This window comes from Giesbergeria sp. (assembly GCF_028686475.1).
Lineage (GTDB): Bacteria > Pseudomonadota > Gammaproteobacteria > Burkholderiales > Burkholderiaceae_C > Simplicispira.
Window position 1 is genome coordinate 1 of sequence record NZ_JAQUCA010000013.1, and the last position, 57390, is coordinate 57390.

General features: G+C 55.3%; 53 protein-coding genes and 2 pseudogenes (1 of these 55 only partly in view). 23 read left to right on the forward strand and 32 right to left on the reverse strand.

From position 1 onward, the window contains the following. Positions 1-150 precede the first annotated feature (150 nt). From PHX60_RS09940 to PHX60_RS09955, 4 genes are all read left to right on the forward strand, one after another. Positions 151-1323 (forward strand): VWA domain-containing protein, encoded by a 1173-nt coding sequence (locus PHX60_RS09940; protein ID WP_300077122.1) that lies wholly within the window; start codon positions 151-153, stop codon positions 1321-1323. 8 nt (positions 1324-1331) lie between these two features. Continuing rightward, positions 1332-2051 carry a hypothetical protein gene (locus PHX60_RS09945; RefSeq protein ID WP_300077123.1) on the forward strand — a complete coding sequence of 240 codons (720 nt, stop codon included), beginning with the start codon at positions 1332-1334 and terminating at the stop codon, positions 2049-2051. Positions 2052-2067: 16 nt separating this feature from the next. After that, a complete protein-coding gene (locus PHX60_RS09950; RefSeq protein ID WP_300077124.1) occupies positions 2068-3765 on the forward strand; it encodes a serine/threonine protein kinase in 1698 nt (565 codons plus the stop codon). Positions 3766-3921: 156 nt separating this feature from the next. Then, positions 3922-5865 carry a type II/IV secretion system protein gene (locus PHX60_RS09955; protein ID WP_300077125.1) on the forward strand — a complete coding sequence of 648 codons (1944 nt, stop codon included), beginning with the start codon at positions 3922-3924 and terminating at the stop codon, positions 5863-5865. A 31-nt stretch (positions 5866-5896) separates the two neighbouring features. Here PHX60_RS09955 and PHX60_RS09960 read toward each other — a convergent pair whose 3' ends face one another. From PHX60_RS09960 to PHX60_RS10005, 10 genes are all read right to left on the reverse strand, one after another. After that, complete coding sequence (locus tag PHX60_RS09960; RefSeq protein WP_300077126.1) at positions 5897-6088, reverse strand: 2-hydroxymuconate tautomerase; 192 nt, start codon at positions 6086-6088, stop codon at positions 5897-5899. Positions 6089-6192: 104 nt separating this feature from the next. Then, the gene (dmpH, locus tag PHX60_RS09965; protein ID WP_300077127.1) at positions 6193-6981 is read right to left on the reverse strand and encodes a 2-oxo-3-hexenedioate decarboxylase; all 789 of its coding nucleotides are present in this window, start codon (positions 6979-6981) and stop codon (positions 6193-6195) included. 9 nt (positions 6982-6990) lie between these two features. After that, entirely contained in the window at positions 6991-8031 is a 1041-nt protein-coding gene (gene dmpG / locus PHX60_RS09970; RefSeq protein WP_300077128.1) for a 4-hydroxy-2-oxovalerate aldolase, read from the reverse strand. Positions 8032-8043: 12 nt separating this feature from the next. Next, positions 8044-8955 (reverse strand): acetaldehyde dehydrogenase (acetylating), encoded by a 912-nt coding sequence (locus tag PHX60_RS09975; RefSeq protein ID WP_300077129.1) that lies wholly within the window; start codon positions 8953-8955, stop codon positions 8044-8046. A gap of 19 nt (positions 8956-8974) precedes the next feature. Continuing rightward, a complete protein-coding gene (gene dmpE / locus PHX60_RS09980; protein ID WP_300077130.1) occupies positions 8975-9757 on the reverse strand; it encodes a 2-oxopent-4-enoate hydratase in 783 nt (260 codons plus the stop codon). Positions 9758-9766: 9 nt separating this feature from the next. Next, positions 9767-10618 carry an alpha/beta hydrolase gene (locus PHX60_RS09985; protein WP_300077131.1) on the reverse strand — a complete coding sequence of 284 codons (852 nt, stop codon included), beginning with the start codon at positions 10616-10618 and terminating at the stop codon, positions 9767-9769. Between the two features lie 11 nt (positions 10619-10629). Beyond that, complete coding sequence (locus PHX60_RS09990) at positions 10630-12084, reverse strand: 2-hydroxymuconic semialdehyde dehydrogenase (protein WP_300077132.1); 1455 nt, start codon at positions 12082-12084, stop codon at positions 10630-10632. 27 nt (positions 12085-12111) lie between these two features. Beyond that, the gene (locus PHX60_RS09995; protein WP_300077133.1) at positions 12112-12555 is read right to left on the reverse strand and encodes a heme-binding protein; all 444 of its coding nucleotides are present in this window, start codon (positions 12553-12555) and stop codon (positions 12112-12114) included. Then, positions 12555-13481: a catechol 2,3-dioxygenase gene (locus PHX60_RS10000; RefSeq protein ID WP_300077134.1), complete on the reverse strand. Its 927-nt coding sequence runs from the start codon at positions 13479-13481 to the stop codon at positions 12555-12557. The genes PHX60_RS09995 and PHX60_RS10000 overlap by 1 nt, the downstream gene beginning before the upstream one ends. Before the next feature lie 18 nt (positions 13482-13499). Then, positions 13500-13844, reverse strand: coding sequence for a 2Fe-2S iron-sulfur cluster binding domain-containing protein (locus PHX60_RS10005; RefSeq protein WP_300077135.1), 345 nt, complete (start codon positions 13842-13844; stop codon positions 13500-13502). Positions 13845-14129: 285 nt separating this feature from the next. Here PHX60_RS10005 and PHX60_RS10010 point away from each other — a divergent pair, with 285 nt between their 5' ends. Then, positions 14130-14891, forward strand: a complete 762-nt coding sequence (locus tag PHX60_RS10010) for a GntR family transcriptional regulator (protein ID WP_300077136.1) — start codon at positions 14130-14132, stop codon at positions 14889-14891. A 33-nt stretch (positions 14892-14924) separates the two neighbouring features. Here the strand turns inward: PHX60_RS10010 and PHX60_RS10015 are convergent, their stop codons facing one another. From PHX60_RS10015 to PHX60_RS10060, 10 genes are all read right to left on the reverse strand, one after another. After that, entirely contained in the window at positions 14925-15776 is an 852-nt protein-coding gene (locus PHX60_RS10015; protein WP_300077137.1) for an HpcH/HpaI aldolase/citrate lyase family protein, read from the reverse strand. A gap of 106 nt (positions 15777-15882) precedes the next feature. Then, a complete protein-coding gene (locus tag PHX60_RS10020) occupies positions 15883-16788 on the reverse strand; it encodes a transporter (RefSeq protein WP_300077138.1) in 906 nt (301 codons plus the stop codon). Between the two features lie 561 nt (positions 16789-17349). Beyond that, positions 17350-18294: a catechol 2,3-dioxygenase gene (locus PHX60_RS10025; protein ID WP_300077139.1), complete on the reverse strand. Its 945-nt coding sequence runs from the start codon at positions 18292-18294 to the stop codon at positions 17350-17352. 64 nt (positions 18295-18358) lie between these two features. Further along, the gene (locus PHX60_RS10030; RefSeq protein ID WP_300077140.1) at positions 18359-18706 is read right to left on the reverse strand and encodes a 2Fe-2S iron-sulfur cluster binding domain-containing protein; all 348 of its coding nucleotides are present in this window, start codon (positions 18704-18706) and stop codon (positions 18359-18361) included. Positions 18707-18735: 29 nt separating this feature from the next. Continuing rightward, the gene (locus PHX60_RS10035) at positions 18736-19800 is read right to left on the reverse strand and encodes a phenol 2-monooxygenase domain-containing protein (protein ID WP_300077141.1); all 1065 of its coding nucleotides are present in this window, start codon (positions 19798-19800) and stop codon (positions 18736-18738) included. A 59-nt stretch (positions 19801-19859) separates the two neighbouring features. Beyond that, positions 19860-20216 (reverse strand): phenol hydroxylase subunit P4, encoded by a 357-nt coding sequence (locus tag PHX60_RS10040; protein WP_300077142.1) that lies wholly within the window; start codon positions 20214-20216, stop codon positions 19860-19862. Continuing rightward, positions 20216-21787, reverse strand: a complete 1572-nt coding sequence (locus PHX60_RS10045; protein ID WP_300077143.1) for an aromatic/alkene/methane monooxygenase hydroxylase/oxygenase subunit alpha — start codon at positions 21785-21787, stop codon at positions 20216-20218. The genes PHX60_RS10040 and PHX60_RS10045 overlap by 1 nt, the downstream gene beginning before the upstream one ends. 47 nt (positions 21788-21834) lie before the next feature. Then, the gene (locus PHX60_RS10050; protein ID WP_300077144.1) at positions 21835-22116 is read right to left on the reverse strand and encodes an MmoB/DmpM family protein; all 282 of its coding nucleotides are present in this window, start codon (positions 22114-22116) and stop codon (positions 21835-21837) included. A 15-nt stretch (positions 22117-22131) separates the two neighbouring features. Next, positions 22132-23124, reverse strand: a complete 993-nt coding sequence (locus PHX60_RS10055) for a phenol hydroxylase (protein WP_300077145.1) — start codon at positions 23122-23124, stop codon at positions 22132-22134. Between the two features lie 20 nt (positions 23125-23144). Continuing rightward, on the reverse strand, positions 23145-23381 hold the full coding sequence (locus PHX60_RS10060; RefSeq protein ID WP_300077146.1) for a phenol hydroxylase subunit: 237 nt from the start codon (positions 23379-23381) through the stop codon (positions 23145-23147). Positions 23382-23414: 33 nt separating this feature from the next. Between PHX60_RS10060 and PHX60_RS10065 the strand changes: the two genes are divergently transcribed. The 5 genes from PHX60_RS10065 to PHX60_RS10085 all read left to right on the forward strand — a co-directional run bounded on the left by PHX60_RS10065 (position 23415) and on the right by PHX60_RS10085 (position 27323). Continuing rightward, positions 23415-23612: a hypothetical protein gene (locus PHX60_RS10065; protein WP_300077147.1), complete on the forward strand. Its 198-nt coding sequence runs from the start codon at positions 23415-23417 to the stop codon at positions 23610-23612. Between the two features lie 62 nt (positions 23613-23674). Then, positions 23675-25372, forward strand: coding sequence for a sigma-54-dependent Fis family transcriptional regulator (locus tag PHX60_RS10070; RefSeq protein WP_300077148.1), 1698 nt, complete (start codon positions 23675-23677; stop codon positions 25370-25372). An 18-nt stretch (positions 25373-25390) separates the two neighbouring features. Beyond that, positions 25391-26143, forward strand: a complete 753-nt coding sequence (locus PHX60_RS10075; RefSeq protein ID WP_300077149.1) for a GntR family transcriptional regulator — start codon at positions 25391-25393, stop codon at positions 26141-26143. Positions 26144-26191: 48 nt separating this feature from the next. Then, complete coding sequence (locus tag PHX60_RS10080; RefSeq protein ID WP_300077150.1) at positions 26192-26380, forward strand: hypothetical protein; 189 nt, start codon at positions 26192-26194, stop codon at positions 26378-26380. Positions 26381-26591: 211 nt separating this feature from the next. Next, positions 26592-27323 carry an HNH endonuclease gene (locus PHX60_RS10085; protein WP_300077151.1) on the forward strand — a complete coding sequence of 244 codons (732 nt, stop codon included), beginning with the start codon at positions 26592-26594 and terminating at the stop codon, positions 27321-27323. A gap of 214 nt (positions 27324-27537) precedes the next feature. Here PHX60_RS10085 and PHX60_RS10090 read toward each other — a convergent pair. Then, positions 27538-28182, reverse strand: a pseudogene (locus PHX60_RS10090) (isocitrate lyase); the annotation flags it as partial. Between the two features lie 86 nt (positions 28183-28268). Here PHX60_RS10090 and PHX60_RS10095 point away from each other — a divergent pair. Both PHX60_RS10095 and PHX60_RS10100 read left to right on the forward strand, forming a co-directional pair. After that, entirely contained in the window at positions 28269-28541 is a 273-nt protein-coding gene (locus tag PHX60_RS10095; protein WP_300077152.1) for a hypothetical protein, read from the forward strand. A gap of 8 nt (positions 28542-28549) precedes the next feature. Next, a complete protein-coding gene (locus PHX60_RS10100) occupies positions 28550-28870 on the forward strand; it encodes a hypothetical protein (protein ID WP_300077153.1) in 321 nt (106 codons plus the stop codon). A gap of 64 nt (positions 28871-28934) precedes the next feature. Here the strand turns inward: PHX60_RS10100 and PHX60_RS10105 are convergent, their stop codons facing one another. After that, positions 28935-31583, reverse strand: coding sequence for a dynamin family protein (locus tag PHX60_RS10105; protein ID WP_300077154.1), 2649 nt, complete (start codon positions 31581-31583; stop codon positions 28935-28937). 234 nt (positions 31584-31817) lie between these two features. Next, positions 31818-32522 (reverse strand): annotated as a pseudogene (locus PHX60_RS10110) (isocitrate lyase); the annotation flags it as partial. Positions 32523-32626: 104 nt separating this feature from the next. On the opposite strand from PHX60_RS10110, the gene PHX60_RS10115 reads away from it, so the two are divergent. Together PHX60_RS10115 and PHX60_RS10120 are read left to right on the forward strand one after the other, a co-directional pair. Beyond that, complete coding sequence (locus PHX60_RS10115) at positions 32627-33166, forward strand: hypothetical protein (RefSeq protein WP_300077155.1); 540 nt, start codon at positions 32627-32629, stop codon at positions 33164-33166. A 123-nt stretch (positions 33167-33289) separates the two neighbouring features. Then, a complete protein-coding gene (locus PHX60_RS10120; protein WP_300077156.1) occupies positions 33290-34537 on the forward strand; it encodes a polysaccharide lyase in 1248 nt (415 codons plus the stop codon). Between the two features lie 94 nt (positions 34538-34631). On the opposite strand, the gene aceA is transcribed toward PHX60_RS10120, so the two are convergent. The 4 genes from aceA to PHX60_RS10140 form a co-directional block, all read right to left on the reverse strand. Then, complete coding sequence (aceA, locus tag PHX60_RS10125) at positions 34632-35951, reverse strand: isocitrate lyase (protein WP_300077157.1); 1320 nt, start codon at positions 35949-35951, stop codon at positions 34632-34634. A gap of 265 nt (positions 35952-36216) precedes the next feature. Further along, on the reverse strand, positions 36217-37566 hold the full coding sequence (locus tag PHX60_RS10130) for a branched-chain amino acid ABC transporter substrate-binding protein (RefSeq protein ID WP_300077158.1): 1350 nt from the start codon (positions 37564-37566) through the stop codon (positions 36217-36219). A gap of 107 nt (positions 37567-37673) precedes the next feature. Further along, entirely contained in the window at positions 37674-38798 is a 1125-nt protein-coding gene (gene mnmA / locus PHX60_RS10135) for a tRNA 2-thiouridine(34) synthase MnmA (protein WP_300077159.1), read from the reverse strand. 10 nt (positions 38799-38808) lie between these two features. After that, positions 38809-39309 (reverse strand): NUDIX hydrolase, encoded by a 501-nt coding sequence (locus PHX60_RS10140; protein ID WP_300077160.1) that lies wholly within the window; start codon positions 39307-39309, stop codon positions 38809-38811. A 56-nt stretch (positions 39310-39365) separates the two neighbouring features. Here PHX60_RS10140 and PHX60_RS10145 point away from each other — a divergent pair, with 56 nt between their 5' ends. The 5 genes from PHX60_RS10145 to PHX60_RS10165 all read left to right on the forward strand — a co-directional run bounded on the left by PHX60_RS10145 (position 39366) and on the right by PHX60_RS10165 (position 46994). Beyond that, a complete protein-coding gene (locus tag PHX60_RS10145) occupies positions 39366-40559 on the forward strand; it encodes a DUF533 domain-containing protein (RefSeq protein ID WP_300077161.1) in 1194 nt (397 codons plus the stop codon). 147 nt (positions 40560-40706) lie between these two features. Beyond that, positions 40707-42269, forward strand: coding sequence for a methyl-accepting chemotaxis protein (locus PHX60_RS10150; RefSeq protein ID WP_300077162.1), 1563 nt, complete (start codon positions 40707-40709; stop codon positions 42267-42269). Positions 42270-42325: 56 nt separating this feature from the next. Further along, positions 42326-43078, forward strand: coding sequence for an ABC transporter substrate-binding protein (locus PHX60_RS10155; protein WP_300077163.1), 753 nt, complete (start codon positions 42326-42328; stop codon positions 43076-43078). A 48-nt stretch (positions 43079-43126) separates the two neighbouring features. Next, on the forward strand, positions 43127-46522 hold the full coding sequence (locus tag PHX60_RS10160) for an EAL domain-containing protein (RefSeq protein ID WP_300077164.1): 3396 nt from the start codon (positions 43127-43129) through the stop codon (positions 46520-46522). A gap of 37 nt (positions 46523-46559) precedes the next feature. Then, positions 46560-46994 carry a bacteriohemerythrin gene (locus PHX60_RS10165; RefSeq protein ID WP_300077165.1) on the forward strand — a complete coding sequence of 145 codons (435 nt, stop codon included), beginning with the start codon at positions 46560-46562 and terminating at the stop codon, positions 46992-46994. On the opposite strand, the gene PHX60_RS10170 is transcribed toward PHX60_RS10165, so the two are convergent. Then, positions 46987-47394, reverse strand: coding sequence for a bacteriohemerythrin (locus tag PHX60_RS10170; RefSeq protein ID WP_300077166.1), 408 nt, complete (start codon positions 47392-47394; stop codon positions 46987-46989). The two genes, PHX60_RS10165 and PHX60_RS10170, sit on opposite strands and share 8 nt — an antisense overlap. 193 nt (positions 47395-47587) lie before the next feature. Further along, the gene (locus tag PHX60_RS10175; RefSeq protein ID WP_300077167.1) at positions 47588-48481 is read right to left on the reverse strand and encodes a recombination-associated protein RdgC; all 894 of its coding nucleotides are present in this window, start codon (positions 48479-48481) and stop codon (positions 47588-47590) included. Between the two features lie 203 nt (positions 48482-48684). Here PHX60_RS10175 and PHX60_RS10180 point away from each other — a divergent pair, with 203 nt between their 5' ends. Further along, the gene (locus PHX60_RS10180) at positions 48685-49416 is read left to right on the forward strand and encodes a Spy/CpxP family protein refolding chaperone (protein WP_300077168.1); all 732 of its coding nucleotides are present in this window, start codon (positions 48685-48687) and stop codon (positions 49414-49416) included. Between the two features lie 33 nt (positions 49417-49449). On the opposite strand, the gene PHX60_RS10185 is transcribed toward PHX60_RS10180, so the two are convergent. The 3 genes from PHX60_RS10185 to PHX60_RS10195 all read right to left on the reverse strand — a co-directional run bounded on the left by PHX60_RS10185 (position 49450) and on the right by PHX60_RS10195 (position 55241). Then, positions 49450-53952, reverse strand: a complete 4503-nt coding sequence (locus tag PHX60_RS10185; protein WP_300077169.1) for an EAL domain-containing protein — start codon at positions 53950-53952, stop codon at positions 49450-49452. Positions 53953-54290: 338 nt separating this feature from the next. Then, positions 54291-54812, reverse strand: a complete 522-nt coding sequence (locus PHX60_RS10190; protein WP_300077170.1) for a C40 family peptidase — start codon at positions 54810-54812, stop codon at positions 54291-54293. Between the two features lie 3 nt (positions 54813-54815). Continuing rightward, positions 54816-55241, reverse strand: coding sequence for a universal stress protein (locus tag PHX60_RS10195; protein ID WP_300077171.1), 426 nt, complete (start codon positions 55239-55241; stop codon positions 54816-54818). A 107-nt stretch (positions 55242-55348) separates the two neighbouring features. On the opposite strand from PHX60_RS10195, the gene PHX60_RS10200 reads away from it, so the two are divergent. From PHX60_RS10200 to PHX60_RS10210, 3 genes are all read left to right on the forward strand, one after another. Continuing rightward, positions 55349-55807: a PACE efflux transporter gene (locus PHX60_RS10200; RefSeq protein ID WP_300077172.1), complete on the forward strand. Its 459-nt coding sequence runs from the start codon at positions 55349-55351 to the stop codon at positions 55805-55807. 148 nt (positions 55808-55955) lie between these two features. Then, positions 55956-56447, forward strand: coding sequence for a cyclic nucleotide-binding domain-containing protein (locus PHX60_RS10205; RefSeq protein WP_300077173.1), 492 nt, complete (start codon positions 55956-55958; stop codon positions 56445-56447). Positions 56448-56574: 127 nt separating this feature from the next. Then, a protein-coding gene (locus tag PHX60_RS10210; protein WP_300077174.1) for a hypothetical protein crosses the window boundary here: on the forward strand, positions 56575-57390 show its 5' portion. It continues 78 nt past the right edge of the window; 816 of the gene's 894 nt are visible here — the first part of the coding sequence; its start codon is at positions 56575-56577; its stop codon lies beyond the right edge, outside the window.

Sequence of the window (57390 nt, forward strand, 5' to 3'; positions counted from 1 at the left end):
ATCCGATGAATTTCACAACCTTGTCACTCATCTTTTTATACGAAAGTATAATTTAAATCTTTTATTTAGAAGTTAATAATTTTAAAAACAAAAAAAATTGAAAACATTTGAAATTTTACCACCACCACCCAAGATTGCCCTTTATCCGCCATGCCCGATACTTCTGATGCTGTAGCCGCCTCCTATTTCACGCCACACCATGCGGACGAACTTTGGGCCTTGGCCACCAACCCCCATCCTACGTTAGGGCAGGCGCGGCATTTGGGCGAGGCCCTGATTCAAGCCCAGGTGTTGGATGCCAGCACCTTGGCCGAGAGCCTCAAGTTACAGCAAACCGAACGCGAACAGGGGCATGAGCGCCCTATCGGCCAAATTTTGGTCGAATACGGGCATGTAAGTACGGCGCAATTTCTAGCTACCGCAGGAAGTGACTTTAATTTCGCGTATTATTCGCTACGACATTCAGTGGAAAACAACATAGGGAATCCGATGGCTTACGAAACTCAAATTAGTCGAAACAGTCCAACTGCGTTCTTGTTCATCGTCGATCAATCAGGCTCCATGTCTGACAAGATGTCATCGGGCAAGACTAAAGCGGAGTTCGTCGCCGATGCTCTGAACCGGACATTGTTAAACCTTGTGACCCGTTGTAGCAAATCGGAAGGTGTGAGAGACTACTTTGAAGTTGGTGTCATTGGGTATGGAGGGTCAAGTGTCTCAAACGGCTTCTCCGGTGTGCTAGGCACCAATCCAATCAATCCAATTTCGATGATCGAAAAAAACCCGGTGCGCGTTGAAGATCGTAAGCGCAAGATGGATGATGGCGCTGGCGGAATTATAGAAACCAACATCAAATTTCCTGTCTGGTTCGAACCCAAGGCTAGCGGTGGCACACCCATGAGGGAGGCTTTGTCCAAAGCGGCAGAAGAGTTGGTCGCATGGTGTGATACACATCCCAACAGCTACCCACCCACCGTTTTACATGTCACTGACGGCGAATCGACAGATGGTGATCCAGAGGAAATCGCCAAACACCTTGGAGCGATTCGAACAAACGATGGCGAGGTTCTCATTCTGAACATTCATGTCAGCACGCTTGGAACCGATCCCATCAGATTTCCATCTTCCGAGAATAGATTGCCTGATAGCTACGCCAATATGCTCTTCCGGATGTCCAGTCAATTTCCCCAGCACGTTTTAGGCTTCGCAAAAGAAAAAGGTTATGCCGTAGATGCTGAATCTCGTGGTTTTATGTTTAATGCCGACGCGGTGGAAATCGTTGACTTTTTCGATATAGGGACTCGTGCCTCTCAGCTCCGTTGAGCTCTCATATGAAAAAGGAATTTTCTGGCACCTGTCCAAAGGATCTCCAAGAGCCTGGTTTGAACGAAGACCAGTTTTGCTTTTCGGACGACGGTTTTCGGCTCGGTCTATGCGATGGTGCCAGCGAGTCCTACAACTCCCAGCTTTGGGCGAAGATCATTTCAGAAAAATTCGCGGCTGACCCTAATTTTGGTTCTAAGTGGATTATCGATGCTTTAAGCATATATATAGCCGCCCATGATTTCCCTAATATGTCTTGGTCGCAACAATCTTCCTATGAGCGTGGAAGCTTTTCGACGCTACTCGGAATTGACTTCGATCCGGTACATCGAGTGGTGGACATATTAGCTATTGGAGATTGTTCGGCTTTACTCGTTGACGAAGGTCGATTTATCAAAGCCTGGCCAATTACAGACCCCGAGCGCTTCAAAGATCACCCCACACTACTCTCCACACTGGCGCAACACAACGCCTTCATCGTAGAAACTGAATTTTGTGAAAAAACCTTTAAGAATATTCATTTGAAAGATTACGTCGATCCTCGGCTTTACTGTATGACCGATGCTTTGGGCGAGTGGGCTCTGCGGCATGCGTTAGCTTCCACTGATGGTTTGGAGAGACTTTCCTCATTGACGACAGAGCAAGAGCTTTGCGAGTTAGTGACCGAAGAGCGTTCCGCTAAACGCATGCGTGTGGACGACTCGACATTGATTATTCTTTCCTTCTGAGGCTGGCCGATTAGCGATGGCTTATCCGTCCCTTGAGCAATACAACCAAGCATTTCAGCTTCATGAAAGACTGCTCGCAGATCCCGAACTAAAAACTGGAACAATAGCTACGACAGGCTTGGGTCTGCCATTAGTCATCAGCGGTGGCTTCGCGTTGACCTACACGATAAATTCTGGGACTAAGAAATTCGCTGTTCGCTGCTTTCACAGAGAATCCAAGGCGCTGCAACAACGCTATTTTTCTATTTCCAAGCGAATTTCATCTCTGAATTCTCCATATTTTCTCGATTTCGAGTTTCAACCGCAAGGCATTAAGGTTGACGGTGTTGGCTACCCAATTGTGAAGATGACTTGGGCCAAAGGAGAAACCCTTGGCGAGTTTCTTGAAGTCAACCGCTCAAACGCCTCTGCCTTATCAAAGCTGTCCAACTCCATTTACTCTTTAGCAGCCTTTTTGGAAAAGGAAAAAATTGCACACGGAGATTTACAAACAGGGAACTTAATGGTATCAGCTGGTGGCTCGGTAGTCCAGTTGATTGATTACGATGGCATGTATGTTGAAGAACTAAAAAATATTGGAAGTACAGAACTTGGCCATGCCAACTTCCAACATCCGCAACGTCAATCGACTAATCCATACGATCAAAAAATCGACAGATTCTCGCTAATTTTGTTGGCAGTAACTCTTAAAGCATTGCGCCTCGATCCTAATCTGTGGAATAAAACAAAATCGGAAGTAGATGCAATTCTTTTCCGAGCCAATGACTTTATTGATCCTGAGTCATCCCAAACTTTCGCCCTTCTTTCTTCGAATCCGGCGATAGAAGTTGACATCAAAAATTTTGCTTCTATCTGCAAATCTCCAATAGAGAAGGTGCCAAGCCTTGCAGATTTTTTAAGTGGGAAGCAAACTCCAAACCAGGCAGTCACATTGACTGGATTGGACAAGCCCAACAATCGAAAGACAGGCTACATAAGCGCCTATGATGTGCTTTCTGCAATGGATTACCAAGCCTGCTTGCAACACGTCGGTGATAGGGTGGAGGTGATAGGTAGAATTCTCGAAGTTAAAACAAATCACACCCGAAATGGAGACCCCTATGTTTTTATCAACTTCGGGGATTGGCGTGGCAGAATTTTCAAGGTATCTATTTGGTCTGAGGGGTTGGCTGCAATAAAGACACCACCAGACGAAACTTGGATAGGAAAATGGTTGAGTGTTGTCGGATTAATGGAGCCACCATACTCTAATCCAAAGTTCAAATACTCCCACTTGTCGATCAGTATAACGAGTTCCGGTCAAATGACATTCGTTGCTGAATCTGATGCCAAATGGCGTTTAGCTGGCTCCACCGCCAACATACCAAAATTTACAACATCCTCCAATCAAGAAGCCCTTGATCGTATCAAAGGAAGACCGGCGACATCTACTGTGCCTATTCGGCTCTCCCCTGCCCCTACACCACAACCAACACCACTGAAACCAACAGGTTCTTCAGCAAGTGCTGCAAATCGAGAAGCTATTGAAAAAATTCGTGCGGCAAATCACCCAGCCTCACCGCCATCAAGTACTAAGCCCAGTAACACTCCGTACACGCCTCCACGACATTCTTCACCCCAATCATCGAATCAAGAGGCAAATACAGATCAACACAAGTTACCTGCAAGGGAAAAGGGTGTTGTAGAAAAAATATTTAATTGGCTTTTTGGATAGTGACAAAATTTTTTACCATCGATCCATAGAATATTTAAATCTTCCCCCGATTTTACGACTGGCATTGCCCATACCATCGCAACTATCGCCACCGACAGTAGCGATATGTATCTTTATCGTTTATACATTGGCAAACCCTGGGTTGCTTTATCTTTGATGCCTGATACTTCTCATGTTGCAGCCACCTCCTATTTCACGCCGCACCATGCGGATGAACTATGGACTTTGGCCACCAACCCCCATCCTACTTTAGGGCAGGCGCGGCATTTGGGCGAGGCCCTGATTCAAGCCCAGGTGTTGGATGCCAGCACCTTGGCCGAGAGCCTCAAGTTACAGCAAACCGAACGGGAGCAGGGGCAACAACGCCCTATCGGCCAAATTTTGGTCGAATACGGCCATGTCAGCGCGACCCAATTGCAAAAAGTGATTGCCTCTTGGTTGGGCACGCACTTGGTGGACCCAAGCCAAATCCACCCAGACCCCGTAGCGCTGGCACTGGTACCGCGCAACGTGGCCGAACGCGAAGCGGTGCTGCCGCTGTTGGCACGCGAAGATGCCTTGGTGGTGTTGGTGGCCGACTCTTCAGATCGCGCCCTGCTCGATGAGTTGCGTTTTTTAACCCAGCGCCGCCCGATTGCCTTGCAGGCGGCCCCCGGCACGCTCATGCCCGCGATTGCCAACGCCTACCGCACCTACCCCACGGCCACCCCCAAAGCGGCTGTGGCGGCCACCACAGGCGAAGGGCGTGCCGCCACCACGGCCACACGGGCCAGCTCGCGCGAACTGCTGAGCAGCCTGTCAGGGGTTTTGGAGGAGGCCGATGCGGTCGAGACTGAGACCGTCAGTGAATCGGACAACACCTTGGTGCGCCTGATTAACACGGTGATTGAAGAGGCGATTGCCCACCGCGCTTCTGACATCCACATCGAAACCGAACCAGCACCGCAAAACGTGCGTATTCGTTTGCGCGTCGATGGCCGCTTAATCAGCTATCTGGAGCTGCCCGCGCGCTTTCGCTACGCAATGGTGGCGCGCATCAAAATCATGGCCAACATGGACATCTCGGAACACCGCAAACCCCAAGACGGCAAAATTGATTTTGCGCGCTTTGGTGGCTCGGCGCTGGAGTTGCGCGCGGTTACGGTACCGACGTCGCACGGCCTAGAAGATGTGGTGCTGCGCTTGCTGGCCAGTGCCAAGCCATTGCCGCTAGAACTGCTAGGCTTGGGCAAGGGCCAACTGGCGGTGCTGCGCGAGATGGTCAAAAAACCCTATGGCCTGCTGTTGGTGTGTGGCCCTACGGGCTGCGGTAAAACCACCACGCTGCATTCAGTAATTCGTGACATCAACACCGAAGGGCGCAAAATCTGGACGGCGGAAGACCCGATAGAAATTAGCCAATCTGGCCTGCGCCAAGTGCAAATCAACCCGCGCATTGGTTGGACATTTGCCGCCGCCATGCGTACTTTTTTGCGCGCCGACCCGGATGTCATCATGATTGGCGAAATGCGCGACGAAGAGACGGCGCGCATCGCGGTAGAAGCCTCTTTAACCGGGCATTTGGTGCTGTCCACCCTGCACACCAATTCGGCCCCCGAGAGCATTACCCGCTTGTTAGAAATGGGCCTAGACCCGTTTAATTTTTCAGATTCGCTGTTGGCCATTTTGGCGCAGCGGCTGGTGCGCCGCTTGTGCCCCGAATGCGCTACGCCACTGGTGCTGAGTGCAGAGCCGCTAGAGCGCTTGGCCGCGCAATACTTGGGCAGCGGCTCGCCACTGCAAAACACACCCGAGGCACGCATCCACCTGATTGAACGTTGGCACCAGCAGTATGGTTCGGCACACGGAGAGGTTAGGCTGTGGCGCGCGCAAGGCTGCAAGCAGTGCGACCAGCACGGCTACCGGGGGCGGCTGGGCCTGCATGAGCTAATGAGCAGCGACGATGTGGTGCGCCAGCATATCCGCCTGCGCGCCCCCGCTGTGGAAATTCGGCAGGCCGCTTTGTTGGCAGGGATGCGTACCCTGCGCCAAGATGGCATTGAAAAAGCGCTGCAAGGCTTGACCAGCATGACCGAGGTGCTGGCCGCCACCAACCAATAAGCAGCAAAGGCTGGCGGCAGATGTTGCTGGATTAGCGACCCAAGTCTTTGGCACTGACTCCGGCAATGCCCCAGTTTTCTTTGGGCACATCCTGAATCCAGACGCGGATATTTTCTTTGGGCGCGCCCACGGCTTCGTTCAGGGCTTGGGTGACTTTTTCAATCACGGCGCGTTTTTGTTCTTCGGTACGGCCTTCAATCATGTAAATCTGGGCAAAGGGCATGGGAATTTCTCCAAATCAGGGCAAAACATAGGAATAAAAAACGGGGCCAACGCAGTGCGCGGCCCCGTCAAACGGCTGCTAAAGCCGCTGGATACGCGCAGACCTTAGACGAAGCGCACCGAGACGCTGCCCAAGTCTTGAATCCGCAGGGTCACATTGTCACCGGCTTGCACCGGCACGGCTTCGGTGATGCCGCCCGACAAAATCAGGCTACCAGCAGGCAAGGATTGACCCCGACGGCCCAAGTGGTTGACCAACATGGCCACAGCAGCGGCGGGATGGCCCAACACGGCGGCACCAGCGCCCAAGGCTACTGGCTCGCCGTTCTTTTCTAGCACTACGCCCAAGGTACGCAAATCAACGTCACGCGCCGAGGCAATGCGGCCACCGACAATGAAGCGCGAGGCCGAAGTGTTATCGGCAATCACGCTCTTCAAGTCAAACTTGAAATCGCGGTAACGGCTGTCAATCACTTCAATGCCGGGCAGCACCACATCACAAGCCGCCAGCACCGCGCCAATATGGCAGCCGGGGCCTTTGAGTTCGGTGCGGGTGATGAAGCAGATTTCTGGCTCGACCTTGGGGTGAATCAGCTCGCTCACCTTGACTTCGCCGCCTTCAGGCACGACGTATTCGTCCACCAAGAAGCCAAACACCGGGTCCGTTACGCCCATTTGCTTCATTTTGGCGTGCGAGGTCAAACCGGCTTTGTAGCCGACCACGCGCGCACCCTTGCCCAGCTTGCTGGCCAAAATGCGGTCTTGGATGGCGTAGGCATCGTCCCAATCCATTTCTGGGTGGGCTTCGGTGATTTTCAGGGTATCTTGGGCCTGCAACTGGCAGTTTTCCAAGTGCTGGGCCAGTTGGTCTAGCGTGGATGCGTTCAATGCCATGTTAATTCCTTAGGAAACTTTCAAACCACGCGCCTTGGCCAAGGTCAGGGCGGTGTCTTCAATCATGTCTTCTTGACCACCCACCATGCCACGGCGGCCCATTTCGACCAAAATCTCGCGCGCCGAGATGCCGTACTTGACAGCCGCGCGCTTGGCAAACAGCAAGAACGAGCCATACACACCGGCGTAACCCAGCGTCAGGGCATCGCGGTCAATGCGGATGGGGAAGTCCATGATGGGGAACACCAAATCTTCGGCCACGTCTTGGATTTTGAACACATCCACGCCGGTTTCAATGCCCATCAGGTCGCACACGGCTACCAGCACTTCCATCGGGGTGTTGCCCGCGCCAGCGCCCAAACCAGCGGCAGCGGCGTCGATGCGGGTGGCACCGACTTCAATCGCGGCCAAGCTGTTGGCCACGCCCATTGCCAAATTGTGGTGGCCGTGGAAGCCCAATTCGGTTTCAGGCTTCAGCGCGGCACGCACGGCGCTCAGGCGCTCTTTCACGCCGTCGGGCAGCAGGTGGCCAGCCGAGTCAGTGACGTAGATACAGTTGGCGCCGTAGCCTTCCATCAGCTTGGCTTGCTTGACCAAGCCTTCAGCGCTGTTCATGTGCGCCATCATCAAGAAGCCCACGGTGTCCATGCCCATTTTGCGCGCCAAGGTGATGTGCTGTTCAGACACATCGGCCTCGGTGCAGTGGGTAGCCACGCGGATGGTGGAAACGCCCAGCTCGTGCGCCATTTTCAGGTGGTCCACCGTGCCAATGCCGGGCAGCAGCAGCGCCGAGATTTTGGCTTGCTTCATCAGCGGCACTACGGTGCCCAGGTATTCTTCGTCGGTGTGCGCTGGGAAGCCGTAGTTGACGGAAGAACCGCCCAAGCCGTCGCCGTGGGTGACTTCAATCAGCGGAATGCCAGCGTCGTCCAAGCCGGTGGCGATGGACTTCATTTGCTCCAGCGACATCAGGTGGCGCTTGGGGTGCATACCGTCGCGCAGGGTCATGTCGTGCAGACGGACTTTTTTGCCTTTGAGGGAACTGCTCATCTTGGTATCTCCTTAGGCGGCCACGGGGTTGAGGGTCAGGCGGCCAGCAATCATTTCTTCGGCAAACATCTCGGCGGTGCGGGCAGCCGCAGCGGTCATGATGTCGAGGTTGCCCGCGTATTTGGGCAGGTAGTCGCCCAAGCCTTCTACTTCCAAGAAGACCGAGACGCGGTTGCCGTCAAACACCGGGCCATTGACCAAGCGATAACCGGGCACGTACTTTTGCACTTCCTTAATCATGTCGTGGATGGACTGGGTGATGGCGGCTTGGTCTGGCTCGCCTTCGGTCAGGCAATGCACGGTGTCGCGCATGATGAGCGGTGGCTCAGCCGGGTTGATAATGATGATGGCCTTGCCTTTTTTGGCACCGCCCACCTTTTCCACCGCGCCAGCGGTGGTGCGGGTAAATTCATCAATGTTCTTGCGTGTGCCGGGGCCGACCGACTTGGACGACACGGTGGCCACGATTTCGCCATAGGCTACGGGCTGCACGCGCGACACAGCAGCGACCATCGGGATGGTGGCCTGACCGCCGCAAGTGACCATGTTGACGTTCATCTCGCCCTTGCCTACGTGGTCTTTCAGGTTGACCGGCGGCACGCAGTAGGGGCCGATGGCCGCTGGTGTCAGGTCAATCATCAGCGCGCCTTGCTCGTTCACCTTGCGGCTGTTTTCGGCGTGGACGTAAGCGCTGGTGGCGTCAAACACGATTTGCACGCCGTCGGCCTTCATGTGGGGAATCAAACCATCCACGCCTTCGGCGGTGGTTTTCAGGCCCATTTCGCGCGCGCGCTTGAGGCCGTCGGATTCGGGGTCAATCCCGACCATCCAGACGGGTTCCAGCACCGGGCTGCGTTGCAGCTTGGCCAGCAAGTCGGTACCAATGTTGCCAGGCCCAATCAGGGCACATTTGATTTTTGCCATTACAGTTCTTCCGAAAAAATTAGACAAAGCGCACCGAGCAACCGCCGATGCCGCCAATGGTCACACGCAGGTTGTCGCCAGCGGCCACGGGCACCATGATGCCCAAGGAGCCTGACAACACCACTTCACCAGCCTCTAGGGCAATGCCGTGTTCACCCAAGGTATTGGCCAGCCACGCCACGGCGTTGGCCGGGTGGTTCAGGGCGGCTGCACCTGCGCCGGTGGCGACGATTTCGCCGTTCTTTTCCAGCACCATGCCGCAGGTGGCCAAATCCACATCGCGCGGGTCCACCAAGCGGTCACCCAGCACAAACACACCGCAGGAGGCGTTGTCGGCTACGGTGTCTTGGATTTTGATTTTCCAATCTTGGATGCGCGAATCGACAATCTCAAAGCAGGCCATCACGCCATCGGTAGCGGCCAACACATCGGCAGCGGTGATGCCGGGGCCTTTGAGGGTCTTTTTGAGCATGAAAGCGATTTCGCCTTCGGCCTTGGGTTGAATCAGGCTATCAGCGGGAATGGCTTCGCCTTCGTTATAGACCATGCCATCGGTCAGCCAGCCAAAATCAGGCTGAAACACGCCCAGCATGTTCATCACCGCTTTGCTGGTGACGCCGATTTTTTTGCCAATCACGATTTCGCCAGCGGCCAAACGGCGTGCCATCATGCGTTGCTGCACGGCGTAGGCATCGGCAATGGTGATGTCGGGGTGGCGCGTGGTGAGCGGGGCCAAGGTTTTGCGGCCTTGCAGCGCTTCAAAAAGCTCGTCGCCCAGCTGTTGAATGAGTTCAGGGGTCATCAGTCGTCCTTAGGGGTTTAAGGGAGTCGGCTCGGCATCGCCAGCCTCGGCCAAAAAGTCGCGCACCAGACGGGTAAAACGGGCCGAATGCTCAATTTGCGTCCAGTGGCCGCATTGGCCAAAAACGTGCAATTGCGAGCGCGCAATCCATTGTGACAAAGTGAGCGAGGTGGACAGTGGAATCACTTGGTCATCGCGGCCATGCACAATCAGCACTTGGTGCGGCAGGGCGCGGATGTCGGCCTCGGCGCTGCACATGGCATCGACCCAACGCTGGCGCGGCGCGGGGAACATGGCCGAGAACGATTCTTGGAAACCGGGGCGGATGCTGGCTTCGTAGCGCAGGCGGGCCAGTTCGTCATTGACCAAATTGCGGTCGTAGGCGAACACGTCCATGATGCGGCGCATGTTCTCAAACGAGGCTTCGTAGCCCCAAACATCATCCAAGCCCTTGGTGATGGGGAAGGGTACGCCCACGCTGCCCATCAGCACCAAACGGCGCACGCGCTCTGGGTGGCGAATGGTCAGGGCCAGCGCCAGCGCACCGCCAAAGGAGTTGCCCACCAAGTCGGTTTTGGCGATGCCCAGCGCGTCCAAGACGCCCACCGCTTGCTTGACCCACTCGTCCATGTTGTACTGCTGGCCTGCCGGGCGGTCGGTAAAACCAAAGCCCACCATGTCGGGGGCAATCACGCGGGCTTGCTGCGCCAGTTCGGGCATCACCAAACGCCAATTGGCCCAGGCAGAAACGCCGGGGCCAGAGCCGTGGATGAGTAAAACGGGGTGGCCACTGCCGACATCATGCACATTGGTGCGGATGCCAGCAGCCATGACCGAACCAGCGATTTCTGGATTGCTCATGGCCTAGCTCCTTAGAGTTTGATACAAACGTTCTTGAGTTCAGTGTAGAACTCTAGCGAATGCACGCCGCCTTCGCGGCCAATGCCCGACTGCTTGGCACCACCGAAGGGGGTACGCAAATCGCGCAGGAACCAGCTATTGACCCACGACAGGCCAACCTTCATTTTTTGTGCCACGCGGTGCGCGCGCGAGACATCGCGGGTCCAAATGGCGGTCGCCAAACCATAGACGTTGTCGTTGGCCTTGGCCAGCACTTCCTCTTCGGTGTCGAAGGGAGAGATATGGCAGCAGGGGCCAAAAATTTCTTCTTTGACCACGCGGGCGGTTTCGGGCAGACCCGTCCAGATGGTGGGTTGCACCCAAGCGCCATCGGCGTAAGCCGCACCCATATCGGGCACGCCACCGCCGGTGACCACGGTTGCGCCTTCTTCCACCGCCAGCTTGTAGTACGACAGCACCTTGGCTTGGTGTTCTTTGCTGATGACGGGGCCAAGTTTGGTATCGGCCTCTTCGGGCAGACCAATCTTCCAGCCTTCGACTTGCTTCTTCAGCTCGGCGACGAACTTGTCAAAAATCGGGCGCTGCACATAGACGCGCTCGGTGCCCAAGCAGACTTGGCCGCTGTTGACAAAAGCCGAACGCAGTGTGCCTTCGATGGCAGCGTCAAAATCGGCATCTTCAAAAATGATGGCGGCGTTCTTGCCACCCATTTCCAAGCTCACCGGGCGCGCGCCGTGGGCCGCCGCCTTCATGATGACTTCGCCGGTGCGGGTTTCGCCGGTGAAGGTGATGGCATCAATGCCGGGGTGGGTCGTGACAAACTCACCGGCTGAATTGGGGCCAAAGCCATGCACCACGTTATAGACACCGGGGGGAATGCCAGCTTCGTTCATCACCTCGCCCAACAGGGCAGCGGTTTGGGGGGTTTCTTCCGAAGGTTTGACCACCACGGTGTTACCGCAAGCCAGCGCAGGACCGACTTTCCATGTCATGAGCAGCAGCGGCAGGTTCCAAGGGCAAATCACACCGACCACGCCCACGGGGGTGCGGTAGCCGTAGTTGATGGCGCTCTTGCCGTCGGGTGTGGCGGTCTCGAAAAATTCGGTGGCCACGTTTTTGACCACATCGGCAAACACCTTGAAGTTGGCCGCGCCACGGGGGATGTCGATATGGCTGGCCAAGCTGCGGGGCTTGCCGGTGTCGGCGCATTCGGCGGCCAGAAATTCGTCAAAACGCTTGTTGATGCCATCGGCCACGGCATACAGGCGCTCGACGCGCTCGGCCACGCTCATTTTGCCCCAAGGGCCATCCAAAGCGGCGCGGGCAGCGGTTACGGCAGCATCCACTTGGGCGCGGCTGGCTTCATGCACATCGGCAATCACGGCATTGTTGAGCGGCGAATGCTTAGGGAAAGTTTGGTCGCTGGCCTCGTGCTGGCCGTTGATGAAGTTCAGTACCTGTTTCATGGGAAATCCTTTTCTCTTGATTGCCAATTACGCCAAGCCCAGCGCACGCAAACCAGCGCGGGCAATGATTTCGTCTTCTTCCTCGCTGCCACCCGAGACACCAATGCCACCGACGCGCTGGCCGTTGATAACGATGGGCAGACCACCACCAAAACCAACAAAGCGCGGGCGCTGCGGCAGGCCCTCGCGCACCGCTTCGGAGTGTGACTCCAGCGCTTGGTGCCAGCGGCTGGTAGGCAGGCCAAAACCGACAGCGGTGTAAGCCTTGTCTTTAGCGATGTCGATGGAGTGCAAAGGTGCGCCGGGCAGACGCACAAAAGCAGCGGGCAAGCCGCTGCAATCGACTACCGCGATGTTGACCAGCACGCCCATTTGGGCCGCCGCCTCGGCGGCTGCCCCGGCAGCGGCATGGGCCGCCTGCCAAGACAGGTTGTGCTGCACCACGCTCAAAAGTTCGGGTGCCATGCTCATCAGGTCACCACGTTCAAGAAGGCTTCGTTGAGCTTGCGGTCGTGGTAGAAAATGCCACGGCCCACTTGGTCCCATGTCCAAGTGATGGGGGTGTGGTCGGGGTACCACTGGTAGCCACCGCTGAAGGTTTCCAAACGGTTGCCCGAGGGGTCAAAGAAGTAAATGGTGGTGCCACGGGTAATGCCGTGGCGCGTCGGGCCGATGTCAATCGAGACGCGGTTCATCGACATAATGTCGGCGGCGCGCAGCACCTGCTCCCAAGTTTCTAGCAAGAAGGAAACGTGGTGCAGTTTGTTGTCTTCGGGGTGGCGCACCATCGCGATGTCGTGCGCCTTGTTGGAGCAGGTCAGCCAAGTGGCCAAATCGGTCACACCGTCTTCGAGTTTGACGCGCTCGACCAAGGTGAAGTCCAGCACTTCTTCAAACAGCTTGCGGTTGCCGTCGATGTCGCCACCGTAAATCAGCGCGTGGTCCATGCGGATGGGAGAAATGCCTTTTTGGTCCGCCAGCCAAGCTTCGGGGTTGGTATCGCCCAAGCCATTGCCGACCGAGGTTTTCTCGGCATACAGCTCAATCAGGTGGCCGGTGGGCAGGTGAAAGCGCACGCGCTCGCCGGTCTCTAGCATTTCACCGGCAGGCACGCGCTCGGTGACGACGCCATACTCGCGCAGGCGGCCTTCTAAGGTGTTCAGCGTGGCGACGTTTTGCACCTTAAAGCCAAAGCAGTCCATACCGGCACGGTCGGCCTTGCGAATCACAAAGCTGTTGTGGTCGCGTTCATCCCAGCACTTGAAATAGACGCGGCCCGACTTGTCGCGGCCGGTTTCTTTTAGGCCCAACACTTCGGTATAAAAGTGAACCGACTCGTCCAAATCCAACACGCGCAACACCGCGTGACCAGGGCGCAAAACACCAGTGATTGCCATGGGGTTTCTCCAAATTTTTCAGGTTGAGGGGACAGCAGAGGCATCTGCGGCCCCAACCAGACGGCAGACGTTCTTTTTCATGGTTCCGAGCACGCGCAAGGTGATGTCACTGGTCGGGCGTACCCGGCACGACAATACCCGGCCTTGGGCTTCGTCTTCGGCGCTCACATGGTCGCGGCTCATGACACGCGACACATATTGCCCCTGAACGATTTGCACCTTGCAGACCCCACAGCCACCATTGCGGCAGCCCACCGGAATTCCCTTCTTACCCAAGGCTTCCATACCCACCAGCAACGACAACTCGTCGGAGCAGCGGTAGCTTTGCCCGGTTTCTTCGATGGTGATGGTGTAACTGGGCATAAGCTCAGGCTTTCGGGTACAGGTTTGGATACAAGATGCAGCGGTAAGGCCTGAAATATGCCAGATTCTGGCGCGGATGGAGAAAAAATCTCGAGATTTAAGGGAAAACACCTAGTATGGCAAGACCAGCAAACCTGTGCCTTTTTTCATAATATGACCTTACAAAAGCCAAGAAATATACCGAGAACATCGAACTAAAAACTGCCTTGTTTGCCTGTACCCTCTTGCAAGGTATGGACTCCCTCCTTTTGGGGTATGTTCACAGCAAAAATATCGAGAATTTTCATGGAATCATCCTTGGAGATGGATAGCCCGGTGGCTACTGACAGCGATGCGGGTGCATCGCGTACTTTGATTGAACGCGCCTATGCCCAGTTGCGTAATGACATCATTGAAGGACGGCACTTGCCCGGCGATAAATTGCGCGTGGAGCATTTGAAGCTGCATTACGGTGTCGGTGCGGGCACACTGCGCGAAGCCATTACCCGGCTGGTGAGCGATGCGCTGGTCACGGCGGAAGGCCAGCGTGGCTTTCGCGTCACGCCCATCACGCTGGAGGAGTTGGAAGACATTACCCAGCTGCGCCTGCATATTGAATTGGAGGCGCTGCGCCAGTCGATTCGCCACGGCGGCACCGCTTGGCGCGAAGCCCTGCGCCACAGCTACGAGGCCATGTCGGCCTTGGAGCAACCGATTCAGCGCGAACACCGCCCGCAATGGGAGGCACTGAACATGCGTTTTCATGCAGCGCTGCTGTCGGGCCAGCAATCGCCGTGGACGCAAAAAGTGCTGCGGATGCTGTCGCGCCACAGCGAACGCTACCGGCGCTACACGATGGGCTTGGCCGGGGCGGCACGCGATGTCCACAGCGAACACAGCGCTATTTTTGAAGCTGCGATGGCGGGGCAAGAAGCGCGCGCGGCGCTGGCGCTGGAAGCACACATTCGCGCCACACCCGATTTGTTGGCCCAAGCCCTGCGTAGCGGCAGCTTCACTTTGCCCAACGGCCATGATGGCGGTGCTGGTGCCAGCATCGCGCTGGAGTGAACCGAGCAACGGCAACATCCAGCTTGTCCTGGCTCAGTAACCGCCGCTGGAGGGCTGGGGTGCCACCATGCCTTGGCGAAACCGCGCCGCCAAAGATTGCGCCGCCAGCGCCAGCAAATTAATATCCACCCCCACGGCCACGAACAGCGCTCCGGCATCGAGCCAATGCTGGGCTTGGTCTTCTTGGGTGGACAAAATCCCGGCAGCTTTGCCCGCATGGCGGATACGGCGGATGCCGTGGGCAATGGCCGCCACGACTTCGGGGTGGTCCACTTGGCCGGGGTAACCCATCGAGGTGGACAAATCCACCGGGCCGATAAACACCCCCTCCACGCCCGGCGTGGCGGCAATGGCATCAATATGGGCCAAGCCCTCGACGGTTTCTACCTGCACCAACAGACAGGCTTGGTCATTGGCTTCGTGGATGTAATCGCGGTAACGGTTCCAGCGCGAGGAGCGCGCCAAACCGCTGCCCATGCCGCGCGTGCCGCTGGGCGGGTAGCGCATAGCGCGCGCCAGCGTCTGGGCCTGCTCGGGCGTGTCCACCATCGGCACCAGCAGGGTTTGTGCGCCCAACTCCATAAATTGCTTGACCAACACCGGGTCGCCCGAAGGCAAGCGCACTACGGGGTGCGGCAAACTCACACCGGCAGGTAAGGTGCTGGCTGCGCTGGCAATGGCCTGCAACTGGGCCAATACGGCGCGCAGGTCATTGGGGGCATGTTCGCCATCAATCAGCAACCAATCAAAGCCGGTACCGGCCAGCATCTCGGCCAGATAACCATCTGCCGTGGCCAACCACAGGCCAATTTGGGGCTGACCCGCTGCCAGGGCATCTTTAAAAGCATTGCGCGGCAGGGCGGAAGTAAGATTGGGCAGGGACATGTTTTTTCCAGCATCGACTGGGCACCGGCGACCCAGCCCATAAAACAGCTGGGATGCGCGTTACCTGAACACCCCAGCTTTTTCTTCAATACAGCAGTGTATTGTATTAAAACGCCTTGACGATGCTCAGGCGCAGCAAAGAGCCCTTGGATTGGGGTGTGCTACCAGATTCAGCACTCAACTCTTTGTAAAAAGCGCCTTTGAGCGCCATGCCGGGAGCCACCGGATAGACCAGCTCTGCGCCCAAAGCGTGGCGCGAGGCTTTGGCATTGGGACGGGCACCGAGGCCGCTGTCATCGCTGGTTTGCCATTGGCTGTAACCGACCACACCGGCCTGCATCGGACCAAAGGCTTTGGACAAGCCCCACTCCACGGTGACTTGGTTGCCATAGCGGAAGCCATCGTCTTTTTTGCCGTGGCGCTCGAAACGCATCAGGGCGGCGCCCGCAATGGTTTTGGCCGGGTCAAAATAGTAGGTCAGGCCACCGGTGAGCATGGTGCTGGTGTAACCCTTGCCGGGCGATGCGGGGTTGCTGGTGCTGGCCGAATCCAACCACACGCCAGCAGCGGCCACGGCATCCCACTGCGGGCCATGCCAACCCAATACCAAGGGGCCAACGTAGATGTCGCCCACGCCCGAGCGGCTATCGGCAACGACACCACGAGGGTCTGCTGTATTGAAGGTGAGCGAAGTACGCATCAGCGGCACAATGGCTTCGACACCATAGTCGGCACCCAGCACTTTGTGGCCAGTCATCCAGACAAAACGGTTGGCCAGCGCCGTGACGGTACCACTGTTGTGGCCGGGGATGTCATCGCTGGTGCCCGGAACGCGCAGGCTGTTGATGTTGTAGTTGACCACATAGCCCAAGTAATAAAAACCGGGTGGCGGCACGCTGGCCGCTTGGGTGCCTTCTACGCCGGGCACATAGTGGCCTTCGGCCTGTGCGGCCACGGGGGCCAGACCGGCCAACAGCGCCAGCACGGCACCGGCAATCGCATTTTTCTTCATCAGGTTGCGCGTGAAACCTCGGCATTCATGCCGGGGAGGCAGAGCGCGGAACGCATCGCGTTCCTTGCTTTGGGCCGGTACCTGCTCACGTCCATTCAATAGCCCGACTGACAGAAATTAGTGCAAGGCTTTTCACCTCTGCTGGGCCTTGCGGCTCTGCCCGTAAGGGCCTAGTGACGCGCACCTTTCGGTGCGGCTCCCCTCGACCATGTTGTGTACCGGCTTGCCCTTGCGGGTGGTTCCGATCCGTTTCGTGCTTACCCTGTCGCTTGTCTGCAACCGGAACTTTCAGAGCTTGGGACTGAGGAAGCATCCCAAGGTGAGTCTTCGCACCTGTACACAACGTAGCGCCCGCTCTACTCGGCAATGAAGCCCGGATTAAGGCATCCGGGGCGCTGGGTCTGGTCAACCCGAACTTGCAAAGCTTTCGCCTTCCAAGCTCCGACCTTCAGGTCGGGGTAGTTGACTAATTTTCTTTCTTTGGGGGCTTCGTGCTAAGGGGGACGGCCTGCCTTGCAGGGAACGTCCCCCACCAAGGGGAGTACGCGGCAGCGGTAGGGCTTAGGTGTAAACGTCGGTGAACGAAGCCACCAGCTCGCCGGTGTGGTAAAAAATACCGCTCCCGAGGCGGTCTTCGCTCCAGGTGGTGACGGGGCGGTCGGGTTGCGCCAAGTAGCCCAAACCGGCGAAGGTTTCGTTGCGGTTGCCGCTCGGGTCAAAGAAGTAGATGGTTTCGCCGCGTGTGATGCCGTGGCGTGTCGGGGCGACGTCAATCTTGACTTTCTTCTTGGCCATCACATCAGCGGCCTTGAGTACATCGTGCCAAGAATCCAAGAAGAAGGCGATGTGGTGCAAGCCATTGACCGGGCCACCGACAAACGCGATGTCGTGCGGCGTGCTGGTGCGCGCCATCCAGGTGGCGGCCTGCATATTGCCTTCGGGGCCGACCAAAATTTGCTCGGTCAGGAAGAAGTCCAAGCACTCCTTCATGAAGCGGGTGTTTTCTTCCACCTTATTGATGCCCGCTTCGGGGTTCATCTCGCACATCAGCAAGCAGTGGTCTAGCCAGTGCGCGCCAGCGCCCCGGATGCCATCGGGCCACGGGTCAGGGTTGAGCGTGCCGACATCGGTGCCGACGTATTCTTTCATGGCATACAGGCGCATTTCGTGGCCGCTGGGCAGGTTGAACTGCAACATGCGTCCGGTAGAGGGCAAAGCGCCTTCTTCGAGCCATTGGGTTTTTACGCCCCAAGCTTCAATGCGGGTTTGCAAGGCATCCAAATCGGCATCGTCTTGCACTTTGAAGGCCACATGGTTGATACCGGCGCGGTCGCTCGGGGTCAGGATGAGGGAGTATTTGTCCCACTCGTCCCAGCACTTGAGATACACGTTACCGGCGTTGTCCTTCATCATGGTTTTGAGGCCCAACACTTCTTCGTAATGCTTGACGGCGGCATCAATATCCATCACGCGAATGCTGATGTGGCCAATTCTTAAAACACCCATTGCATGTCTCCTTTGGTTAATTGCTCGTTTTTTGAAAAATCGTGGGGGAAAATGGCAGCAGCGCTTAGGCTACTGCCGGGGTGGGTGCGCCCAATGTGCGCCCCAAAAAGGGTTTGCGTAGCAGGGGAGTGACTTCTAAACGCACCGGCGTGGTAGGTGCGACACGGCAAGCCAAAGTGTAGCCTTGGGCCTCTTCGGCTTGGCTGATGTGGGCGCGGCTGATTGGCCCCAGCGGGCGCACGTTGCCTTCCACAATACGCACTTTGCAGACACCACAGCCGCCATTGACACAGCCCACCGGAATACCTTTGCGCCCTAGGCGCAACATGCCCGTGAGCAGGTTTTCGTGCGGAAAACAGTCAAAGCTGTCGCCGGTTTGCACTACCGTGATAGGCAGCGGAGAAGCAGGCAAAGTCATGAACTTTGAGCGGCTAGGCTGGGTTAAATGCTACGGAACAGTGGGCTGCGCGTTTTTTGCGCGTCTGCTGCCGAGAGGAATTTCTCGGTGTAGATGTCGCGCTCAAACAAGCGCCCTTGCATCAGCGTGCCAAGGCAGGCTTCAATCATGGGCGGTGGGCCGCACAGGTAAGCCTTGTGCCCAGAGAAGTTGCCATTGAAATGCGCTTTGGCGGCATCATGCACATAGCCGCGTGCGCCGCTCCATTCCGAGCCTTCGGGCACTTCGGACAACACCGGCACATAAGTGAAATTGGCATATTGCGCCGCCAGCGCACGAAACTCTGCGTCGTAATACAGCTCCTCGAGCGTGCGTTGGCCATAGACCAGCGTAATCGGTTCGGTACGACCTTGGGCCAACAGCTCCAAAATCATCGAGCGCGGGCTGGACAAGCCCGAACCACCGGCCATAAACACCATCGGCAATTTGGCCGAATGGCGCACAAAGAAGCGGCCATAGGGGCCGGTGATTTGCACGCTATCGCCTTCTTTCAGGGATTGGTGCAGCCACGTGGTACCCGCACCGCCGGGCACCAAGCGCACATTGAGTTCAATCTCATCGCTTTGGCCATCGGCACCGGGGGCGTTGGCAATCGAGAACGCGCGTCCGCCTTCCACGCCCGGAATTTGTACCTGCACATACTGGCCGGCCTGAAAGCGAATGGGCTGGTTCAGGCGCAAATGCAGCGCCTTGATGGTGGGCGTGAGCTGCTCAATGCGCGCCACCGTGGCGGCAAAGTCGCGCACCGGAATGATTTGGGCATCCGGCTCGTCTTCGATGTCGGCCTCGATGGTGGCATCGGATTGCAGCGTGGCGCAACAGGCCAGCGTTTTGCCGTCGTCGCGCTCCATTTCCATCAGTGCAAACGGATTGGCGGCTCCGTGGTCCACCTCGCCATCGGTGACCTGCACCTTGCAAGTGCCACACAGACCGTGCCCGCAAGCGTGCGGAATGTAGATGCCTTGGCGCAGGGCGGCATCGAGCAAGGTTTGGCCGTCTTCCACCTCGATGGTGGTGCCTAGGGGTTCGATGGTGAGTTGGTAGCTCATAAAAATCTCTCTGTCGCCGCGCGCGTTGTAACGCGCGGCGGCGGCTCAGGGGTCAAGGGTTAGATGCTGTTGCCGTTCAGGCCCTTGAGGCCCGGCGTGCGAAAACGAATCACATCCTTGTGTTGCAGACCGTTGTCTTGCAGCGATTTGGCCGGGTCAGGGCTCCAAGGCTGGCCCGATTTGAGCCACTCCACTGTATCCCAATCAATCTTGGCAAAGTCTGGGTGAAAACCATAGACTCCGGGCAGCACCGCCGTGGCCAGCGCGCCAAACGGGGTCTCGGGCGGCAGCGGCAGGGCTACCGGAGCGCAAATCATCAGGTGGTCTTCCCAGCCAATGAACAGCAACGGTGCTGGAAAGTTTTCGCGCCGGTCACGGGCGGGAAAGTCGTAGGGCTTGAGGGCGACAACGCTCATTATTTGGCTCCTTCGTTGGCTGTGCCGGGCAGCTCTTCGCCGCGCCAGGCGGCAAAATTTTTCTGGTCTTCCGACCCTTCAAAGTCGAAGTTGTCACGGCCCACATTCAGGTGGTAGTAGGCCATCACAGCGGCCAGCGGGTCAAAGCCTTCTACCGTCGGGTCGGTGCCTTCAGGGAAGCAGTTGCCTTGGTAGATTTGATGCACCGGCAGCCAAGCTTGCGCGTATTTTTCCGGCTCGTGGTCAAAAATCTCTTTGCAACCGTCGCTGCAAAAGTGGTATTTGTCGCCTTGGTAGTCGGTCTCGCGGTAGCAAATTTTGGTCGGGTCGCCGGGTTCGGTAAAGAACATCGGAATCTGGCAAGTGGTACACAACATGGGCAGCGTGGTGTTGTAAAAACGCTTGCCGTCTTGCTGCTGCGCGTGGAAATGCTCCAGACGTGGGCGGTAGTACTTATCGAAGGTCTCGGGGTACTTTTCGCTCAGCCAGTTGAGTTCGTCCTCTTTGGGCACCCAAGTGTGGAAGGGCGCGGCAGCGGCGTAGTTGTAGAAGGTGTTCCAAGCTTGGTGGCTGATGTGGTCTTTGCCTTCGCAAGCCATCTTCCAGCCTTTAGGCTCGCGGATGCCATAACGGGCCAAGTCGCGGAACAGCGCGCCGCCGTTTTCTTCGGCGTACATCTCCCAGGCTTCTTTCCAGCTCATCACGCGCTTGGGCAGCATGTAATCTTGCATCATGGCCACGATACTGAGCAGGCGGTAACCGCGCCAGAACCATTTATCAATCCAGCGTTGCACAATCGGCACGTTGTCGGGGTCTTGCTCCAGCATGAACTTGATGCACTCGATGCCCAAGGTCATGTGGCGCGATTCGTCCGACTGGGCCGAAAAGCCAAAGGTCACGGTGGACATATCGCCGTTGTGCGCCGCGCCGCTCATGAAGGGCACAAACAGCAGGTTGGTCAGCACATACTCGAATGAGAAGCTCACGGCGGTGAGGAACTCGAACGGGCCAGCCGTGGCAGCATCTTCAAAGAACGACTTGGGCACCGACAGGTACCACACGCGGTCGAACATGTGCGGGGCTTCGTTCAGGCCGTTGAAATACTTGTTGTAGTGCGACAGGGCATGGGTTTCGGTCTGGCAGTGGCGCAATTCGTCAATCGACTGCATTTGCGCGGCCACGCGGGCACCGGCGCCGGTGAAGTGGCGGCCCACGTGGGCAAAACCCCGGTGCGCTTGGTATTCCAGCGGCGTTACGGCCTGCAAGAAGATTTTCAGCGCATTGACATAGCGCGCATCGGTAATGCCCAGCTGGCCGTTGTTTTGGGCAAAAGCCTCAATCACGGCGTAGAGCTTTTTCTCTTTTTCGCCCTGGTATTTCCAGTAGGCATCCATCGTCAGGCGGAAGGGGTCTTCCCACTTGTCCCAATCGTGGATTTTGATGCCTTCGTATTTGTCGTAAGGGAACACCTTGTCCATCGGTTGGTAGGTGGTGTCCCAGGCCAAATCGCGCGTCATGGCGATGTAGCGTTCTTTCAGGCCAAGTTTCTTTTTGGTAACGGGTGCGTCCATGGTGTGAACTCCTTGGGTTGCGGCAATCAGGGGGTAGGGTGGCGGCTTTAGCGCAGCCAGCTCAGGCTCAACTCGTCGTCGTCTTCGTTGATGTGGCCAGAGATGGTCACCAAGTTGACGTGGATTTGTTGCAGGTCAAAGCGTTGGCCGGTTTGCTCTTCAATGGTTTCGCGGCGCACCACCAAGCGGCCGGGGGCCGAAATTTTGACCAGCCCGGGCGAATGCACCGCGCTGGCTTCGGGGTTGTCGGCCAAAATGGCATCGACAATCGGGCGCGACTCTTCGTTGTCTTGCAGCGCAATGAAAACTTTGGAAACGATTTCGGTCATGAAGCACTCTCTCGGTCAGACGGCCAAACCGGCCTTGCGGGCGCGGGCATTGAGGGTTTCGCGCACCGCTTGCAGGGCCTCGGCACCAGCGGCACCCAAAGCGATTTCGGCCACCGGGGCCAAGGCGGCTTGGGCCAAATCGGCGTAGCGCTGGAGCCAGCCGCTGATCAGGGTTTGGTTGTCGGCGCTTTCTGCCGCAGCGACCTTGACCACGGCATCAATCCAACGGTTGGATTCGGTGTGCCACTCGGGCATAAAGGCAGTGAGCATGGCCACGGCAGTGCCGCCTTGCACGGCCAGTTGGTCATCGACGAAGTGGTTGTAAATCAGCGGGAACAGCAGGCCATCCAAGGCCAAGTTTTGCGCCACAAACAGCTCAAATGGGTCGTTAATCACCAGGCTGTCTTCGACCAAGCGGCGCAGTACCTGCCAGCGCGGGTCTTGCAGCCAAGCGTTTTTGCCCGCCTCCAGCGCGCCAGGCTCGCCCAAGGCCAGACCCAGACGGGTCAGGTATTGGGCCACGCCCAATTGGTCCATCGCGTGCATCATGGCCGGGGCGGTGAAGGCCGTGCCATAGCCACGCGAGCAAATGTTGCAGTTGTTCATGTTGGCACCCCAGGCCACATGGCGCAGGGGCATCAGCACTTCTACCGCTTTGGCGCGCAGGGCATCGCTGGTTTTGGCAATCAGGCCGCGCGATTCGACAAACTGGTAGTTGGACTCCATCGCCTCTTGCTGGCGCGCACGCGCCATCGTCCAGTTGGCGTAGTAGTACTGGCGCGGGTCGCGCAGGGCATCCCAGTCGGCCAGCTTGACGGCGGTGCGGCCCGTGTCAAACAACTCAAACTCAGGCTCCCAAGTGGGGCGGTAGTGGAAGTTGGTGGTGGGCTGGATGCCCAAGGTGGCCTCGTGGTAGCGCGATGCGGCTTTGTCGCCGGTGTACTTGGCCACACGGGCAAAGGTGTTGCGCTGGGGTTTAATCTCGCGCGCTTGCAGGTCGATGTTCATCTTGTGGTGTCTCCTCAAACTCAAACAGGGGTGGAAACCGGGGTGGCTGTGCCATCGTCCAGGCGCTGAACCCGGTTAATCTGGCAAAAAGCCTCAAAGGCCAACTGGGGCAGCATCAGTTCGACGGCCAGCTCGGGCCAGCCGATAGAAAACTCAAACTCCACCAAACCGTTGGGGCGTGTTTGCAGCACACGCACAAACCGGCGCGAGACATCGCAGGCGATGTCATCGGAGGTGGCTGGCGCGAGGGTGGTCATGTATCAACTCCTTGGGGTTTTGGGCTGGCTGCCTTGGATATTGCAGAAGCCATGCCATGCGCGGCCCAAATGGGCAAAATGTCGATAAAACAAGGGTTTGTCCTTACAAAATCTGCCGTTTTCTGGGCCAGCGGGGCATTGGGGGGATTAGCGTTTCATCTGGCAAAAAATGTTGCGTTGCAATATGATGATTTGATAAAAATAAGCTTATTCCTGATACGCATTTGGTGAAATGCTGTTTTTTCAGGGTTTACCCGGTTCTGCTTTATTGCCAATTTATCGATAGTTTGCCCATGCCTGTCGCCCAGAACCTCGCTCTTCCCTCGGATGCCGACCTGCGTCGGTTGGTGCATTTTTCGGCGGGTGATGGCCGCATTTGGCTCTCGGGCCAGCGCATGGTGCTGGTACATGCCGCCGCACTGCACGCACTGCGGCGCGAACTCATCAACACCTTGGGGCCAGCGCAAACCCGGCGCTTGCTGCTGCGTGCCGGGTATGCCTCGGGCGAGCGCGATGCCCTGCTGGCGTGCCAAGTACGCCCCGGTGCCAGCGTGTTTGAGATGTTTGCCGTGGGCTTGCAATTGCACATGCTGGAGGGCGCGGTGCAAGTCACCCCTGAAATTTTTGAAGTCGATGAAGCGGGTGGGCATTTTTCAGGTCAATTTCGCTGGAACCACAGCTGGGAAGTCGAAGCACAGTTGCGCGACTTTGGCCCACAAGAAGAACCCACTTGCTGGATGTTGCTGGGCTATGCCTCGGGCTACACCAGTGCGTTTTTTAAGCGCTCGGTGCTGTTCAAAGAAGTGCAATGCGCCGCTTGTGGCCACGACCATTGCCGCATTGAAGGGCGCTTTGCCGAAGAATGGCCCGATGCCGAAACCATCGCGCGCGACTACAACCCCGACTCGGTGCTGGTACAACTGGATGAATTGCAATCGCAGGTGCAAAGCCTACGCACGCAGCTAGAACAGCCCGCCGATGACCTAGGGCGCATCATTGGGCGCTCGCGCGCTTTTGAGCAAACCGTCACCCTGCTACGCAAAGCCGCCGCCACCGATGTCACGGTGCTGCTGACGGGCGAGACCGGTGTCGGCAAAGAACGCTTTGCGCGCGCGCTGCACGCGATGGGAGCGCGGGCGGATAAACCGTTTGTGGCCGTCAACTGCGCGGCCTTGCCCGCCGAATTGATTGAAAGCGAACTTTTTGGCGCAGAAAAAGGCGCTTACACCGGCGCTTCCGCCTTACGCATTGGCCGTTTTGAACGCGCCCACGGCGGCACGCTGCTGCTGGACGAACTGGGCGAAATGCCGCTGCCGGTGCAGGCCAAGCTGCTGCGCGTGCTGCAAACGGGCGAAATTGAACGCCTAGGCGGGCACGAAGCGCGGCGCGTCGATGTGCGCGTGGTAGCCGCCACCAATGTCGATTTAGAAAAAGCGGTAGAAGAAGGACGCTTTCGGCGCGATTTGCTCTATCGGCTGAATGTTTATCCGATTCGCATCCCCTCGCTGCGCGAACGCGGCGATGATATTGAACTCATCGCCCTGTACCTGCTGCAAAAATATGCCGTGCGCCACGGCAAGCGCTTGGCTGGCTTTACCGACCGAGCGCTGCTGGCGATGCGCGCGCACCGTTGGCCGGGTAATGTGCGCGAACTAGAAAACCTCATCGAGCGCGGCGTGATTCTTACCCCCTCGGACGAAAGTGTGGATGCCGATATGCTGTTTCCACACATCACCGTGCAAGCTGGGGCCACCATCAATGCCCGTGGCGCATTGGAGCGCACCGTGGCGGCACCCGCTGCCCAATCGGCGCAACTTTACGACACCCTGCTGCACAGCGGCCTATCGTTAGAGGCGCTAGAAGACACCCTGATACGCGAGGCCGTGGCCCGTGCCGGGGGCAACCTGTCGGCCGCTGCGCGCACCTTGGGCCTGACGCGGCCCCAATTGAGCTACCGGCTGTCGCGCCTGAACGAGCGCGCGCCGTCCTGAGCAGTTAGGAAGGTGCTGATGGCTAAACGTGCTTTTTTCCTGCCCAATGCGGCCCATGAACTGCCCGACGATGGCAGTGACCCCTCACGCACCCTGACCGAGCAAACCTACAACCGACTGCGCCAAGCCATCATCGAGGGCCAACTGCCCCCCGGCAGCAAACTGCGTATCGAACACCTGCGCCAACAGTATGGCGTGGGCGCTGGTACGCTGCGCGAAGCCGTCACCCGCTTGGTCAGTGATGCCTTGGTCACTGCCGAAGGCCAGCGCGGTTTTCGCGTCGCACCAATTGCAATGGAAGACCTCGAAGAACTGACGCGCCTGCGCGTGCTCATTGAAACCGAGGCATTGCGCCAATCTATACGCTATGGCGGCGAGGCGTGGCGACAAGCCCTGCACGCCAGTTATGCCGCCCTGAATGCCGTGGATTACCCCATTCGCGCCGAACAACGCCCGCACTGGGAGGCACTGAACGTGCGTTTTCATGAGGCGCTGCTCAATGGCCACCCCTCGGCGTGGACACAAAAAATCTTGCGCCTACTCTCGCGCCACAGCGAGCGCTACCGGCGCTATGCGATGGGCCTACCGGGCTTGCTGCGCGATGTGCAGGCCGAACACCGCGAAATTTATGCACTCGCCCTGGCCGGGCAGGAGGCCAGAGCCGCGCTGGCGCTGGAGGCGCACATTTGCACTACGCCACACCTGCTGCTGCAAGCAGTGCGCGATGGCCGTTTGGTGCTGCACAGCAGTAGTGATAGCCTCTCTATTTGATGACGAAGAACCCTGATTTCCCTTGGCAAGCAGTTTGCTGGCCGCCAAGTGCTGGTGGAAGAACAAGCGACTGGCGTTTGGCTGATTCGCACAGCAACGGTCATTCCTGACAATGAGCGCTGGCTGCATCAACCTGAAGCGGCGGCTGACTTGGTACGCGCTACGGCTTGGTCAATGCAGCAAGCAGCCTCTGACGCACAAACCGATACCATATTGGCTACTTTGGCCCAAGGTTAGTCAGAAAAATGGGTAAAAACGATTCGCTGGTTCGCATTGACTTGAACAATCCGGTATTTCAAGAACCCCTTTTTCTTTGCAAAAACCGGAGCGTAATGCGGCTATTGATATTTTAAGAAAAATACGCCAGCTCAGTTGGGGGCAGTTTTACCGCGACACTGGCTTAATTTTACGACGGCTGTGCATGATTACTTACTAGGAATAAAAATCAATGTCGCTCACGTGGAAAGCAGCAATATTATTAGCACTGCAAAATTATTCAGTAAAAAATTCAACTGTCAAAGTGGTTCGCCAAAAATTTATTGCAGAAGAAATGACCAACATTATTGAGAAGACCGGGCGTTCTGGTAAAACTCCAGCCCAAACCATCAGCCGGGTTTTGCAGGAGTTGCGAGATGAAGGTATTCTTTTCTTTTCCAGTAACAGTGGTGAATACATACTGAACAATGTAAAAATTGATGCAAGTGCCGAAGATTTTCCGGAAGATGCTTTAGAAAATGCCATTGCAAACGATTGCCTCACACTAAGCGATGTGGAAACGGCCAGTGCAATAGCTGTCAGCAGAATCAGAATGGGTGTCGCGACTCTGCGAAAAAAGACGCTGCTGAACTACAGAAGCTGTTGCGCGCTTTGTGATATTGACGATGCGCGGCTGTTGGTAACCAGTCACATTGCTCGCTGGGCTGACAACCCAGAGGCGCGAGGTTTGCTTTCAAATACCATATGTTTTTGTACCTTGCATGATAAATTGTTTGAAAATGGTTATTTTTCTTTTGAAGATAATTTTTCTGTAATTTGGAAAGAAACGCAAAAAAGTAAAACCATTGAAATATGGAAAAATAGCTGCACGGAAAAATTCAAATTGCCGGTTTATAAAAATCCCAGTTCAGTTTTTATCCATCAGCATCGGCTGCGAACCGGTTTTGTTGTTGGCCGGGTTTGAGCTATCTCGTTATGCAAAATCTGCGTAGTCTGTGCAAGCGATGTGGAGTTTTTTCAAGCGTTCTTCCCAGTGAAGACGTTCCCACGACGGTTACGCATGCTTATTTACCAAAAAATTGACAGAATTATTTATTCAGACGAAAAAAAGCCACCCCGTAGGGTGGCTGCCTGTTGATACAAACCCAGCGCTCTTACAAGCGCCAGCGTTTGTTCAATCAATGGAACTGTTCTTCTTCAGTAGAACCAGTCAGGGCCTTGACGGAGGACGAGCCGCCTTGAATGACCGTGGTCACGTCGTCGAAGTAACCTGTACCCACTTCTTGTTGGTGCGACACGAAGGTGTAGCCTTGTTCGCGCGCGGCAAATTCTGGCTCTTGCACCATTTCAACGTAGTGCTTCATACCTTCGCCGCCAGCGTAAGCCTTGGCAAACTGGAAGGTGTTGTACCAGTTGATGTGGATACCAGCCAAGGTGATGAACTGGTACTTGTAACCCAGTGCCGACAGCTCTTCTTGGAAGGCAGCGATTTGGCTATCGTTGAGGTTCTTTTTCCAGTTGAAGGAAGGCGAGCAGTTGTACGACAGCAGCTTGCCGGGGTTGGCAGCCAATACGGCTTGGGCAAATTCGCGGGCAAAGCCGATGTCTGGCACGCCGGTTTCGCACCACACCAAATCAGCGTAGGGAGCGTAAGCCACGCCACGGCTGATGGATTGCTCCAGACCGTTCTTGACGCGGAAGAAGCCTTCTTGGGTGCGCTCGCCGGTCAGGAAGGGCTTGTCGTTCTCGTCGTAGTCAGAAGTAATCAGGTTGGCGGTTTCAGCGTCGGTGCGGGCCAGAATCAGGGTGGGCACGCCCATCACGTAAAAATCCCGGTTGCGCCAACCGGAGGTAGTGAATACAATACTTTGGTGCCGCACCAATTTAATAATGCACTAAGGAAAACACCATGCAGGCTCTCTCGCCCCCCACAGTCAAGGTCATCGGTGCTAACGGACAGATTTCCCTTGGCAAGCAGTTTGCTGGCCGCCAAGTGCTGGTGGAGGAACAAGAGACCGGCGTTTGGCTGATTCGCACGGCAACGGTCATTCCTGACAATGAGCGCTGGCTGCATCAACCTGAAGCAGCGGCTGATTTAGCCCGCGCTACGGCTTGGTCGGTGCAGCAATCCGCCTCTGACGCACAAACCGATGCCATATTGGCTACTTTGACCCAAGGTTAGCACAAAAAATGGGTAAAGACGATTCGCTGGTTCGGATTGATTTGAACAATCCGGTATTCCAAGAACACCTTTTTTCTTTGCAAAAACCGGAGCGTAATGCGGCTGTTGATACTTTGAGAAAAATACGCCATCTCAGTTGGGGGCAGTTTTACCGTGACAATGGCTTAAAGTGGGAAAAAATTATCAGCGTGAAACCACCGCAGGGCATAGACGCTATTTATTCACTGCGAATTACGCAGTCGAGACGTTGCACAGCGTACCGTGATGGAGATTTTTTGCGCTTGTTGACGGTGGCTCCTGATCATGATAGCACCTATAAGCGGAAATAGGTTAATTAGGACTTACGCAGCCGCCATAGAGACAGACGGACTGCGTAAGTCCTAATTGATTGAGTTATTGCTGGGAATTTACAATTTCTTTTATTTTATTTAATAAATCTTTTTGAAGATTATTGGTTTCAATGCGATTACTGATGTGATCAAACTCACTTTTCTTCACAATTGGTATTATTTTTGCAATAAAATCATCCCAAGCATTAGAGTAAAAACTATCTTTTTCTTCAAAAGCAGCAATTAAGCGTTTTATTTGCTTATCAATACCATTCAAAAATGCCAACTCTAAGTTGGCTGCTGGAATTCGAAGAATGTGCTGTAAATTTTCAATATCCAAATTAATTTCTCTCAAAACCTGCTCGCTGGTAGTGCTGGATTTTCCTTGTTTTAAAATGGCATCAATCCCCGTTGAATCCTTGATAATAAAGGTTGAGTTAGTATTTTGTAGAATATTTAAAATCCCATCGATAGCTTGCACATAAGATGACTGTCCTGCTAAAGCAATGGCAGCTTTCCTGAGTACATTAGCTATATCTGCTATTGAATTAACCGTATTTGATGCAAGTAAACTTTCCTTTTTTTGAATCAGGATTGAATTTACTAAATTACCCTTGCCGCCAGAATAATAACTGTCTAAGTAAGAAAATTCTTTCTGGCTATCTATGTAGCGATTGGATCTATCCTGACTTAATATAGGAGAAGACAATAAAGCATCAAATAAATCACGGGAAAATCGCTCTAATAAATAAGTAAAGCTATTGTCGTTATGTGCGACTTCATGCGTGATTTTATTTATATATTTTTTGCATAAAGCTTCTATTTTTTCATACGTAGATAAGTTATTCCCACAAATTGCGAAGGTAAAAACTGTTAAAATTTTTCCTTCGATTTCTTTAATTTTTTCATCTGTCATTTTTTTAACAAGATGAGTAAAGTTTTCTAAGTATTTCTTATGTATAGAGCTACGAATATTCTGGTTAATTTTTCCAATTGCCAGATCTAAGCGCACACTGTCATCACTTAAAATTCGACGCAATTCAAAATCTTCATAGCTAACTTTTGGAAAATAATTTCCAGTAGAGACAAATTGATCAAATTTATTAGTGAAATATTTTTCTTCGTAGATGTCTTTTTTTAGTTCATCTTGTAATTTTTTAAGTGAAAAGCGCAAGTTTTCTTCTGCTTCTCTATACGCAGATTTAGTGATTTTTGCTTGCTCACTATTTTCTGAAAAATTCTCATCTAAATCACTATTAATTAAAACATCTTCTAGTATAGACTGGACTGATTTTTGGTTAGTGTAAATTTTACGCTTCAATATTTCAAAGCGTTCGCTTTGATAGTATTGAATTAAAGCATTTCGAATATTATCAATACCTAATTCAACATCATGATGTAGATTTATTTTTGGAATAATATTTTCATCGGATAAATATTTATAGGCTGAACCAGTAAAAACACGTTTACGCTCGCCAATTTTATATTTTTCTACATCTGAAATTAGAATATCAGTATTGCCTTGTAATTGCGAAACATCGTTGACTCGATCCAGCTGATTGCCAAAAACAAACAATTTATCTTTTAAGAAAATCCCATCTTCATCGGTATTTTTTGTGATGACGCTTAGTGTGGTGCCCTGTAAACTTGGATTGGTGCCGGCATTTGTAACCAAAATGATAGCATCGGCTGCCTTTAAACGCTCCTCTGTTTGGCGCAAATGAATTTTTGTCGGGGAATCAAAACCAGGAACGTCATAAATAACAGCATTGCTTAATTCTTTGAGTTCTGAAGATTCAATTTCTATGCTACGTACGCTGCGGGGTTTTGATGTATCTTTTCCTTGGTTTTCGCCCTTAATATATGCTTGGAAAGCATCATTTTTTAATTCTTCGCCAGAAAAATTTTTTACATCACCTGTCAAATTGAGGCGATCACGACATTTTAATATGTCTTTTATTTCTTCATCTGTCTTTCCAATATGATTTTTGAATAATGCAGGGTTTTTTGTTTCTAAAGAACTGAAGTAATTATCAAATTCTGTTAAACTCAAATTTCTGAAAATTGCTTGAATTGCATTTTGTTTTAATTGATCTATAGGTTTAGATTTTTTGCTTTCAATTGCAAAAATTCTATTTTTTAGTTTTTCAATTTTTTCTTGTTTGACTTGTGGGTTTTGGATAAAAGTTTCTTCACGCTCTATTTTTAATAAACTCTCCTTTAAAACTTTTAGTTCTGATTTTTCAATTTCAGAAAGTTCCGAGCTATCTTCTTGCTCAATTGTTTTTCTGTTTGTTTGTGTAGTCGGTATATATTCAACTTCTTTAAGGAGCTCTTGAAAAATATCTTCAAATTGTGCTTCTGTGTAAAATTGAACCCTAGCTTTATCAGAGCCGCTGACTAGACGGGTAGATGTAAACGTGCAACGCTCAGGTGCCGAAGGTAAAATAGTGCTTTTGATTAAAGCGTTGGCAAAAGTAGATTTACCTGCTTTTTCTAAACCAACAATAGCAATTTCAAACTCATTACTGATCAGTTTTTGCTTAAATTTTTCATTTTTCTGATAAATTCCTTCTAATTTATTAATTTGATCAGAGTTTAACAAGCGTACTCGATGATTTTCGTTAATTAATCGCTTAATTATTTCGTTACGTTTTTGAATTTTTTCAACTAATTCATTTTTTTCAATTTCAAATTCATTTCTTGAGTTCATGGTAAGTAATTATTCAAATGATTAGAGAATAGATAGAGATTCTGGACTGCACATCAGTGTAACCTGACAGCTCTGACGATAGTGCGGTGAATCATTCGTTTAGATGTCTGCCATCAAAAATTATTGCCGCTATGTGCAGTGGAGTGGGGTTGGCAAAAAAAAGCCACCCTACGGGTGGCTCTTGGCTTTCATTTCTTCTGCCCCAGTTCATAGAAACGGGGCAGAGCATTTAGCTCAATGGAACTGTTCTTCTTCAGTAGAACCAGTCAGCGCCTTGACGGAAGAAGAACCGCCTTGAATAACCGTGGTCACGTCGTCAAAGTAACCTGTACCCACTTCTTGTTGGTGCGACACGAAGGTGTAGCCTTGTTCGCGCGCGGCAAATTCTGGCTCTTGCACCATTTCAACGTAGTGCTTCATACCTTCGCCGCCAGCGTAAGCCTTGGCAAACTGGAAGGTGTTGTACCAGTTGATGTGGATACCAGCCAAGGTGATGAACTGGTACTTGTAACCCAGTGCCGACAGTTCTTCTTGGAAGGCTGCGATTTGGCTGTCGTTGAGGTTTTTCTTCCAGTTGAAGGAAGGCGAGCAGTTGTAGGACAGCAGCTTGCCAGGGCAGGCGGCCAACACGGCTTGGGCAAATTCGCGGGCAAAGCCGATGTCTGGCACGCCGGTTTCGCACCACACCAAGTCAGCGTAAGGAGCGTAAGCCACGCCACGGCTGATGGATTGCTCCAGACCGTTCTTGACACGGAAGAAGCCTTCTTGGGTGCGCTCGCCGGTCAGGAAGGGCTTGTCGTTCTCGTCGTAGTCAGAAGTAATCAGGTTGGCGGCTTCAGCGTCGGTGCGGGCCAGAATCAGGGTGGGCACGCCCATCACGTCGGCGGCAAAACGGGCAGCGATGAGCTTTTCGCAGGCTTCGCGGGTAGGAACCAGCACCCAGAACCACCTGCAAGATCGCTTATCTTGTACGATCAGGGTGAGATAGACAACTTAAAGGTCGGAGGTTCGTTACTCTGACCCGATTTTTCTAGGAGATCCCCGTGGCAAACGAAGGTGATAAGAAGCGATTTTTGTGTTATGAGCTTGGCCTTCTCAGCTTGAAAGCTGCTCTTTCCACTAGAAATAGTGAAGCGCCAGTTTATATGAAAGGAATTGAATTTCATCAGAGGAAGAAGGAGAAAGAAATTTTTCGTGGTGTCCTTGGTAAATTGGAGGAAATGTATGCAAAAGGATGTGTAACGGAAGTTCAGCATGTCAATTTCATTGCCGTAACGGCAGATGAAGTGTCCAATGCCATTGGAGAAAGTCTTCACAAGGGAAGATTTCGAATTGGTGTGATGCAAAAACTGATAAATTTACATTTAAAGTATCTCTGGGTCGCCGGCTATATAAAAGAACCTCCTCATTGTCCAATTGATGGAATTATTCGGGATAAAGCACGCATCCAATATGATTGGACTACCAATGATTCAATTGATGATTACAGGCAAGCTATTGCTGATCTAAAAAGTAAGACAAACGGAAGGAGTTTGTCTGTTTGGGAGCTTGAGGTATTTCGCCGAAAGGATGAAATACAATAATATCATTCAAGTAATCTGGCGCAACCATTGTGGAGTAGCTGTACTGGGAAGATGTTTAAAAACTCTATAACGGTTACGCTGTGCTACTTAAAACTTTGAAAATTTTTAGATATTTTCCGTGAAATGAATTATACAAATATTTTAAAAATAGTGATTAGTTTCTTGCTTGTTAATCAATCAGCAGCACAAAACTTTGATCCAAACACTAAGATAATGAGTATCCCAAAACTAGATGTTGGAGGCGATGAGTATTTAAATGTAAAATTGAGACTAATTTCTGCGGAGTTAATATCTTTTGAGCAGCCATCACCTGGAAATATAGAGCCATCAATTACAGACATTCATTTACCTCATGACTTTGGGGTCGAGACACTAGAAATAAGAAATACAAATAATTCCGACATTATTAAATATACAATTTCCAGTCCAAGTGGCAACTGGTTAAGAGTCGACGAAATTTCCAAAAAAGACTCCACCGGAACATCGTACATCATAAAAATATCATTTGATAAAAACAATGGAAAGTCAAGATCTGCTAATTTAGTTTTAACAAAAAATCAAAATAGTCCAATCAATATATTTCTATCTCAATCAGCGTCAGAAACAAGAGTCCCTGTAAGTAATTACAGCGAAGGGCCGCATGGCTTTTCGTTTGAATATGAAAGTTTTTTATCAGCAAACCGTCCCTACAGTTACTCTGTAGTAGAGGCACCATTAAATCCAATACGATTTGGCCATTCATCAGAAAGATTTGAACTGCGCCATGGAGATTGTGGAGGTCAAGACTGTGGGAGATCTGACGGTTCTCGCGAGCGTAGTGAAGTTTCTCAAAATGGAGACCAAAATCTTGAGGGGAAAACGTACTGGTATGGGTGGTCTATGTATGTGCCGCATGACTTTCCAGAGGTTGGAAATATTCCAGGAACATCTAAAACACAAACATTTGCACAATTTCACCAAAATCCACTGAATCCTGATAGCGGCTGGTATCCAGCTTGGATGTTTGGAAAAGAATTTAATGGAGATTTTATAGTTAGAAGTTTTCCTACGTATAACAATCCACCTTACGTCAGTAATAGTTATAAATTAATAGATAAAAACTATTTTACAAGTCGATGGCACGATTTTCTTGTAAATTCAAAATGGTCAACCAGATCTGATGGATTCATGAAAATTTGGGTTAATGGAGTAAAAAAGGTTGACTACAATGGGCCAACAATGTCTCCAAATAATAAATGGGTTTATTTTAAGTATGGAGCTTATCGACCCTCGGATACTAACAATTTAGGATCTACAGTTATTTATTTTGATGAAATAAGACGTGGCAACCAAAGGTCTGATGTTGACATATTATCAATAGATTTAGATTAAAAAAGGATCCAGTTTTCACAAAAAAAGCCACCCCTGCGGGTGGCTGATTGTCATTGCACTTTAAGCCCCCTTGCAATGGCTTGAAGTTACCAGATCAGTGGAACTGTTCTTCTTCGGTAGAACCAGTCAGGGCCTTGACGGAGGAAGAGCCGCCTTGGATCACGGTGGTCACGTCGTCGAAGTAACCGGTGCCCACTTCTTGTTGGTGCGACACGAAGGTGTAGCCCATTTCGCGAGCAGCGAATTCTGGCTCTTGCACCATTTCAACGTAGTGCTTCATGCCTTCGCCGCGAGCGTAAGCGTGGGCAAACTTGAAGGTGTTGTACCAGTTGACGTGGATACCAGCCAAGGTGATGAATTGGTACTTGTAGCCCAGAGCCGACAGTTCTTCTTGGAACGAAGCGATTTGGCTGTCGTTGAGGTTCTTCTTCCAGTTGAAGGAAGGCGAGCAGTTGTAGGACAGCAGCTTGCCAGGGCAGGCGGCCAACACGGCTTGGGCAAATTCGCGGGCAAAGCCGATGTCTGGCACGCCAGTTTCGCACCACACCAAGTCAGCGTAGGGAGCGTAAGCCACACCACGGCTGATAGATTGCTCCAGACCGTTCTTGACACGGAAGAAGCCTTCTTGGGTGCGCTCGCCAGTCAGGAAAGGCTTGTCGTTCTCGTCGTAGTCAGAAGTAATCAGGTTGGCGGCTTCTGCGTCGGTACGGGCCAGAATCAGGGTAGGCACGCCCATCACGTCGGCAGCAAAACGGGCAGAAATCAGCTTCTCGCAGGCTTCACGGGTGGGAACCAGCACCTTGCCGCCCATGTGACCGCACTTCTTGGCAGCAGCCAGTTGGTCTTCGAAGTGAACGCCAGCAGCACCAGCGGCGATCATGTTCTTCATCAGTTCGAAAGCGTTGAGCACGCCACCGAAACCGGCTTCAGCGTCAGCCACGATAGGCAGGAAGTAGTCGATGAAACCTTCGTCGCCGGGGTTGATGCCACGGCTCCACTGGATTTCATCTGCACGCTTGAAGGTGTTGTTGATGCGGCGCACCATGGTGGGCACCGAGTCGTAGGCGTACAGCGATTGGTCGGGGTACATGGTTTCGGAAGTGTTGCCATCGGCAGCCACTTGCCAGCCCGACAGATAGACGGCTTCCAAACCGGCTTTGGCTTGTTGCATAGCTTGACCGGCGGTGATAGCGCCGAAAGCGTTGACGTAGCCCTTCTTAGCGCCACCATTGACTTTGTCCCACAGCACCTTGGCACCGCGTTGGGCCAGTGTGTATTCTGGTTGCAGCGAGCCGCGCAGGCGCACCACGTCGGCGGCAGAGTAGCCGCGCTTGACACCCTTCCAGCGGGGGTTTTCGGCCCAGTCTTTTTCCAGGGCGGCAATTTGCTGTTCGCGGGTCAGGTTTTGGGACATTGGTGAACTCCAAAGTGAATTGAAAGGGTTGAAAGGGGTTGGCCCACATTGCGAAGCCATTGGGGTTTACTTTAAGTCTTATAGAAGACTTGTGCAATTCTTATGTCTTATAGAAGACATAAGAATTTGCCAATACAAATCAATGACTTGCTTTTCTTTTTCTCATAGTGATATGACATTTTCGTGATACGGAAGATTTTTTCTTGCCGACCACGGGTTTGATTTCACTATAAGAAATCAGCATTCACTTGCTAAGAAAACAAGCTCAGGGGCGCTGCATCGTGCAGCGGTGGGGCTGTTGCGTTTGGGCGGCGGGAATGTCGCGCAGCACGCGAAAGCCGTAGCCCGAGCCTTCCACATCAAACTTCACACCGGGGTTGCCTTGTTTGTCCATCACCCCGACCACTAACGGCTGCTGAAATTGGTGGTCTTCGGCCCGCATGGCACCACTGCGCCCGCCCAGTTGCACGCTGGCCTTTTCCATTTGCCGCGCCACAGCCACGGTGTCGGTGCTGGCAGCACGCTCTATCGATTGCGCCAAAGTTTCGACCATCAATTGCATGCGCATGTGGACATAATCATCCTGCGGCTGTGGGAAGCGCTGGCGGAAAGACTGGTAAAAGCCCTCGCTGGCAGCACCGGGCACGTTGGGCAGCCAATCGGCCACTGCCACCACCTTGCCCACACCGGCATCCCCCAAAGCGGCCGGAGCGCCCAAGGCATTGCCATAGAAGGTATAGAAGGTACCGTTGAAGCCGGTTTCGCGTGCTGCCTTGACCAACAGCGTCAAATCATTGCCCCAGTTGCCAGTAATCACGGCTTGGGCACCGCTGGATTTGATTTTCACGGCGTAAGGGGCAAAATCTTTCACCCGGCCTACCGGGTGCAGCTCATCGCCCACAATCGCCACATCTGGGCGCTGGGCCGTCAATTGGCGTTTGGCCTCGCGCAGCACGGCTTGACCAAAGCTGTAATCTTGGCCTATCAGATAGACGTTTTTTAGGGCGGTGTCGGCACGCACCACGTCCATTAAGGCGGCCATGCGCATATCGGCATGGGCATCAAAGCGGAAATGCCAGAAGCTGCATTTTTCGTTGGTCAGCACCGGATCAACCGCTGAATAGTTGAGAAACAGCACACGCTTGTCCGGCTCGCGGCTGTTGTGTTTGTTGATGGCATCCAGCAAGGCGGCGGCCGTGGCCGAGGAGTTGCCTTGCAAAATCACCCGCGCGCCATCGTCAATGGCAGCGCGCAGGGCCGACAGAGCTTCTTCGTTTTGCCCCTTGCTGTCGTAGCGTTGTACCACCAGTGGGCGCGGGCCACCCGCGTTGGCGGGCAACTGCACGCCGCCACGCGCATTCACACGCTCGGTAGCCCAAACAATGTTGCGAAACACGGCTTCGCCGGTATTGGCAAATGGGCCTGAGAGGCTCTCAATCAACGCCAATTTGATGGGGGCAGCAGTGCTGGCCGGTGCTGCAGACCGAGTCGGTGTAGTTGGTGTCTGCGCAGTGGCAGAGGTGGCCGCCAGTGTGAGGGCAGCCAAGACACAGGTGACGCTGCCACGCAAAGCGGCCACAGACGGAAACCGAGAAACACGAACCGAAGAAGGCATGGAACAAAACTTTCTTTGTGCAAGAGAAAAGGTGGCCCATGTTAGCCCGACAACGGCCCCACCCCGCCCCTGCGCTCCTACCCGACACGGTGGCAGCGGCTATCGCACTATTCCAGCTTGGCACCCTCTACCGTCGCAATCACGCCACCACCCAAACAGACCTCGCCGTCGTACAGCACTGCCGATTGGCCCGGTGTCACTGCCCATTGTGCAGCCTCAAACTGCAAGGCAAACTGGTGTACGTCGGTGCCGCTCAGGGTGCAAGCGGCATCCTGCTGGCGGTAGCGGGTTTTGGCTGCATAAGCGCCCGGCACAGGTGGGCCACCGGCAATCCAGCTGGCATCTTGTGCCGTGAGCTGCTGCGACAGCAACCAAGGATGCTCATGGCCTTGCACTACGCGCAGCACGTTGTTGTCCAACTCTTTGCGCGCCACAAACCAGGGTTGGTGTTCACCACCGCCGCGCTGTGCGCCCTTTTCTTTGATACCGCCAATGCCCAAACCTTGGCGCTGGCCCAAGGTATAAAAACTCAAGCCCACATGCTGACCAATTTTGCGGCCCCGCTCATCCAGAATCGGGCCGGGGGCATGGTGGATATAGCGGTTCAAAAACTCACGGAACGGGCGCTCGCCAATAAAACAAATGCCGGTAGAGTCTTTCTTTTTGGCATTGGGCAGGCCAATCTCGGCGGCAATACGGCGCACTTCGGTTTTGTGCAACTCACCCACCGGAAACAGCGTTTTAGACAATTGGGCTTGGTTGAGCCGGTGCAAAAAATAGCTTTGGTCTTTGCTCGGATCTAAGCCTTTGAGCAACTCAAACCAACCCGTGCTGGTGTTGTGGCGCACGCGCGCATAGTGGCCGGTAGCAATTTTTTCCGCCCCCAGCCGCATGGCGTGGTCTAAAAAAGATTTGAACTTGATTTCGGCATTGCACAGAATGTCGGGGTTGGGCGTGCGCCCGGCTTGGTACTCGCGCAAAAATTCGGCAAACACCCGGTCTTTGTACTCGGCGGCAAAATTCACATGCTCTATCTCAATGCCAAGCACATCAGCGACCGAGGCGGCATCGAGAAAATCTTGGCGGCTGGAGCAATATTCGCTATCGTCGTCATCTTCCCAGTTTTTCATGAAGATACCGACCACCTCATGCCCCTGCTGCTGGAGCAAATAAGCCGTCACGGCCGAATCCACACCGCCGCTCAGGCCCACGACCACACGTTGCTTGCTCATGGCTGCGCTTTCAAACAGGATGGCGGGCAGCGGGGCTGGTCAGCACACTGGCATCGGTATGGATTAAATCGACTGGGTAACGGCGGCCAGCCAAATAATCTTCAATACATTGCAGCACCAAGGGGCTGCGGTGGCGTTCGGTGCTGGCGCGCAGTTCTTCTAGGCTCATCCACACCGGCCCAATGATGCCGTCGTCCAAGGGGCGCTCGGGGTAGTGCTGGCCCAGCGTGCCGCAAAAGGCAAAGCGCAGGTAGGTGATGTCGTTGCCGGTGCGCGTGCGGGTAAAACGGTTCAGGTACACCCCGACCAACTCGGTGGGGGTGAAGTCATAGGCCGTCTCTTCTAGCACCTCGCGCGCGCAGGCAGCCACGGGGGACTCGCCGGGGTCCAGGTGCCCAGCAGGGTTGTTCAGACGCAGACCATCGGCGGTGTTTTCCTCGATCAGCATGAATTTTCCGTCGCGCTCGATGATGGCAGCCACGGTGACATTGGGTTTCCAGCGGTTTGGCATGATGGCGTGCATTATCGCTGTCGGCGCTGGAACCGCTACCAGCGCAGGCCGCACCCATGCCATCAAACACTGCCATGATGGTGGCCATTCTTTCTATGCAGACTGGAGTTTTTTCGATGAATGCCGAACAACAACGCGCCCTGCTCACTATTGCCCTGTATGCCGCCTTTGCCGATGGCCACAAAGCCGAGAGCGAGCGCGAAACCATCCGCCAGATGGCCGAATCTTTATCCGATACCCAAGGCGGCTACCCTTTAACTTCTTTGTACCAAGATGTGTTGTTGCGCCGCGTCACGGTGGCCGGAGCGGTGCAAGCCTTGAGCGACCCGGCCCATCGCCAATTGGCCTATGAGATGGCGGTTTGCGTATGCGATGCCGATGGCAGCCAAAGCGAAGCCGAGCGCCAATTTTTGGCCGATTTGGGCCGCCAGTTGGGCCTCTCGGGCGAGGCGGTGCGTGCTTTTCAAGCCCAAGCCGATAGCGTGGCCGCTTGGGCGGCTTCGGTGCCCGCTGCGCCAGCCGTGGCCCCGGCAGTCACCTCTGCTGCACCCGCTGCACCGGGCGCTGGTTTGTTTGCCCAATGGGGTGCTGCGCCGATAGCTGCCACGGCGGCGGTTGCGGCCACGGCCGCCACGGCAGCGGCGGTTTGGAACCGCGCGGCCGCTCCCGCCCCGGCACCCGTTGCTGCGGCCCCCATGCCCACCATGACCCAGATGGCCACCCAGCAGCAAGAGGCCGAACTGGACAAAAGCATCCTCAATTACGCCATTTTGAACGGCGCGTTAGAGTTGCTACCGCAGTCTTGGGCCTCGATGGCCATCATCCCCTTGCAAATCAAAATGGTCTATGCCATTGGCAAAAAGCACGGGGTGGAATTGGATACCGGCCATATCAAAGAATTTATTGCTGCCGCTGGCGTGGGTTTGACTTCGCAATACTTGGAGCAGTTTGGCCGCAAGCTCATGGGGGGCATGTTGGGTAAGGCATTGGGCAAAACCGCAGGCAAACTGGGCAGCACCGCCACCGGCATGGCGTTCTCGTTTGCCACTACCTATGCCCTGGGGCAATTGGCCAAGCGTTACTATGCAGGTGGGCGCAGCATGAACACTAACGTATTGCGCTCTAGCTACCAAGACCTGCTCGCCCCGGCCAAGCAACTGCAAACCCAATATTTACCCCAAATCCAGCAAAAGGCCGCTACGCTGGATGCGGCGCAAATCATGGCCTTGGTCAAGGGCAAAGGTTTATAGGTCGTACCCAAGGCAAAAATCCAGCATTTTTGTGCGCTATATCAGGGTTGCCTGCTGCCGGGCAGGTGTGGTTTCGCGCCTGTAATGCAAAAATGTCAACTTTCTTTTGCCATTTTTTTCTATCTGATCTTCTCTAAGGAAGTTGCCATGCCGCCTATATCCCCGTCGCCCAGACACAGTCTGCTCATTGGCACCCGTCTGGCACTCGGATTTGGTTTACTGATTACCATGATGTTGTGCATGGTCGTGGTAGGTTTGTTGCGCTTGACCGATGTGGCCGATGCCAACAGCCACCTGATTGAAGTGGAGTGGGTCAAGGCCGATGCTGCCAACACCCTCAGCACGATTGTGCTGGCCAATACCCGGCGCACCATCGAAATCGTCACGGCACCCAATGCGGCCCATCGCGACAAAATGCGTGCCGAAATTGTGGCCGCCCGTGAATCCTTTGTGCAGTCGTTTAAAAAGCTGCAAGAGTTGGTCGAGCTGCCCGAGGCCAAAGCCCTGCTGGCTGAGGCCGAACAAGCCCGTGGCCGTTATGTTGTCTCGCAGACCAAACTCAACCAACTGGTCGATGCCGGACAAATCGAAGAGGCGGCACTGGAGATGAACACCCACACCCTGCCCGAGCTCAATACCGTGCAGCAGCGTGTGGATGCTTTGGCCAAAATAGAGCATCGTTTGGTAGAAAAAACCGGCGCTTTGGCGCGCGAGCAAGCCGATACCGGGCGCTGGGTGCTGCTGGCGCTGGGTGGGGGCGGTTTGTTGAGCGCCGTGGTGTTGGCTGTTTTTCTGACGCGCTCCATCACCGCGCCCCTGCGCGAGGCAGTCAAGGTGGCCCAAGCCGTGGCCGCTGGCGATTTAAGTACCCAGATTGCGGTCTACTCCACCGACGAAACTGGCCAATTGCTCCAAGCCCTGAAAGACATGAATACCAGCTTGGTACACATCGTGAGCCAAGTGCGTAATGGCAGCGACACCATCGCCACCGCCACTGGCCAAATTGCGGCGGGCAACCAAGATTTATCCTCGCGCACCGAAGAGCAAGCCAGCGCCTTGCAACAAACCTCGGCCTCGATGCAAGAGCTGGCAAACACCGTTAAGCAAAATTTTGACAGTGGCAAACACGCCAACCAGCTGGCCGAATCTGCTGCACAAGTGGCCGTCAAGGGCGGCAAAGTGGTGTCCGAAGTGGTCTATACGATGGAGGCGATTAACACCTCGTCGCGCAAAATTGCCGACATCATCAGCGTGATTGATGGCATCGCCTTCCAAACCAACATCTTGGCGCTCAATGCCGCCGTAGAAGCCGCACGCGCTGGCGAGCAAGGCCGGGGCTTTGCCGTGGTGGCCTCCGAGGTACGCGCCTTGGCCGGGCGCAGTGCCGCCGCCGCCAAAGAAATCAAAGAGCTGATTGAGGCCTCGGTGGGCAATGTCAGTGCCGGTTGCTCCTTGGTAGAGCAAGCGGGCAGCACGATGGATGAGATTGTGGTCAGTGTGCGCCGCGTGGCCGACATCATGCACGAAATCAGCTTGGCCAGCCAAGACCAAACCCAAGGCATTGACCAAATCCACCAAGCGATGGTGCAGATGGACCAAGTCACGCAACAAAATGCCGCCTTGGTCGAAGAAGCCGCCGCCGCCGCCCAAGCGCTGGAGCAGCAAGCGCAGACGCTGGTGCATACCGCCAGCGTGTTTCGTCTGGCCTGAGCCAAATGCGCCTCCACGACCACTGTTCTCTGGCCGCCCTGTGCTTGACTGGGCTTTTGAGTCTACCCAGCCAAGCCACCGATGCGCCTAATCGGCTGCAACGCATTCAGGCCAGCCAAACTTTGCGCGTGTGCATTTGGCCCGATTACTACGGCATCTCCTTTCGCAACCCCAAAACGCAATTGCTCTCTGGCATTGATATTGACAATGCCCACGACTTGGCCAAAGCGCTGGGTGCCAAGGCCGAGTTTGTCGATAGCTCGTTTGCCACTTTGGTGGACGACATCAGCCAAGACCGTTGTGACATTGCCATGTTTGCAGTCGGTATCACCCCCGCACGCCAAGCAAAGTTGCACTTTACCCAGCCGTATTTGAGCAGCGATATTTACGCCATCACCAGCAAAACCAACCGCCGCATCCACAGCTGGGCCGATATTGATACTGCAGGCACGGTGGTGGTGGTGGCCAAAGGCACGCTGCACGAATCCATCATGCAAGAGCGGCTGCAAGCGGCTGAGTTGCGCGTGGTCGATACCCCGGCAGCGCGCGAGCAAGAGGTGCAATCGGGCCGCGCCGACGTGTTCATGACCGATTACCCCTTCAGCCGCCGTATGCTAGAGCGCAGTGATTGGGCGCGGCTGGTAGCACCCAACAGCACTTTTCATATCACCCCCTACGCTTGGGCCATGCACCCGAATGACAAGCCTTTGCAGGTACGGGTGGAGCAGGTGCTGGCCGACATGAAACGCGATGGGCATTTGCGTGCCAACGCCCAACGCCACGGACTCGAACCCATTGTGGCCAAATAACTAGCCTGCAAAAAGTAGCTGCTGTGTCGTTTCCTCGATTGATTTTTTATGCTTTCTTCTGAGGCCCAACGACGCTCCATTTTGTGGCTACTCTCGGCGGTGGTGCTGGCGCTGGGCTGGATGTCGGCGCTGGGTTTTACGCTTTGGCGTTTGCGCGAAGATGCGCTCAACAACGGCTTGGCACAGGCGGTTATCCATGCGCGCCATTTTGAAGAACACCTGACCCAAACCCTGCAACTGATTGAGTTTGCGGCTGAAAGCATCAGTTCTTCGCACCAAAACGGCATGGAGCCGAAAAATTTAGGCCCCCGCCTGCGCGAGTTACTGCGCCCCATGCCCTACCTGCGCTCGATTGCCGTGTTGGATGAGCATGGGCAGGTACTCGATAGCTCCAATCCCGCCAATATCGGCATCGTGCTGAATTTGCAGGGGTTTTACCCGGCGCACAACCCCGAAGCCCCCATTTTGCGCGTGGGCCTGCCTTGGCAGGGGCGCGACTTTGTCTCGGCCTCGGCGGTGACGCAAGCGGTAGCGCTCTCTCCCACCGAGCCGCACTTGGTACCCATACTGCGTAAGCTCTCGGGTACCGAAAAAACGCGCTGGCTGCTCACCGCCATCAACCCCGATTACTTTATCAACTACGCCAGCAACCTGATGGATGCGGGGCAGGGCTACGTGCAATGGCTGCGCTATGACGATGTGCTGTTGATGTCGGCCTTGCCGCACGAACGCGCTGGCACCCAAGGCGCTGCGGGCGATGTAGGCCAAGGCATTGCGCGCAATGAACAAGGGGTACTCCGGCAGCAACTGCCCACCGGACAATCGGTCTTGACGGCTTACCGGGTCTCTAGCCATTTTCCGATGGTAGTGGCGGCGCAAATCAACCGCGATGCCATTTTGGCGCAATGGGCCAGCGAGGCGCGGCGCTTGGTGGGCATTTTTGTGCCCAGTTTGTTGGCCTTGCTGGTGGTGGGTTTGATGGCCTTGCGCCGACAGCAACGCTTGGCCGAGCAGCAGGCCAAACTCGATGAAGAGCGCAGTTTGGCTGCCAGTGTGTTTGAGAGCAGCTCCGATGCCATCATCATCACCACGCCTGATGCCCAGGTGCTATCGGTCAACTCCGCCTTCGAGCAGGTCACCGGCTACCCACTGGCCCAAGTGTTGGGCACGAACCCACGCTTTATGGCCTCGGGGGTGCAAGACAGCGCGTTTTATGTGCAAATGTGGGCCTGCTTATTGCGCCACGGCCATTGGGAAGGGGAGATTGTCAATCGGCACCGACAGGGCCAGCTTTACACCGCTTTGTTACGCATTGCTGCGGTCAAAGATGCTGCCCAGCGCTTGCGCCATTATGTTGGCACCATTATTGACGTGACCGAGAAAAACGCCGCACAAGAGCAGCTCAAACTGGCCGCCAGCGTTTTTAGCCATGCGCGTGAGGGCATCATGATTACCTCGCCACAGGGCGACATCATAGAAGTCAACGCCGCTTTTTCGCACATTACCGGTTACTCGCGCGAGGAGGTGGTTGGTAATAATTCAAAAATGCTCAGTTCTGGGCGGCAAGGGGCTGATTTTTATGCGGGCATGTGGACTGAATTAGCCAACCACGGACGTTGGACGGGGGAAATTTGGAACCGGCGTAAAAGTGGCGAAGTCTATGCCGAGATGCTCACCATCAGCGCGGTGTACGATGCCCACGGCAAAATACTGCGCTACGTGGCATTATTCTCCGATATTTCGCAGCAAAAAGAAAACGAAAAACGATTAGAGCATATTGGCCACTACGATGCCCTGACGGGCTTGCCCAACCGCGTATTATTGGCCGACCGTCTGCGCCAAGCAATGGTGCAAGCGCTGCGAAACACCAAAAAATTAGCGGTGGTGTTTTTAGATTTAGATGGTTTCAAGGCCATCAATGACACCTATGGCCACGCAATGGGGGACAAACTGCTGATTGAGTTGGCCAGCCGTATGCAGCGCGTCCTGCGCGAGGGCAGCACCATCGCCCGGATTGGTGGCGATGAGTTTGTGGCGGTGTTGGCCGATTTATCGCAGCACGAAGCAGCTGGGATCGTGTTAGAGCGCTTGTTGCTGGTCGCCGCGCAGCCGGTGTTGACCGATGGCATCGTGCTGCAAGTCTCTGCCAGCGTGGGGGTCGCCTTCTTTCCGCAGGCTGAAGAAGTCGATGCCGACCAGCTGTTGCGCCAAGCCGACCAAGCCATGTACCAAGCCAAAGTCACGGGCAAAAACCGTTACCACGTGTTTGATGCCGAGCAAGACCGCCATCTGCGCGGACACCATGAAGACCTGGAAAATATCCGCCAAGCGCTGCAAAAAAATGAATTTGCCCTGTATTACCAACCCAAAGTGAATATGCGTACCGGCGAGGTGGTAGGGGTCGAGGCACTGATTCGCTGGTTGCACCCCGAACGCGGGATATTGGTTCCAGCGGCCTTTTTGCCCACGCTAGAAAACGATGAATTGGCGGTGCAAATGGGCGAATGGGTGCTAGAGACTGCCATCCGCCAAATCGAGACCTGGAAGGCACAGGGTTTGAGTCTTTCGGTCAGTGTCAATATGGATGCACTGCAATTGCAGCAGCCCGATTTTGTTACCCGGCTACAGCATTTGCTGCTCCTGCACCCGCATATTGGCCCCGGTGATTTAGAGTTGGAAGTTTTAGAGACCAATGCACTAGAGGATATTCCGGGTATCTCGCGCCTGATGGATGTGTGCCACGAAATGGGCATAGGCTTTGCGCTGGATGATTTTGGCACTGGCTACTCGTCATTGACTTATCTGCGCCGCCTACCGGCTAAGCTGCTCAAAATAGACCAAAGTTTTGTGCGCGATATGCTCGATGACCCGGATGATATGGCCATTTTGGAGGGCGTATTGGGGCTGGCGCGGGTGTTCCGGCGCCAAGTGATTGCCGAAGGGGTGGAGACCATAGCGCACGGGCTGATGCTACTGCGTTTGGGTTGCGAGTGGGGCCAAGGCTATGCCATTGCCCGGCCTATGCCAGCATCTCAGGTACCCCACTGGGTGGCGACTTGGCACCCTGAACCCTCTTGGCTCCACCTGGCACCTGCACAGCGCGACGATTTACCGCTGCTGTTTGCGGTGGTAGAGCATCGTGCTTGGGTTGCAGGCATGATTGGCTACCTGCGCGGTGAGCGTGCCACTTGGCCAGAGTTGAATTTGCAAAACTGCCGCTTTAGCCATTGGTTGCGCTACGAAGGTGGGCACGAGCGCCATGCAGGCAATGCCCTGTTGGCAGAAATTGAGCAATTGCACCAACAAATCCATGCCTATGCCGCCGCGCTGCTTGCGCTGGCAGAGCAAGGGCCAGCAGACAGTGTGCTGGAGCAGCGTATTCCGAAGATGTACGTGCTGCGCGATACGCTGTCAGAAAAATTGCTACAACTGCTCGATGTTTAATAAAGTAGGTTCGTCGTGTGCTGCTAAGGAGAAAAAAATGGCGTATTTTGTTTGGGCTGATGACATGGTGATTGACAATGGCCTGATTGACGAAGACCACCGCAAGCTGGTAGAACAGGTCAACACCTTGCACACCGCCACCACCGAGGGGCGTGGCAATGAAATTGTGGCCACCTTGTTGGCGCAAATCATTGCCGACACCGCAGAGCATTTGCGCCACGAAGAACATGAAATGGGCTTGGCGCACTTCCCTGACCTAGAGCGGCACAAAGACACCCACCAATTGTTTTTGAATCAGTTGTACCAGCTGCAAAAAAAGCACCAAAGCGGCAGCATCACCGTAGCCTCCGAGCTATCTACCGCCCTGCGCGATTGGTTGTCTTTGCACATCCGGCGCAACGACAAAGAGTTACGCATTTTTTTAGAGAAAAAAAGACGCACAGACCGGGCGCTGGTGCGTGCGCTCAAGTGATGCCTTGGGCTTTCAAAAAAGGCACATAGGTTTTGTCGGTACGCATGATGTGTTCTACCAGCCAGTGCTTTAGAAACTCCATGAGCTCGTAGGGTAGGTGCTGGCCGTCTTCAAAATCGGTCAGGGCATTCATGATGGTGCTGGTAAAGCGGTTGTGCTGCTCTTTGTGCGCTACGGTGTGGGGGTAATCGTGGCGCTCAAACCATTCTTCTTCCATGATGAAGTGGTTCATGGTGTAGTCCATCAAACCTTCTAGCACATGGCCAATCGCGCCTCGGTTGGGCGTTTCTGCGGTCAGTGCATCATGCAACTCATTGATTAAGTCAACCAGCACGCGGTGCTGCTCATCCACTTCTTGGATGCCCACAGCAATCGTATCGTTCCACGGCATGAATATCATCCAAACACTCCTTAGCTGGGTTGGGGGTTACGGCCCATATCTCTCTAGCATTGCATGGTAAAGGTAGAAGCCCTACGGTTATCGCAGTGATTGACCGTTGTTTGGGCTTTGTTTGTCGTTTTGCACGCTAACATGGCTTTTTGTTGCCGATGTTACTTTTTGCCACCTTTGGCCAAACTCTGACGGCAGGCCATTATCCTCTCGCGCTTTCGCCATCCAAGGCTGCAATCAACTCGGGCAGAAAGGCAGACAACTCGCCGGTGGTCAAGGCCCAGTCGGCATCAAAACCAGCTTCTTGCGCTGCTGATTCGGCCAAAGCGGCATCGAGCCAAGCCAGTTTTTTCAGTTGCAGCCCTTCGGTCAGCACCAAAGACAGGCGGTCGGCCCAGCTCAGGGCCAAGCGGGTGGGTAGTTTGCCCGCTTCGATATGGGCGCGGATTTCGTCAATATCTAAGGGGTGGCGGGCGTAGCGCACCACGGCTTTGTCTTCGGCGCTGCTTTTGAGTTCGCATTCGCGGTCAATGCTAAAGCCCGGTGGTGGCTCTTGGCTGCACAGCCATTGGGCCATCGCAGTGGCGGGGGCGGTTTGCGTATCGAGCAGCCACAGCGACAGCCCCGGCAGGGCTTGCACCAAGGCACTGACTACCTCATCGGCCCGGCTTTGGCTGGCGCAGTCGAGCAGCACAAAACCGGCTTGCGGGTCTATCCACAGGTGGATGTGGCCTTGGCGGGTAAAGGCTTGAGGCAGCAGGTCGAGCTTGGCTTCTTCTTTCAGGTCGCGGGTTTCGCGTTTGCCGGGTTTGCGTCCGGTGGTTTGTTGAATTTGGGCGGCTTTTTCTTGCACTTTGCGCGCCAACACGCTGGCGGGCAGCAGCTTGGTTTCGGTCATAAAGCGCAATATCCATTGGCCACCCACCGACTCGGCCAAGGGGCCGTGGGCTTCGCCACGTGGGGGTACCCAACCCCAAGCACGCTCTTGGGTAGCGCTGCACGGCATAAATGGCGCTGTGGCCAATGCAGCTTCGAGTTGCTGCAAGTCGATTGTCCAAGCGGGTGCGGTGCGATAAATGATGAGGTTTTTAAACATGAAACAGATTTTTTTGCGGGGGCGATAAGGCCAGAGGCTGGCATGGTACGCGCTGCATGGTGTGCTGGGGACGCGGCTTTACCAAAGCGCAGCAGTGCTACATGACAGACTGACAAGCCGCGCGCATACTATGGCCTTGCAAAACATGTTCTCAATGCTGGCACGGGCGTGCTGGTGGTGTTTTTTGCCGAAAGGATTTCTTTATGGCCTTCTGTCTTTCTCGCAAATTGCTGGCAACTGCGGTATTGGCCGCCTTGTCCCTGCCCGGTTGGGCGCAGTCTGATGCAGCAGCCCCAGCAGCCCCAGCAGCAGCTGTAACCGCACCGGCAGCCGTTTCTGCCCCAGCGACTACCGAAGCGGCCAAACCAGTGGCCCGTTCTGGCCCACGCGCCCAACGTGGCGCGCCCGGTTACCAAAAGAAGCATCACCACTACCGCCAGCAGCGCGCCATGCGCGGTGACACGGCAGCAACTTGGCAAGAGCGCCGCGCCCAGCACCAAGTGCAGCTGAAAGAGCAATTGCAACTAAGCCCCACGCAAGCAACTGCTTGGACAGAGTTCATGGCAGCAATGGAACCCACCCGCCATGCCCGTTTGGGCTGGGAAGGTATGGAGCAATTAAGCACCCCCGAGCGGGTGGACCGGATGCGCGCTCTGCGAATCCAGCACATGGCCGATGCCGACCGCCGAGGCGATGCCGTCAAGGCTTTTTATGCCCAGCTCAACCCAGCGCAGCAAAAAACCTTTGATGCCCACCACCTGGCTTACCAAAGCAACCACCAGCGCATGGCTGGCCCACGTGGGCGCGGCATGATGCCAGCAGCGGCTGATGGCACCGACCAGCGGGGCTGGAAGCACCCCGACTGCATGATGGATGGCAGTGGCCCCCGCCGCGATGGCAGTGGCCCACGCGGTTCAGCGCCAGCAGCTCCATAAGCCCCCGTGCGCTGCTACGGGCCTATGAGGCGCTCAAGGCTCGTACTGGTGTTGTTGGTGCTGGTGCAGCCAGTTTTCTAGCTGCAACTCAGGCAGGGGGCGGCTAAACAGGTAGCCCTGAAAGGTTTGGCAGCCTGCCTGCAACAGCACATCGCGTTGGGCGATGGTTTCCACGCCTTCCGCAATCACGTTCAGGCCCAAACTGCGGCTCAGGCCAATGATGGTGTTGACGATGGCAGCATCGTTGGGGTCGGTGAGCAGGTCGCGCACAAAACTTTGGTCTATCTTGAGCTGGTCTAGCGGCATCTTTTTCAGGTAGCTCAGGCTAGAGTAGCCGGTGCCAAAATCGTCCAAAGAAAATCCCACCCCGAGCTGGCCTAGCGCCTCCATCGTGGCGATGGTGGTGTCCATGTCTTCTACCAGCAGGCTTTCGGTCAGTTCTAGTTTCAGGTGGTGGGGCGGCGCTTGGGTGTCGTACAACACTTGGGCCACCTCTTGCACAAAACCCGTATTGCGAAACTGGCGCGAACTGACATTCACCGCCATGTTGATGTGGGACAGTTTGGGTTGGTGTTGCCAGCGCGCCAGCAAAATACAGGCGCTCTCTAGTACCCAGCGCCCTAGCACCAAGATGATGCCGGTTTCTTCGGCCAGCGGCACAAAATCGGCGGGCGAGACCATGCCGCGCTCGGGGTGCTGCCAGCGTACCAGCGCTTCAATGCCGACACATTGGTTCAAGTGGTTGACTTGGGGTTGGTAGTGCAACAAAAATTGGCCTTGGGCCGAGGCATTGCGTAAATCGGCCTCTAAGGCGGCGCGCGCCGTAACCACGGCCTGCATGTGCGGGTCAAAAAAGCGCAGGGTGTTGCGCCCGGCAGTTTTGGCTTGGTACATGGCCAAATCGGCCTGTTTGAGCAATTCGCCTACGCTGGTGCTGTCACCTTGAAAGGGGGCAATGCCAATGCTGGGGGTACTGCGGTATTGGTAGCCAGCCAGTTCGTAAGGCTGGCCCAAAGTGCTTAAAATTTTTTCGCCCACGCTGCGCGCACTCAGGGCCAAAGCGCCGGGGTCTGGCCCCAAAGCCTCTAACATCACCACAAACTCATCGCCGCCCAAACGGGCTACGGTGTCCACGCTGCGTACACAGGTATTGAGGCGCTGCGCCACCTGTTGCAGTAACTGGTCACCTTGGTCGTGGCCCAAAGTGTCGTTCAGGGTTTTGAAGTTGTCTAAATCAATAAACAGCAAGGCACCGCCTTGTTGCTTGCGCTGTGCGGCAGCCAAGGCTTGGTGCATACGCTCCAGCAGCAACATGCGGTTGGGCAGACCAGTGAGCGAGTCGTAAAAGGCCAAGCGCTGGATTTCACGCTCGGTGGCCTTGCGCTGGCGGATGTCGGTGTGGATGGCCAAGATGGACTCGGGCTGGCCGTCTTCGCCGCGCACCAGTGTCCAGCGTCCTTCGATGTCGATGGCGTGGCCGTCACGGTGGTACTGCACGATTTCTCCGGTCCATTCGCCTTGCTGCAATACGGTTTCGGCGGCGCGGTAAAACAGGGTCGGGTCTTGGTAGAGCAGGGAGGCGATGGAGTGCCCCAGCACCTGCCACTGTGGCCAGCCATAGACGCGCTCAGCGCTTTTGTTCCAGTAGGTGATGCGATGCTCTAGGTCATGCACGATGATGGCATCTTGGGCTTTGTCTAGCAGCGATGCCTGCTGGCGAATGCGGGTGTCGGAGACTTGGCGCTCGATTTCGGCAGCGGCGCGGGCGGCAAAAATTTGCAGGGTAGAGATGACAAAATCAGGGTCGGCCAGTGGCTGGGTGAACAGCACAAAAATCATGCCGATGGTCTCACCCGAGCTATCGCACAGTTGTTGGCCCACATAGGCTTGGGCTTGCAAGCGTCCGGCAACGATGGGTGTGTTGGGGTAGAGGGCCGCCGCGCCTTCGGGCACCACATATTGGCGCTGTGTGAGCAGTTTGAGGCTGGGGGTGTCTGCTAAATCGTACTCTAGTGCGGGCAGCAACTGGCCTTCTATCACCATCGCCAAAGAGGCCACGCGGGCGGGTTTATCGTATTGCCGGGGTAGCAGGCGCATCACGCAACCGGCTTGGGCATCCAACACTTCGGCCATCTGGCTGGCCAGTTGCACAAAAAACTCGGTGCCGGTGGTGGTAGAAACAGCGGCGGCCACTTTAAGCACCGAGGCGTGCAGGCGTTGTTGTTCGCGCCGAGCGCGCAGGCTGGTAATGCCAAAGGCCAAATCGTTGGCCAAGTCTTGCAGCAGGCGGGCCTCTTGCTGGCTGATGTGCAGCACTTCGGGGGCGTAGAGGTAGAGCAGGCCAAAGGTGCGCTCGCCGTGGTGCAGGGGCAGGCTAATCACACCATGAAAACCACTCGCCAACAGACGGGCAGACAGCTCGGCATAGATGGGTTCGGTGCGTACATCTTGCACAATCACCGGCTGGCCGGTGCGTACCGTGATGCCCGAGGGGCCTTGGCCGTGCGGGTCGGTGTCAGACCACGATAGGTGTAAGCTGCTGAGGTAGTCGTCATAGTTGCCCGCATGGCTGACCACTTCGATGGTTTTGGCGGCATCGTCGCGCGCAAAGCCCACCCAGCCCAAGCGGTAGCCGCCAATTTCTACCGCAATGCGGCACACGGCCTCTAGCAGTTCAGGCTCGGTGGTGGCGCGCACCATTGCTTCGTTGCAAGCACCTAGCAGTTGTTGCGCCCGCCCCAAGCGGGCCAGCTCGCGCTGGGCGCGTAGGCGCTCGGTGATGTCGGTGGCCATGACCTGGCGGGCCGGGTAGCCATTGAACGAGATGTTGCGCGAGGAAACTTCGACATCAATCAGGTCGCCTTCTTTACGCAGGTGCTGGTGTTGCAAGCTGCGCTGGCCGGTGCCTTCTGGCCCCAAGGCCAGCACTTCGGCCCGAAACTGCGCCCGTTTTTCTGGCCGCCACAGGTCGGCCATGCTCATGCGTAACAGTTCGGCCTCGGTGTAGCCATACAGTGCCAGCATGGCCCGGTTGACGGCCAAAATACGCAGGCTTTCATCCAAGGCATAGACCCAAATCGGCTGTGGGTGGTAGTCAAACAGCAGCCGGTATTGTTGCTCGGAGGCGCGCAGTTGGATGGCCACTTGGCGCAGGTGCAGCAGTGCGCCCAAGGATTCGGCCAGCATTTGCAGGTGTGCGGCATCGCGGGCGATAAAGCCGTGGTCGTGTTGGGCGTTGGCTTGTAGCAGGCCCACCACTTGGCCTTCTACGCGCAGTGGCGTGACCAAGGTGGAGCGCACTTTGGCATCGCCGTGCATGGGGATGGCATCGCGGCAAAAGCTGCTGGCAGGGTTGCATTGCACGGTCTCGCCATGCAGTAGGCGTTGCCATGCGGCGCATTGGCGCAGGGGCATGGTGCGCCCCAGTGGGGCGGCATCGCGCCCAGCGCTGGCTTGGGCCACCAGTTCTTGGCCTTCAATCAGGTCTAGGCTGGCACTGCGGGCGCCGGTGATGTCTAGCGTGGCTTGCACTACCAAATTGAATAAATCGGCTTGGCTCAGTTCCAGGGCCGCCATGCTCTGTTGTACTTGTACCAAGGCGGCTTGGGTGTGCGCCTCGTGCAGGGCATCGAGGTGGGCTTGTTTGTCGGCGCTGATGTCGCGGATGCCACCCACCATACGCAGGGCTTGGCCAGAGGCATCGCGAATGACAAAGCCCCGGTCTTGCACCCAGATGGTGCTGCCATCGTCGCGCACGATGCGGTACTCGGCCATCCAAGCGGTGTCTTGTCCTTGGATGGCACCATACAGGGCTTTGACGATGCGGGCGCGTTCGGTGGGGTGAACGCGCTGCGCCCAGGCATCGGCATTGGGCATGGCTTGCTCGGCGGTCATGCCAAACAGGGTGCGGTAAGAGTCACTCCACCAAATGTGGCCGCTACGCACGTTCCAATCCCATACGGTGTCGGCGGTGGCGTTGGCGACCAGATGGAAGCGCTCTTCGCTTAGGCGCAGGGCTTGGTGTTGGCGCCGCAGTTGCAATTGCGCCATGACTTGCTGCGCCAGCATGTGCAGGGCCGCACGTTGACCGGGGTCGAGTGCGCCGGGGCGGGTGTCCATTACCAGCAGGGTGCCGATGGTCAGACCCTCTGGGGCGATGAGAGGCGCACAGGCATAAAAGCAGATATGCGGCGCGCCGGTGACGAAGGGGTTGTCTTTGAACAGGGGATGTTGGCGCGCGTCGGCAATTTCAATGACATCGTTGGCACCATCGAGCCAGTGCTTGCAAAAGGCGGCGCTCAAATCGGTTTGGCGCAACGCCAGCCCTACGCGGGCTTTGAACCATTGGCGCTGTTCGTCAATAAAATTGACTGCGGCCATCGGGGTGCCGCAAATGTGCGCCGCCAGTTGGGCCAATTGGTTAAAGGCTTCTTCTTCGGGGGTATCTAAGATAGCGTAGGCTTGCAGCAGCAGCTGGCGCTGTGCGTTGGTGCTGGCAAGCGATGTCATGCCCAAAGGAGGGTGCAGCGTCATCATGGTCTAAATCCCTCTGCGGCTAGGAGGGTGGGCACCGCACAGCGCAACAGGTAAAGCAAGAGCCTTGGCATGGATCGGATGGCGGCTGGCGCAGACGGTGGAACACAAGGGCACACAAAGAGGGTTACGCTGGCCCCAGAGCGCAACGTGTCCAAGATACTACATGCACCATGCCGTATCGCAAACAGCAAAAGGTGGAGCAGAGCGCCATTTTTGCTATATAAAAAATAGCATATAAAGCGTTTAATCGAAAGAGTTTAGGCTTATTTTATGCAAATCATCAGCGCCGATGGCCGTTGCAGTGGCGTGGAATACCCGCATACCTGCAAGCCTTGCCCTTAGGGGCGCAAAAAAGCCACCTGCTGGGCGGCCCAATAGCGTGCCTGCAAGTGGTCTAGCCGCACTTTTCCGCCGCTGGACGGTGCATGAACAAACCGGCCTTGGCCGACATAAATGCCCGCATGGGTAGGCTGCTGGCCTTGGCCAAACAACACCAAATCGCCGGTGCGCCGCTGCTCGCGTGGTACCTGCTGGCCCCATTGGGCCAATTGGGCCACGGTGCGCGGTGGGGCTTGGGTGGTGCGCGCCCGATAGACATAGCCAATCAGGCCACTGCAATCAAACCCGCCATCGGGGGTGTTGCCGCCATACCGGTAGGGCGTGCCCACCAGCCCCAGCGCATGGATGGCAATGTCGTGCGCCATTTCTGAAGACAAACGCCCGCCCTGTGCGCTACTGGCTGGGGGGCGCGCCAAAGACGGGGACGACACCGGTGGCGCAGAGCTGCAAGCGGCCAGTGCCAGCGCCAACGCTGGCCCGGCCCAACGCCCTACGGCGACCCCTAAGCGCTGCCCGCACATGGTTTAACGCACAATCATGACCGGCACCGTGCTTTGCGCCAGCACCTTGGTGGTGATAGAACCCATCACCAGAGTTGCCAACGCCCCATGCCCGTGCGAACCCATGACCAGCAAATCAAACTGCTTGTTCGCCGATGCCACCTCGGCAATGGTTTCGGCAATGTGGCCCACTTTGGCAATGGTTTGCAGCGCTACCCCTTTGGTGGCCATAAACTTGACCACTGGGTCTAGCACCTTTTGGTTTTCCTCGGCGTAATAATCTTCGACCAGCTCTTTGCTCAAAGAGGCGCGGGCATGGGCTGGCAAGGGCGGGTGTACCGTCAGGGCGGTGTAGTGGTGGCCGCTACCCAAAAGCTCCTCGTGGGCGGCCAAGTAAGCCAGCATTTTCTTGGTAAAAGGGCTGCCATCGACGGCCAATAAAATGTTCAATTTGCTGCTCCTGTTGGGTAAAAAATGCGCTTGTTGGCCATCATACGGCGGCTTTTGGCCACCGTACAGGCATGTCCCCCGCCCCAGTCTTGGTACATTGCCATACCATGCACTCCCCCGCCCTGATTCCTGGTCTGTACGGCTTGCGCCGCCGTGTGGTTTATGTCACCCTGTACGAATTGTTGGCCATTGTGGCCGCTACCATCGGGCTGATGTGCTTGTCCAACCAAAGTGTGGGCCATTCTGGGGTGGTGGCGGTGTTGGCCTCGGCCATTGCGGTGCTATGGAATGTGCTGTTCAATACCTTGTTTGAACGCTGGGAGGCACGCCAAACCGTGCGCGGACGCAGCTTGCGCCGCCGCATGGCCCACGCGATTGGCTTTGAGGGCGGGCTGGCGCTGATTTTGATACCCGTGTTTGCTTGGTGGTTTAACGTCAGCCTGTGGCAGGCCTTGGTGATGGATTTTTGGATGGTGCTGTTCTTTTTGCTTTACACCTTCGGCTTTAACTGGGCCTTTGACCGCATTTTTGGCCTGCCCGCCTCGGCCTGTGCTGGCCCGACTTAGGCATCTTGCTAAATTCGCGGCATCCAGACCATGCTTTTTAACCGGTGGCAAAAAATAGGCGTGACAGGTACGCCACCAAAGCCAGAAACGCGCTGCGTTTTGCGCTCTACCTCCTTGGTACAAAGGCCAAGGCTTCACGCACAACCCGATGAACGCCCCCCATTTGCCAAAAAATCCGCCCACCTTACAAGGTTTGGTACAAGCGATTGAGCAAGCCCAGGCCGAAGACAGTTTAAGCAATCCGTTCAGCGCCACACAGTGGGAGACTCTGTCCGCCTACCTGCAACCGCACACGCTGGCGGCCTCGCAAATTTTGTTTACCAAAGGGGTGTTAGACCGTACCTTGTATTTGGTAGAAAGCGGCAACCTGAGCGTACATTACGAAGACGAAAAACAACGCCTGCGTATGGCGGTGGTCGGCCCCGGTTCGGTGGTGGGCGAGGGCGGGTTTTTCTCGCACCGGCCACGCAGTGCTACCGTGCAAGCCGCCGCCCCCAGCCGCCTGTGGGCCTTGCCCGCATTGCGCTTTACCGAGTTGTCCAACCGCCAGCCGGCCCTTGCTTTGGCCTTGTGCATGGCGGTGGGTGCTGTGGTCTCTAAACGCTTGGTGGACCGCCGCCGCCGCGTGGCCGCCACCTAAAACGCCACGCATCTGTTTGAGATAACGCAGAATGTGGCCCAATAGGCCATAGAGTGGCCCTATAAGGGGTGTAGGCAAAGTACACTTCTTGCGGATTTTTACAGGTGTTATCGGAAGAAAGAATGCCATGTCCTTTTTGAGCTGGTTTACGCGCAAATCTCCCCCAACCAAAGCTCACACCAGCGAGGCCTCGGGCCTGCTCAATGCCGATGCCACGGTGCCTTTGGTGCCGGGGGCTGATGGTCAACCGCTGCTGAAACCAGCCCCGGCAGAACATGCCGCCAACCGCCCCAACGAGCGCCTAGAACGGCGCGAGTTGCTCTATATCGTGGTGCGCGATGCGATGGTGCGCGCCGGGGTGCTATCGGCCAGTTACAAGTTCAAGGTGCTGTCCTTAGACCAGCGTGGGCGCCAATTTCTCATCATGATGGATTTGGCGCGCGAGTACGGCGGCGAGACCGCCCGCCTGAGCGAAATCGAAGCCCTGATTGCCCAAACGGCCAAAGCCCGCTACGACATTACTGTCTCGTCCGTGTATTGGCGCATCAATGACCATGTGGCGGTGGGCCTGCCACAAAAGGCCGGGACACCAGGACCGGCCCCCACCATCGCACCGGCGGCTACCACGCCCCCCAGCCGCCCCGAGCGCCCCCCGCCGCCGCATCTGCGCCCACGTCCGGCAGCGGTAGGTGCCGCTGCTGCCCCCGCAGCTGCGGCCACACCTGCACCCGCCTTGGCCCCAGATTTTCCAGTCCATATCCCTGCACCCGTGGTGGCCGCGCCTGCGCCTGCCACATCGCGCTTTGACCCGATAGAGGCCGATGAGGTGGCAGCCTTTAAGCGCGCCTTGGCCAGTGCAGCAGCAGCGCGCCCAGCCAGTACAGCGGCCCCCTTGGGGGTCTCGGTGCATTCGGGGCCACTGCGCCAGCCGGTCAGTGATACC

Bases quoted from the DNA above. Each gene is read 5' to 3' on its own strand.
- PHX60_RS10190 (WP_300077170.1), bottom strand. From the start codon at position 54,812: ATGTGCGGGCAGCGCTTAGGGGTCGCCGTAGGGCGTTGGGCCGGGCCA.
- PHX60_RS10005 (WP_300077135.1), bottom strand. From the start codon at position 13,844: ATGCCCAGTTACACCATCACCATCGAAGAAACCGGGCAAAGCTACCGC.
- PHX60_RS10040 (WP_300077142.1), bottom strand. From the start codon at position 20,216: ATGAGCGTTGTCGCCCTCAAGCCCTACGACTTTCCCGCCCGTGACCGG.
- PHX60_RS10145 (WP_300077161.1), top strand. From the start codon at position 39,366: ATGCCATCAAACACTGCCATGATGGTGGCCATTCTTTCTATGCAGACT.
- PHX60_RS10085 (WP_300077151.1), top strand. From the start codon at position 26,592: ATGTCGCTCACGTGGAAAGCAGCAATATTATTAGCACTGCAAAATTAT.
- PHX60_RS10095 (WP_300077152.1), top strand. From the start codon at position 28,269: ATGCAGGCTCTCTCGCCCCCCACAGTCAAGGTCATCGGTGCTAACGGA.
- PHX60_RS10060 (WP_300077146.1), bottom strand. From the start codon at position 23,381: ATGACCACCCTCGCGCCAGCCACCTCCGATGACATCGCCTGCGATGTC.
- PHX60_RS10035 (WP_300077141.1), bottom strand. From the start codon at position 19,800: ATGAGCTACCAACTCACCATCGAACCCCTAGGCACCACCATCGAGGTG.
- PHX60_RS10100 (WP_300077153.1), top strand. From the start codon at position 28,550: ATGGGTAAAGACGATTCGCTGGTTCGGATTGATTTGAACAATCCGGTA.
- PHX60_RS09940 (WP_300077122.1), top strand. From the start codon at position 151: ATGCCCGATACTTCTGATGCTGTAGCCGCCTCCTATTTCACGCCACAC.
- PHX60_RS10165 (WP_300077165.1), top strand. From the start codon at position 46,560: ATGGCGTATTTTGTTTGGGCTGATGACATGGTGATTGACAATGGCCTG.
- PHX60_RS09955 (WP_300077125.1), top strand. From the start codon at position 3,922: ATGCCTGATACTTCTCATGTTGCAGCCACCTCCTATTTCACGCCGCAC.
- PHX60_RS09975 (WP_300077129.1), bottom strand. From the start codon at position 8,955: ATGGCAAAAATCAAATGTGCCCTGATTGGGCCTGGCAACATTGGTACC.
- PHX60_RS10050 (WP_300077144.1), bottom strand. From the start codon at position 22,116: ATGACCGAAATCGTTTCCAAAGTTTTCATTGCGCTGCAAGACAACGAA.
- PHX60_RS10045 (WP_300077143.1), bottom strand. From the start codon at position 21,787: ATGGACGCACCCGTTACCAAAAAGAAACTTGGCCTGAAAGAACGCTAC.
- PHX60_RS10120 (WP_300077156.1), top strand. From the start codon at position 33,290: ATGAATTATACAAATATTTTAAAAATAGTGATTAGTTTCTTGCTTGTT.
- PHX60_RS10000 (WP_300077134.1), bottom strand. From the start codon at position 13,481: ATGGCAATCACTGGTGTTTTGCGCCCTGGTCACGCGGTGTTGCGCGTG.
- PHX60_RS10105 (WP_300077154.1), bottom strand. From the start codon at position 31,583: ATGAACTCAAGAAATGAATTTGAAATTGAAAAAAATGAATTAGTTGAA.
- PHX60_RS10075 (WP_300077149.1), top strand. From the start codon at position 25,391: ATGGCTAAACGTGCTTTTTTCCTGCCCAATGCGGCCCATGAACTGCCC.
- dmpE (WP_300077130.1), bottom strand. From the start codon at position 9,757: ATGACCCCTGAACTCATTCAACAGCTGGGCGACGAGCTTTTTGAAGCG.
- dmpG (WP_300077128.1), bottom strand. From the start codon at position 8,031: ATGAGCAGTTCCCTCAAAGGCAAAAAAGTCCGTCTGCACGACATGACC.
- PHX60_RS09990 (WP_300077132.1), bottom strand. From the start codon at position 12,084: ATGAAACAGGTACTGAACTTCATCAACGGCCAGCACGAGGCCAGCGAC.
- PHX60_RS10180 (WP_300077168.1), top strand. From the start codon at position 48,685: ATGGCCTTCTGTCTTTCTCGCAAATTGCTGGCAACTGCGGTATTGGCC.
- aceA (WP_300077157.1), bottom strand. From the start codon at position 35,951: ATGTCCCAAAACCTGACCCGCGAACAGCAAATTGCCGCCCTGGAAAAA.
- mnmA (WP_300077159.1), bottom strand. From the start codon at position 38,798: ATGAGCAAGCAACGTGTGGTCGTGGGCCTGAGCGGCGGTGTGGATTCG.
- PHX60_RS10185 (WP_300077169.1), bottom strand. From the start codon at position 53,952: ATGATGACGCTGCACCCTCCTTTGGGCATGACATCGCTTGCCAGCACC.
- PHX60_RS10205 (WP_300077173.1), top strand. From the start codon at position 55,956: ATGAACGCCCCCCATTTGCCAAAAAATCCGCCCACCTTACAAGGTTTG.
- PHX60_RS10160 (WP_300077164.1), top strand. From the start codon at position 43,127: ATGCTTTCTTCTGAGGCCCAACGACGCTCCATTTTGTGGCTACTCTCG.
- PHX60_RS10130 (WP_300077158.1), bottom strand. From the start codon at position 37,566: ATGCCTTCTTCGGTTCGTGTTTCTCGGTTTCCGTCTGTGGCCGCTTTG.
- PHX60_RS10070 (WP_300077148.1), top strand. From the start codon at position 23,675: ATGCCTGTCGCCCAGAACCTCGCTCTTCCCTCGGATGCCGACCTGCGT.
- PHX60_RS10020 (WP_300077138.1), bottom strand. From the start codon at position 16,788: ATGAAGAAAAATGCGATTGCCGGTGCCGTGCTGGCGCTGTTGGCCGGT.
- PHX60_RS10025 (WP_300077139.1), bottom strand. From the start codon at position 18,294: ATGGGTGTTTTAAGAATTGGCCACATCAGCATTCGCGTGATGGATATT.
- PHX60_RS09950 (WP_300077124.1), top strand. From the start codon at position 2,068: ATGGCTTATCCGTCCCTTGAGCAATACAACCAAGCATTTCAGCTTCAT.
- PHX60_RS09995 (WP_300077133.1), bottom strand. From the start codon at position 12,555: ATGAGCATGGCACCCGAACTTTTGAGCGTGGTGCAGCACAACCTGTCT.
- dmpH (WP_300077127.1), bottom strand. From the start codon at position 6,981: ATGGCATTGAACGCATCCACGCTAGACCAACTGGCCCAGCACTTGGAA.
- PHX60_RS09945 (WP_300077123.1), top strand. From the start codon at position 1,332: ATGAAAAAGGAATTTTCTGGCACCTGTCCAAAGGATCTCCAAGAGCCT.
- PHX60_RS09960 (WP_300077126.1), bottom strand. From the start codon at position 6,088: ATGCCCTTTGCCCAGATTTACATGATTGAAGGCCGTACCGAAGAACAA.
- PHX60_RS10140 (WP_300077160.1), bottom strand. From the start codon at position 39,309: ATGCCAAACCGCTGGAAACCCAATGTCACCGTGGCTGCCATCATCGAG.
- PHX60_RS10200 (WP_300077172.1), top strand. From the start codon at position 55,349: ATGCACTCCCCCGCCCTGATTCCTGGTCTGTACGGCTTGCGCCGCCGT.
- PHX60_RS10010 (WP_300077136.1), top strand. From the start codon at position 14,130: ATGGAATCATCCTTGGAGATGGATAGCCCGGTGGCTACTGACAGCGAT.
- PHX60_RS10150 (WP_300077162.1), top strand. From the start codon at position 40,707: ATGCCGCCTATATCCCCGTCGCCCAGACACAGTCTGCTCATTGGCACC.
- PHX60_RS10055 (WP_300077145.1), bottom strand. From the start codon at position 23,124: ATGAACATCGACCTGCAAGCGCGCGAGATTAAACCCCAGCGCAACACC.
- PHX60_RS10170 (WP_300077166.1), bottom strand. From the start codon at position 47,394: ATGATATTCATGCCGTGGAACGATACGATTGCTGTGGGCATCCAAGAA.
- PHX60_RS10175 (WP_300077167.1), bottom strand. From the start codon at position 48,481: ATGTTTAAAAACCTCATCATTTATCGCACCGCACCCGCTTGGACAATC.
- PHX60_RS09985 (WP_300077131.1), bottom strand. From the start codon at position 10,618: ATGAGCAATCCAGAAATCGCTGGTTCGGTCATGGCTGCTGGCATCCGC.
- PHX60_RS10015 (WP_300077137.1), bottom strand. From the start codon at position 15,776: ATGTCCCTGCCCAATCTTACTTCCGCCCTGCCGCGCAATGCTTTTAAA.